The 55385-nt window shown below is 71.7% G+C and carries 58 protein-coding genes (2 of these 58 only partly in view); 41 read left to right on the top strand and 17 right to left on the bottom strand.

Annotated features, from left to right (window positions below):
- The 9 genes in view from JT1_RS11165 to JT1_RS11125 are tightly spaced (at most 9 nt apart) and all read left to right on the top strand, a layout consistent with a single transcriptional unit that may run on beyond the window.
- Nucleotides 1-668: the end of an NADH-quinone oxidoreductase subunit G gene (locus JT1_RS11165; RefSeq protein WP_068326300.1), read on the top strand. 1714 nt of this gene lie to the left of the window's left edge; 668 of the gene's 2382 nt are visible here — the last part of the coding sequence; the start codon falls outside the window, past its left edge; it ends in the stop codon at nt 666-668.
- The gene (nuoH, locus tag JT1_RS11160) at nt 665-2071 is read left to right on the top strand and encodes an NADH-quinone oxidoreductase subunit NuoH (protein ID WP_068326297.1); all 1407 of its coding nucleotides are present in this window, start codon (nt 665-667) and stop codon (nt 2069-2071) included. The genes JT1_RS11165 and nuoH (JT1_RS11160) overlap by 4 nt, the downstream gene beginning before the upstream one ends.
- Nucleotides 2064-2705, top strand: a complete 642-nt coding sequence (nuoI, locus tag JT1_RS11155) for an NADH-quinone oxidoreductase subunit NuoI (RefSeq protein ID WP_068326293.1) — start codon at nt 2064-2066, stop codon at nt 2703-2705. The genes nuoH (JT1_RS11160) and nuoI overlap by 8 nt, the downstream gene beginning before the upstream one ends.
- Nucleotides 2702-3469, top strand: a complete 768-nt coding sequence (locus JT1_RS11150; protein WP_068326289.1) for an NADH-quinone oxidoreductase subunit J — start codon at nt 2702-2704, stop codon at nt 3467-3469. The genes nuoI and JT1_RS11150 overlap by 4 nt, the downstream gene beginning before the upstream one ends.
- On the top strand, nt 3466-3765 hold the full coding sequence (gene nuoK / locus JT1_RS11145; protein WP_068326286.1) for an NADH-quinone oxidoreductase subunit NuoK: 300 nt from the start codon (nt 3466-3468) through the stop codon (nt 3763-3765). Before JT1_RS11150 ends, nuoK (JT1_RS11145) begins: the two co-directional genes overlap by 4 nt.
- 9 nt (nt 3766-3774) lie before the next feature.
- Complete coding sequence (nuoL, locus tag JT1_RS11140; protein ID WP_068326283.1) at nt 3775-5658, top strand: NADH-quinone oxidoreductase subunit L; 1884 nt, start codon at nt 3775-3777, stop codon at nt 5656-5658.
- Nucleotides 5658-7349, top strand: a complete 1692-nt coding sequence (locus JT1_RS11135; protein WP_068326280.1) for an NADH-quinone oxidoreductase subunit M — start codon at nt 5658-5660, stop codon at nt 7347-7349. The genes nuoL and JT1_RS11135 overlap by 1 nt, the downstream gene beginning before the upstream one ends.
- Complete coding sequence (gene nuoN, locus JT1_RS11130; protein ID WP_068326278.1) at nt 7349-8914, top strand: NADH-quinone oxidoreductase subunit NuoN; 1566 nt, start codon at nt 7349-7351, stop codon at nt 8912-8914. Before JT1_RS11135 ends, nuoN begins: the two co-directional genes overlap by 1 nt.
- A gap of 5 nt (nt 8915-8919) precedes the next feature.
- Nucleotides 8920-9924, top strand: a complete 1005-nt coding sequence (locus JT1_RS11125; RefSeq protein WP_068329087.1) for a polyprenyl synthetase family protein — start codon at nt 8920-8922, stop codon at nt 9922-9924.
- 90 nt (nt 9925-10014) lie between these two features.
- Here the strand turns inward: JT1_RS11125 and rarD are convergent, their stop codons facing one another.
- The 5 genes from rarD to JT1_RS11100 form a co-directional block, all read right to left on the bottom strand.
- Nucleotides 10015-10953 (bottom strand): EamA family transporter RarD, encoded by a 939-nt coding sequence (gene rarD / locus JT1_RS11120; protein ID WP_068326275.1) that lies wholly within the window; start codon nt 10951-10953, stop codon nt 10015-10017.
- Between the two features lie 31 nt (nt 10954-10984).
- On the bottom strand, nt 10985-11665 hold the full coding sequence (locus tag JT1_RS11115; RefSeq protein ID WP_068326272.1) for a class F sortase: 681 nt from the start codon (nt 11663-11665) through the stop codon (nt 10985-10987).
- Nucleotides 11666-11736: 71 nt separating this feature from the next.
- Nucleotides 11737-13488, bottom strand: coding sequence for a PhoX family protein (locus JT1_RS11110; RefSeq protein ID WP_082807623.1), 1752 nt, complete (start codon nt 13486-13488; stop codon nt 11737-11739).
- 329 nt (nt 13489-13817) lie between these two features.
- Nucleotides 13818-14138 (bottom strand): STAS domain-containing protein, encoded by a 321-nt coding sequence (locus JT1_RS11105; RefSeq protein WP_068326269.1) that lies wholly within the window; start codon nt 14136-14138, stop codon nt 13818-13820.
- Entirely contained in the window at nt 14135-14893 is a 759-nt protein-coding gene (locus JT1_RS11100) for a GntR family transcriptional regulator (protein WP_068326266.1), read from the bottom strand. The genes JT1_RS11105 and JT1_RS11100 overlap by 4 nt, the downstream gene beginning before the upstream one ends.
- A gap of 45 nt (nt 14894-14938) precedes the next feature.
- Here JT1_RS11100 and JT1_RS11095 point away from each other — a divergent pair, with 45 nt between their 5' ends.
- Genes JT1_RS11095 through JT1_RS11085 form a run of 3 tightly spaced genes read left to right on the top strand, consistent with a single transcriptional unit; the run spans nt 14939 to nt 17062 of the window.
- Entirely contained in the window at nt 14939-15676 is a 738-nt protein-coding gene (locus JT1_RS11095) for a DsbA family protein (protein ID WP_068265065.1), read from the top strand.
- On the top strand, nt 15676-16554 hold the full coding sequence (locus JT1_RS11090) for a cytochrome c biogenesis CcdA family protein (RefSeq protein ID WP_068326263.1): 879 nt from the start codon (nt 15676-15678) through the stop codon (nt 16552-16554). The genes JT1_RS11095 and JT1_RS11090 overlap by 1 nt, the downstream gene beginning before the upstream one ends.
- A 1-nt stretch (nt 16555) precedes the next feature.
- A complete protein-coding gene (locus JT1_RS11085; protein ID WP_218005591.1) occupies nt 16556-17062 on the top strand; it encodes a hypothetical protein in 507 nt (168 codons plus the stop codon).
- A 20-nt stretch (nt 17063-17082) separates the two neighbouring features.
- On the opposite strand, the gene JT1_RS11080 is transcribed toward JT1_RS11085, so the two are convergent.
- Nucleotides 17083-17349: a metal-sensitive transcriptional regulator gene (locus JT1_RS11080; RefSeq protein WP_068326260.1), complete on the bottom strand. Its 267-nt coding sequence runs from the start codon at nt 17347-17349 to the stop codon at nt 17083-17085.
- 216 nt (nt 17350-17565) lie between these two features.
- On the opposite strand from JT1_RS11080, the gene JT1_RS11075 reads away from it, so the two are divergent.
- The 4 genes from JT1_RS11075 to JT1_RS11065 all read left to right on the top strand — a co-directional run bounded on the left by JT1_RS11075 (nt 17566) and on the right by JT1_RS11065 (nt 20682).
- A complete protein-coding gene (locus tag JT1_RS11075) occupies nt 17566-18942 on the top strand; it encodes an MBL fold metallo-hydrolase (RefSeq protein WP_218005590.1) in 1377 nt (458 codons plus the stop codon).
- A gap of 30 nt (nt 18943-18972) precedes the next feature.
- Nucleotides 18973-19152, top strand: coding sequence for a DUF8730 family Cys-rich protein (locus JT1_RS17875; protein WP_068265056.1), 180 nt, complete (start codon nt 18973-18975; stop codon nt 19150-19152).
- A gap of 81 nt (nt 19153-19233) precedes the next feature.
- Nucleotides 19234-20043, top strand: coding sequence for a sulfite exporter TauE/SafE family protein (locus JT1_RS11070; protein WP_245634612.1), 810 nt, complete (start codon nt 19234-19236; stop codon nt 20041-20043).
- Between the two features lie 36 nt (nt 20044-20079).
- On the top strand, nt 20080-20682 hold the full coding sequence (locus JT1_RS11065; RefSeq protein ID WP_068326257.1) for a rhodanese-like domain-containing protein: 603 nt from the start codon (nt 20080-20082) through the stop codon (nt 20680-20682).
- 289 nt (nt 20683-20971) lie between these two features.
- Here the strand turns inward: JT1_RS11065 and JT1_RS11060 are convergent, their stop codons facing one another.
- From JT1_RS11060 to JT1_RS11035, 6 genes are all read right to left on the bottom strand, one after another.
- Nucleotides 20972-21220 carry a twin-arginine translocation signal domain-containing protein gene (locus JT1_RS11060; protein WP_068326254.1) on the bottom strand — a complete coding sequence of 83 codons (249 nt, stop codon included), beginning with the start codon at nt 21218-21220 and terminating at the stop codon, nt 20972-20974.
- 338 nt (nt 21221-21558) lie between these two features.
- Nucleotides 21559-22662, bottom strand: a complete 1104-nt coding sequence (locus JT1_RS11055; protein WP_068326251.1) for a 2-oxoacid:ferredoxin oxidoreductase subunit beta — start codon at nt 22660-22662, stop codon at nt 21559-21561.
- Nucleotides 22659-24536 carry a 2-oxoacid:acceptor oxidoreductase subunit alpha gene (locus JT1_RS11050; RefSeq protein ID WP_068326248.1) on the bottom strand — a complete coding sequence of 626 codons (1878 nt, stop codon included), beginning with the start codon at nt 24534-24536 and terminating at the stop codon, nt 22659-22661. Before JT1_RS11050 ends, JT1_RS11055 begins: the two co-directional genes overlap by 4 nt.
- A 124-nt stretch (nt 24537-24660) precedes the next feature.
- Nucleotides 24661-25110 carry a hypothetical protein gene (locus tag JT1_RS11045; RefSeq protein ID WP_068326245.1) on the bottom strand — a complete coding sequence of 150 codons (450 nt, stop codon included), beginning with the start codon at nt 25108-25110 and terminating at the stop codon, nt 24661-24663.
- Complete coding sequence (locus tag JT1_RS11040) at nt 25107-25505, bottom strand: DUF4870 domain-containing protein (RefSeq protein ID WP_068326242.1); 399 nt, start codon at nt 25503-25505, stop codon at nt 25107-25109. Before JT1_RS11040 ends, JT1_RS11045 begins: the two co-directional genes overlap by 4 nt.
- Before the next feature lie 137 nt (nt 25506-25642).
- Nucleotides 25643-27148 carry a M28 family metallopeptidase gene (locus JT1_RS11035; protein ID WP_255218312.1) on the bottom strand — a complete coding sequence of 502 codons (1506 nt, stop codon included), beginning with the start codon at nt 27146-27148 and terminating at the stop codon, nt 25643-25645.
- A gap of 128 nt (nt 27149-27276) precedes the next feature.
- Between JT1_RS11035 and JT1_RS11030 the strand changes: the two genes are divergently transcribed.
- Genes JT1_RS11030 through pepN form a run of 12 tightly spaced genes read left to right on the top strand, consistent with a single transcriptional unit; the run spans nt 27277 to nt 39236 of the window.
- Entirely contained in the window at nt 27277-27633 is a 357-nt protein-coding gene (locus JT1_RS11030; protein WP_068326237.1) for an NADH-quinone oxidoreductase subunit A, read from the top strand.
- Nucleotides 27634-27637: 4 nt separating this feature from the next.
- Nucleotides 27638-28219 carry an NADH-quinone oxidoreductase subunit NuoB gene (locus tag JT1_RS11025; protein WP_068326235.1) on the top strand — a complete coding sequence of 194 codons (582 nt, stop codon included), beginning with the start codon at nt 27638-27640 and terminating at the stop codon, nt 28217-28219.
- Between the two features lies 1 nt (nt 28220).
- On the top strand, nt 28221-28751 hold the full coding sequence (locus JT1_RS11020) for an NADH-quinone oxidoreductase subunit C (RefSeq protein ID WP_068326232.1): 531 nt from the start codon (nt 28221-28223) through the stop codon (nt 28749-28751).
- Nucleotides 28748-29704: an NADH-quinone oxidoreductase subunit NuoH gene (gene nuoH / locus JT1_RS11015; RefSeq protein ID WP_068326228.1), complete on the top strand. Its 957-nt coding sequence runs from the start codon at nt 28748-28750 to the stop codon at nt 29702-29704. Before JT1_RS11020 ends, nuoH (JT1_RS11015) begins: the two co-directional genes overlap by 4 nt.
- The gene (locus tag JT1_RS11010) at nt 29701-30222 is read left to right on the top strand and encodes a 4Fe-4S binding protein (RefSeq protein WP_068326223.1); all 522 of its coding nucleotides are present in this window, start codon (nt 29701-29703) and stop codon (nt 30220-30222) included. The genes nuoH (JT1_RS11015) and JT1_RS11010 overlap by 4 nt, the downstream gene beginning before the upstream one ends.
- The gene (locus tag JT1_RS11005) at nt 30219-30722 is read left to right on the top strand and encodes an NADH-quinone oxidoreductase subunit J family protein (RefSeq protein WP_068326220.1); all 504 of its coding nucleotides are present in this window, start codon (nt 30219-30221) and stop codon (nt 30720-30722) included. The genes JT1_RS11010 and JT1_RS11005 overlap by 4 nt, the downstream gene beginning before the upstream one ends.
- On the top strand, nt 30719-31018 hold the full coding sequence (nuoK, locus tag JT1_RS11000) for an NADH-quinone oxidoreductase subunit NuoK (RefSeq protein ID WP_068326217.1): 300 nt from the start codon (nt 30719-30721) through the stop codon (nt 31016-31018). The genes JT1_RS11005 and nuoK (JT1_RS11000) overlap by 4 nt, the downstream gene beginning before the upstream one ends.
- Entirely contained in the window at nt 31018-32859 is a 1842-nt protein-coding gene (locus JT1_RS10995; protein WP_068326215.1) for an NADH-quinone oxidoreductase subunit 5 family protein, read from the top strand. Before nuoK (JT1_RS11000) ends, JT1_RS10995 begins: the two co-directional genes overlap by 1 nt.
- A complete protein-coding gene (locus tag JT1_RS10990; RefSeq protein WP_068329078.1) occupies nt 32856-34334 on the top strand; it encodes a complex I subunit 4 family protein in 1479 nt (492 codons plus the stop codon). The genes JT1_RS10995 and JT1_RS10990 overlap by 4 nt, the downstream gene beginning before the upstream one ends.
- Nucleotides 34331-35836, top strand: coding sequence for a proton-conducting transporter transmembrane domain-containing protein (locus JT1_RS10985; RefSeq protein WP_068326212.1), 1506 nt, complete (start codon nt 34331-34333; stop codon nt 35834-35836). The genes JT1_RS10990 and JT1_RS10985 overlap by 4 nt, the downstream gene beginning before the upstream one ends.
- A 24-nt stretch (nt 35837-35860) precedes the next feature.
- On the top strand, nt 35861-36715 hold the full coding sequence (htpX, locus tag JT1_RS10980; RefSeq protein WP_068326210.1) for a zinc metalloprotease HtpX: 855 nt from the start codon (nt 35861-35863) through the stop codon (nt 36713-36715).
- 49 nt (nt 36716-36764) lie between these two features.
- Nucleotides 36765-39236 carry an aminopeptidase N gene (gene pepN / locus JT1_RS10975; protein WP_068326206.1) on the top strand — a complete coding sequence of 824 codons (2472 nt, stop codon included), beginning with the start codon at nt 36765-36767 and terminating at the stop codon, nt 39234-39236.
- A 66-nt stretch (nt 39237-39302) separates the two neighbouring features.
- Here the strand turns inward: pepN and JT1_RS10970 are convergent, their stop codons facing one another.
- The gene (locus JT1_RS10970) at nt 39303-40292 is read right to left on the bottom strand and encodes an NADPH:quinone oxidoreductase family protein (RefSeq protein ID WP_218005589.1); all 990 of its coding nucleotides are present in this window, start codon (nt 40290-40292) and stop codon (nt 39303-39305) included.
- A 64-nt stretch (nt 40293-40356) separates the two neighbouring features.
- Here JT1_RS10970 and JT1_RS10965 point away from each other — a divergent pair, with 64 nt between their 5' ends.
- Genes JT1_RS10965 through JT1_RS10950 form a run of 4 tightly spaced genes read left to right on the top strand, consistent with a single transcriptional unit; the run spans nt 40357 to nt 43280 of the window.
- A complete protein-coding gene (locus JT1_RS10965) occupies nt 40357-40875 on the top strand; it encodes a methylated-DNA--[protein]-cysteine S-methyltransferase (RefSeq protein ID WP_068326203.1) in 519 nt (172 codons plus the stop codon).
- Nucleotides 40862-41338, top strand: a complete 477-nt coding sequence (locus JT1_RS10960) for an RNA polymerase sigma factor (RefSeq protein WP_068326200.1) — start codon at nt 40862-40864, stop codon at nt 41336-41338. Before JT1_RS10965 ends, JT1_RS10960 begins: the two co-directional genes overlap by 14 nt.
- Entirely contained in the window at nt 41335-41922 is a 588-nt protein-coding gene (locus JT1_RS10955) for a methylated-DNA--[protein]-cysteine S-methyltransferase (protein WP_068326197.1), read from the top strand. The genes JT1_RS10960 and JT1_RS10955 overlap by 4 nt, the downstream gene beginning before the upstream one ends.
- Nucleotides 41919-43280, top strand: coding sequence for an MFS transporter (locus JT1_RS10950; protein WP_068326194.1), 1362 nt, complete (start codon nt 41919-41921; stop codon nt 43278-43280). The genes JT1_RS10955 and JT1_RS10950 overlap by 4 nt, the downstream gene beginning before the upstream one ends.
- Nucleotides 43281-43301: 21 nt before the next feature.
- Here JT1_RS10950 and JT1_RS10945 read toward each other — a convergent pair whose 3' ends face one another.
- Nucleotides 43302-43904 (bottom strand): dienelactone hydrolase family protein, encoded by a 603-nt coding sequence (locus tag JT1_RS10945; RefSeq protein ID WP_068326191.1) that lies wholly within the window; start codon nt 43902-43904, stop codon nt 43302-43304.
- Between the two features lie 32 nt (nt 43905-43936).
- A complete protein-coding gene (locus JT1_RS17870; protein ID WP_082807620.1) occupies nt 43937-46129 on the bottom strand; it encodes an MFS transporter in 2193 nt (730 codons plus the stop codon).
- A 69-nt stretch (nt 46130-46198) separates the two neighbouring features.
- On the opposite strand from JT1_RS17870, the gene JT1_RS10930 reads away from it, so the two are divergent.
- The 4 genes from JT1_RS10930 to JT1_RS10915 are packed head-to-tail and all read left to right on the top strand — an operon-like array spanning nt 46199 to nt 49843.
- A complete protein-coding gene (locus JT1_RS10930) occupies nt 46199-46870 on the top strand; it encodes an HAD-IA family hydrolase (RefSeq protein ID WP_068326187.1) in 672 nt (223 codons plus the stop codon).
- 45 nt (nt 46871-46915) lie between these two features.
- Nucleotides 46916-48139 carry an acyl-CoA dehydrogenase family protein gene (locus JT1_RS10925; RefSeq protein WP_068326183.1) on the top strand — a complete coding sequence of 408 codons (1224 nt, stop codon included), beginning with the start codon at nt 46916-46918 and terminating at the stop codon, nt 48137-48139.
- Entirely contained in the window at nt 48136-49152 is a 1017-nt protein-coding gene (locus JT1_RS10920; protein ID WP_218005588.1) for a phosphotransferase family protein, read from the top strand. The genes JT1_RS10925 and JT1_RS10920 overlap by 4 nt, the downstream gene beginning before the upstream one ends.
- A 10-nt stretch (nt 49153-49162) precedes the next feature.
- Nucleotides 49163-49843 (top strand): TetR/AcrR family transcriptional regulator, encoded by a 681-nt coding sequence (locus JT1_RS10915; RefSeq protein WP_245634820.1) that lies wholly within the window; start codon nt 49163-49165, stop codon nt 49841-49843.
- Between the two features lie 63 nt (nt 49844-49906).
- Here JT1_RS10915 and JT1_RS10910 read toward each other — a convergent pair whose 3' ends face one another.
- Nucleotides 49907-50692, bottom strand: a complete 786-nt coding sequence (locus JT1_RS10910) for an SDR family oxidoreductase (RefSeq protein ID WP_068326173.1) — start codon at nt 50690-50692, stop codon at nt 49907-49909.
- A gap of 130 nt (nt 50693-50822) precedes the next feature.
- Here JT1_RS10910 and JT1_RS10905 point away from each other — a divergent pair, with 130 nt between their 5' ends.
- From JT1_RS10905 to JT1_RS10895, 3 genes are read left to right on the top strand one after another with little or no spacing between them, the layout of a single operon-like run.
- The gene (locus JT1_RS10905) at nt 50823-51824 is read left to right on the top strand and encodes an NADP-dependent oxidoreductase (RefSeq protein ID WP_068326171.1); all 1002 of its coding nucleotides are present in this window, start codon (nt 50823-50825) and stop codon (nt 51822-51824) included.
- Between the two features lie 12 nt (nt 51825-51836).
- Nucleotides 51837-52790 (top strand): NADPH:quinone oxidoreductase family protein, encoded by a 954-nt coding sequence (locus JT1_RS10900; protein ID WP_068326169.1) that lies wholly within the window; start codon nt 51837-51839, stop codon nt 52788-52790.
- On the top strand, nt 52787-53293 hold the full coding sequence (locus JT1_RS10895; RefSeq protein WP_068326166.1) for a thioesterase family protein: 507 nt from the start codon (nt 52787-52789) through the stop codon (nt 53291-53293). Before JT1_RS10900 ends, JT1_RS10895 begins: the two co-directional genes overlap by 4 nt.
- 64 nt (nt 53294-53357) lie before the next feature.
- On the opposite strand, the gene JT1_RS10890 is transcribed toward JT1_RS10895, so the two are convergent.
- Nucleotides 53358-53828, bottom strand: coding sequence for a MaoC family dehydratase (locus tag JT1_RS10890; RefSeq protein WP_068326162.1), 471 nt, complete (start codon nt 53826-53828; stop codon nt 53358-53360).
- A gap of 108 nt (nt 53829-53936) precedes the next feature.
- On the opposite strand from JT1_RS10890, the gene fabG reads away from it, so the two are divergent.
- Entirely contained in the window at nt 53937-54698 is a 762-nt protein-coding gene (gene fabG / locus JT1_RS10885; protein WP_068326159.1) for a 3-oxoacyl-ACP reductase FabG, read from the top strand.
- On the top strand, nt 54698-55385 hold the 5' portion of the coding sequence (locus JT1_RS10880; RefSeq protein ID WP_369407439.1) for an SDR family oxidoreductase. It continues 149 nt past the right edge of the window; the window shows 688 of its 837 coding nt (coding positions 1-688); it begins with the start codon at nt 54698-54700; its stop codon lies beyond the right edge, outside the window. The genes fabG and JT1_RS10880 overlap by 1 nt, the downstream gene beginning before the upstream one ends.

Here is a 55385-nt window from a genome sequence, read left to right as displayed (position 1 = left end):
TCGCCGAGCCGCTGGCCGCCCAGGCCTTCGAGCGCGCCTTCGTCGTCTCCCTCGAGATCCGGCCGAGCAGCGTCACCGAGCACGCCGACGTCGTGCTGCCGGTCGCCCCGCACGCGGAGCGCGCGGGTGCCTTCGTCAACTGGGAGGGGCGCGTGCGTCCCTTCGAGGCCTCGCTCGACACGACCGCGCTGCCCGACCACCGGGTGCTGCACATGCTGGCCGACGAGATGGGCGAGTTCCTCGGCACCCGCACCGTCGCCGAGGCCCGCCGCTCCCTGGAGTCCACGAGTGCACCCCGCGCCCAGGGCTACCCGCCGCGGGTGCGCCGTGCGCCGGTGCCGCAGCCGGGGACCGGCGAGCTCGTGCTCGCCACCTGGCGGCTCATGCTCGACAAGGGCACCCTGCAGGACGGCGAGCCCTTCCTGGCCGGGACCGCCCGGGCGCCGCGGGCCCTCGTCTCGCCGGTCACCGCGCAGGGCCTCGGGGTCGCCGAGGGCGACCTCGTCACCGTGAGCGCCGACGACGTGCGGGTCACCGTGCCGGTGCTCGTCCACGACATGGTCGACCACGTCGTGTGGCTGCCGACCAACTCGGAGAGCTGTGACCTGCGCAGCCTCTCCGGCCGAGCCGGAGCGATCGTCTCCGTGACCAAGGGTGGTGCGGCATGACCGGGTTCTCCACGCTCGCCGGGCTGGGCGCGCTGTCCGCCGCGGCGGACAAGCCGGTGGCGGCGGACTTCAGCGACACCCCGCTGTGGCTGTCGGTGGTCAAGGCGCTCCTGCTCTTCGTCTACCTGCTCGTCTCGGTGCTGCTCGTCATCTGGTTCGAGCGCCGCATCATCGGTCGGATGCAGCAGCGTCCCGGCCCCAACCGCAACGGCCCCTTCGGCCTGCTGCAGACGCTCGCCGACGGCATGAAGTCGATGCTCAAGGAGGACGTGCGGCCCAAGGCCGCCGACGCGTTCATCTTCACCATCGCGCCGGTGATCTTCGCGTCGATGGCCTTCGTCGCCTTCTCGATCATGCCGCTCGGCGGCATGGTCTGGATGTTCGGCCACCACACGCCCCTGCAGCTGACCGACCTGCCGGTCGCCGCGCTGCTCGTCCTCGCGGTCGCGGGTGTCGCGGCCTACGGCATCGTGCTCGGCGGCTGGTCGGCCGGCTCGACCTACCCGCTCCTCGGCGGCCTGCGCGCCACGGCCCAGCTGATCTCCTACGAGATCGCCATGGGCCTGGCGCTCGTCGCGGTCTTCATGTACTCGGGCTCGATGAGCACGAGCGAGATCGTCGCCGCCCAGAGCGACCTCTGGTACATCGTCCCGGCCTGCGTCTCCTTCGTGATCTACGTGATCACCATGGTCGGCGAGACCAACCGGCTGCCCTTCGACCTCGCCGAGGGCGAGGGCGAGATCGTCGGTGGCTACTTCACCGAGTACTCGGGCATGCGCTTCGCGATGTTCTTCCTCGGCGAGTACATCAACATGTTCACCGTCTCGGCCCTGGCCACGACGCTCTTCCTCGGCGGCTGGCAGGCGCCTCCCGGCATCGCCGCCATCGGCGACGGCATGCTCAACACCGGCTGGTGGGGTCTGCTGTGGTTCACCGTCAAGCTCTGGCTCTTCATGTTCTTCTTCGTCTGGCTGCGCGGCACGCTCCCGCGCACGCGCTACGACCAGTTCATGCGCTTCGGCTGGAAGTTCCTCATCCCGGTGACCGTCGCCTGGGTCATCGCGGTGGCCTTCATCCGCGGCGCCGACGCCGGCTTCTTCGGGGACGGCACGGTCGGCCTGCTCGGACGTGAGTTCCCGATCTCCTCGCTGATCATCGTCGCCGTCCTCGCGGTCCTCGTCCTCGGCTCGACGTGGATCTGGGAGACCAAGGTCGAGGCCCGCACCCGCGCCCAGGAGGAGGCGGCCGTCGTGCCCGAGGAGATCGACCCGTGGGCCGAGGGCTACCCCGTGCCACCGATGCCCGGTCAGCGCCTCGTCGAGCCGTCCCGTGGCGGCACGGCGATCGCCGACGCGCCCGCGCCCACCGCCCCGTCCAGCCCCCAGGAGGAGCACCGTGGCTGACGAGTCCCAGGGAGGGTTCTTCTCGGACCTCTTCGCCCCTGTCGCCGGATTCGGGGTGACCTTCGCGACGATGTTCCGCAAGGTCGCCACCCAGGAGTACCCCGAGGTCAAGTGGCCCACCCAGCCGCGGTTCCACGGGCGCCACCAGCTCAACCGTCACCCGGACGGGCTGGAGAAGTGCGTCGGTTGCGAGCTGTGCGCCTGGGCCTGCCCCGCGGACGCGATCCTCGTCCAGGGCGGCGACAACGACGACGAGCGGGGGCTGCGCTTCAGCCCCGGCGAGCGGTACGGGCACATCTACCAGATCAACTACCTGCGCTGCATCTTCTGCGGGCTCTGCATCGAGGCCTGCCCGACCCGGGCGCTCACGATGACCAACGAGTACGAGCTCGCCGACAACAACCGCGCCGACCTGATCTTCACCAAGGAGCAGCTGCTCGCCCCGCTGCAGGAGGGCATGCTCCCCGCGCCGCACCCGATGGTCGAGGGCATGGAGGAGCGCGACTACTACCAGGGCAAGGTCGCCACCGCCACGCCCGAGCAGCGCACCTGGGTCGAGCAGCACGCTGCCGCCCGTGCCGAGCAGGACGCCGCCGCGTCCGTGGGCACCGACGAGACGGGGGAGGCCCGATGACCGGCACCGGTGAGGCAGTCGTCTTCTGGATCCTCAGCTGCATCGCCGTCCCCGGGGCGCTCGCGCTGCTCTTCGCCCGCAAGGCGGTGCACGCGGCCATCGGCATGGTGACGACGATGATCGTCCTCGGCGTCTTCTACCTCCTGCAGGAGGCGCCCTTCCTCGGTGTCGTGCACATCTTCGTGTACACGGGCGCCGTGATGATGCTCTTCCTCTTCGTCGTCATGCTCGTCGGCGTCGACGCCGCCGACTCGCTCGTCGAGACGCTCAAGGGCCAGCGCCTGCTGACCGCCCTCGTCTCCGTCGTCGCGCTGCTCGTGCTCTTCGCCGCCATCGGCCGGGTCGCCTGGGACGGGGACCCGAGCCTGGCTGAGGTCAACACCGACCCGGGCAACGTCGAGGGCATCGCCTACCTCGTCTTCGGCAGGTACGTCTGGCTCTTCGAAGTCACCGCCGGTCTGCTGACGGTCGCCGCGCTCGGCGCCATGGTCTTCGCCCACCGCGAGCGGATCATCGCCAAGCCGACGCAGAAGGAGTGGATGGAGCGCCGCTTCCGCGAGGGACGCCACCTCGCCGGCCTCCCCGTGCCCGGTGTCTACGCGCGCCACAACGCGGTCGACACCCCGGCCCTGCTGCCCGACGGCAGCACCTCCGACCTCTCGCTCAACCGCGTGCTCGTCGCCCGGGACCAGGTCACCACGCCGACCCGGTACCGCGAGCTCGAGGACACCGACTCCACGACCGAAGGGGGTGAGCGCCGGTGAGCCCGATGAACTACATCTACCTCGCGACGATCCTCTTCGCGATCGGTGGGTCGACCGTGCTCCTGCGCCGCAACGCGATCGTCGTCTTCATGGGGGTGGAGCTCATGCTCAACGCCGCCTCGCTCGCCTTCGTGACCTTCGCCCGGATGCACGGGTCGCTCGAGGGCCAGGTGATCGCCATGTTCGTCATGGTCGTCGCCGCCGCCGAGGTCGTCGTCGGGCTGGCCATCATCATGGCCGTCTTCCGTGCCCGCCGGTCGGCCTCCGTCGACGACGCCAACCTGCTGAAGCTCTAAGGGGTCATCTTGATCACCGAACTCGCCTGGCTCCTCGTCGCCCTGCCGCTGCTCGGCGCCGTGCTGCTGCTCGTCGGCGGCCGGCTCACCGACTCCTTCGGCCCCCTGCTCGCGACTGCCCTGTCGTGGGGCTCCTTCCTCGTCGGTGCCGCGATCTTCGTGTCGATGCTCGCCTCGGACGCGGGGGAGCGGGCCTCCAGGGTCGAGCTGTACGACTGGGTGCCCGCCGGCTCGATCGACGTCACGGCCGGGCTGCTCGTCGACCCGCTGTCGATGGCCTTCGTCCTGCTCGTCACCTTCGTCGGCTCGCTCATCCACGTGTACTCGCTCGGGTACATGGAGCACGACCCGGACAAGCGGCGCTTCTTCGCCTACCTGAACCTCTTCGTGGCGTCGATGCTCCTGCTCGTCCTCGCCGACTCCTACCTGCTGCTCTTCGTCGGCTGGGAGGGCGTCGGCCTGGCCTCGTGGCTGCTCATCGGGTTCTGGAACCACAACCCGGCCTATGCGACCGCCGCCAACAAGGCCTTCGTCGCCAACCGCATCGGTGACGTCGGGCTGATCCTCGCGATGTCGATCATGTTCGCGACCTTCGGCACCGTGGACTACGCGGCCGTCGACGGCGCCGTCGGCGCCGCGGGCGAGGGCACGCTCACGGCGATCGGCCTGCTGCTCCTGCTCGGCGCCTGCGGCAAGTCCGCGCAGTTCCCCCTGCAGTCCTGGCTCGGGGACGCCATGGCCGGACCGACCCCGGTCTCGGCGCTCATCCACGCCGCGACGATGGTCACCGCCGGCGTCTACCTCGTCGTGCGCAGCCACCACATCTTCGACGCGGCCCCGAACGCGCAGCTCGCGGTCGTCGTCGTCGGCGCGATCACCCTCGTCTACGGGGCGATCGTCGGTTGCGCCAAGGACGACATGAAGAAGGCGCTGGCCGCCTCGACGATGAGCCAGATCGGCTACATGATGCTCGCGGCCGGGCTCGGCCCGGTCGGCTACGCCTTCGCGATCTTCCACCTCGTGACCCACGGCTTCTTCAAGGCCGGGATGTTCCTCGGTGCCGGCTCGGTCATGCACGGGATGGACGACCAGGTCGACATGCGTCGCTTCGGTGGCCTCTCGAGGCTGATGAAGATCACCTGGGTGACCTTCGGCCTGGGCTGGCTCGCGATCCTCGGGGTGCCCCCCTTCGCCGGCTTCTGGAGCAAGGACAAGATCATCGAGGCCGCCTTCGTCGGCGAGGGCTGGCGCCCGTGGGTCTTCGGTCTCACCGCCCTCATCGGCGCCGGCATCACCGCCTTCTACATGTCGCGGCTGTTCTTCATGACCTTCCACGGCAAGCGCCGCTGGACCGATGACGTGCACCCGCACGAGTCGCCGCTGACGATGACCATCCCGATGATGGTCCTCGCCGTCGGCTCGGCCTTCCTCGGTCTGGTCCTCGCGACCGTCGCCCCGATCTCGACCTGGCTCGAGCCGGTCCTCGGCCACGTGGAGCACCACGAGCCCGTCCTGCCGGTCCCGGTCATCATGGCGGGCACGCTGCTCGTCGTCGCCGTCGGCGCCGTGTGGGCCTGGCTGGTCTACGGCCGAGGTGAGGTCCCGCAGGTCGCTCCCGAGGGCAGCGCCCTCACGCGCGCAGCCCGTCGTGACCTCTACCAGGACGAGGCGAACGAGGTGCTCCTGCAGTGGCCCGGCATCGGCCTGACCCGCGGCCTGGTCTCCGTGGACGCCGACGGCGTCGACGGGGCCGGTGTCGGCGGGCTCTCCCGGTCGGTCCAGCGCAGCTCCGCGTGGTTGCGCCGCTCGCAGAACGGCTATGCCCGCTCCTACGCCCTGACGATGCTCTCCGGCGTCGTCGTCTTCCTCGCTGCCATGTGGGTGATGAACTGATGAACGACCTGCCCTGGCTCAGCCTGCTCATGGTGGTGCCGCTCACCGGCGCCGCTGTCGTGGCCGTGCTCCCTGCGAGCAGCGCGGCGCTGGCTCGCCCGATCGCCCTCGGGACATCGCTGCTCACCCTCCTGCTGGGCATCGTCGCTGCCGCGACGAGCTTCACGCGCGGGAGCACCGCGCAGTTCCAGATGGTCGAGCAGCACGAGTGGATCCCGCAGTTCGGCGTCAGCTACGCGCTGGGCGTCGACGGCATCTCGCTCGCGCTCATCCTCATGGCGCTCGTGCTCGTGCCCGTGTGCATCCTGGCCGCGTGGGACGACGTGCCCGAGGGAGGCGCCCGGCACAAGGGGTACTTCGCGCTGCTGCTGTCGCTGCTGCCCTTCATGATCGGCGTCTTCTCGGCGACCGACGTCTTCCTCTTCTACGTCTTCTTCGAGGCCATGCTCGTCCCGGTGTACTTCCTCATCGGGATGTACGGGGGCGCGCACCGCCAGGCCGCCGCGATGAAGTTCCTCCTCTTCTCCCTCGCGGGCGGGCTGATCATGCTCGTCGGTGTCATCGCGCTCTACATCCAGGGGCCCGGGGGTCCCGACGGCTTCCTGGTCGAGAGCCTCACCGGCCTGGGCATCGGCGGCGCCACCGAGCGCTGGCTCTTCGTCGCCTTCTTCATCGCCTTCGCGGTCAAGGCCCCGATGTGGCCGGTCCACACCTGGCTGCCGGACGCCGCGGCCGCCTCGAAGCCCGCCGTCGCGACGCTGCTCGTCGGCGTGCTCGACAAGGTCGGCACCTACGGGATGATCCGCTTCTGCCTCCAGCTCTTCCCGGAGGCCAGCCAGTGGGCGACCCCGGTCGTGGTGACGCTCGCCGTCTTCTCGATCCTCTACGGCGCGATCCTGGCCATCGGCCAGGCGGACATGATGCGCCTCATCGCCTTCACGTCGGTCAGCCACTTCGGCTTCATCGTCCTGGGCATCTTCGCCTTCACGTCCGTCTCCCAGGTCGGGGCCAACTTCTACATGGTCAACCACGGCTTCGCGACGGCTGGCCTCTTCCTCCTCGCCGGCATGCTGATCGCCCGGCGCGGCAGCCAGCGCATCGAGGACTACGGCGGCTGGCAGCGGGTCACCCCGGTGCTCGCCGGTTCCTTCCTCGTCGCGGGGCTCGCGACGCTGTCGCTGCCCGGCCTGTCGACCTTCGTCTCGGAGTTCCTCGTCATCGCCGGGTCGTGGCCGCGCTACCCGGTCGCCACCGCCTTCGCCGTCTGGGGCGTGGTGCTCGCAGCCCTCTACATCCTGCTCATGTACAAGCGGATCTTCACCGGCCCACCTCCCGTCGTGGGCGAGCCCGAGCTCCAGCCGGAGCCCGTCGGGGCCGTGGCGCAGCGGACCACCGGGTCCACGACCGTCGGGTCCCCGGCCGCCGACCTGCCGTACGTCCGGGCCGACCTCGACGAGGGCCGGCCCCCGGGTCGGCTCGCCGTCGCCGTGCGCGACCTCGACTGGCGGGAGAAGGCCGTCGTCGCCCCGCTCGTCGTGGCCCTCGTCGTGCTCGGGTTCTTCCCCAAGCCCGTCCTGGACACCCTCGACCCGGCGGTCGAGCGGACCCTCCAGATCGTCGGCATCACCGACACGGTCCCGTCCGTTCCGGCCGGCCCCACCGACGGCTCGACCTCCGGGAGTGACCACTGATGACCCTGCCCGTCCCCACGGCCTTCGAGGCCGTCGAGATCAGCTACTGGGCCCTCTCGCCGATGATCATCCTCCTCGTCGGGGGTTTCGTCGGGGTGCTCGTCGAGGCCTTCGCGCCGCGGTCCGTGCGGCACCTGACGCAGGTCGGGGTGGCGGTGCTGACGATCCTGCTGTCGTTCGCGGCGCTGCTCCTCATGACCGGTGACGAGATGGGCGTCACCGTCGGCGGGACCGTCGCCGTCGACGGGCCGACCCGCTTCATGCAGGGCACCCTGCTCGTCCTCGGCCTGCTGGGCCTGCTCGTCATGGCCGACCGGCTCGGCGGCGACACCGCCGATGCCTTCACGCCCATGGGTGCGGCCAGCCCGGGGTCGAGCCTCGAGGCGCAGGCCGCCCGCAAGGGGTGGTCGACGACCGAGGTCTTCCCGCTCGCGCTGTTCGCGCTGGCCGGCATGCTCCTCTTCCCGGCGTCCAACGACCTGCTGACGATGTTCGTCGCCCTGGAGCTGCTCTCCCTTCCCCTGTACCTCATGTCGGGCCTGGCCCGTCGCCGTCGGCTGCTCTCCCAGGAGGCGGCGCTCAAGTACTTCCTGCTCGGAGCCTTCTCCTCGGGCTTCTTCCTCTTCGGCGCGGCCCTCCTCTACGGCTACGCGGGCTCGATCGACCTCGCGGCGATCGCGCAGGCCGCGACCACCTCGACCGGCGAGTTCGAGGGGCTGCTGCTCCCGGGTGTCGTCATGGTGCTCGTCGGGCTGCTCTTCAAGGTCGGCGCCGTGCCCTTCCACTCGTGGACCCCGGACGTCTACCAGGGGGCTCCGACCCCGGTCACGGGCTTCATGGCCGCGTGCACCAAGGCGGCTGCCTTCGGCGCGCTGCTCCGCCTGGTGTACGTCGCCCTGGAGACCACCCGCTGGGAGTGGCGCACGGGCGTCATCGTCATCGCCGCCCTGACCATGGTCGTCGGCTCGGTGCTGTCGGTGACCCAGACCGACATCAAGCGGCTGCTGGCCTACAGCTCGATCGCGCACGCGGGGTTCATCATCGTCGCGCTGATCAGCTTCGACCGCTCGGCCGTCGAGGGTGTGCTCTTCTACGTCGTCACCTACGGCATCACGACGATCGCGGCCTTCGCCGTCGTCAACCTCGTCCGGGAGCGCGAGGCCGAGGCCACGCACCTGTCGCAGTGGGCCGGGCTGGGCCGCAACCACCCCTACCTCGCCGGGGCCTTCGCCCTCTTCATGCTCGCCTTCGCCGGGATCCCGCTGACCTCCGGCTTCACCGCCAAGGTCGCGGCCTTCCTCCCGGCGATCGAGCACGGTGGCCTGGCCGGGGTCGTGCTCGTGGTGATCGCGGTGCTCATGTCGGCGATCACTGCCTTCGTCTACATCCGGCTCATCGTCCTGATGTTCTTCACGGAGCCGAGCGGTGACGTGACCGCCGCCGCCCCCGCCACGTTGTCCCTCGTGGTCATCGGCGTCGGGGTGGTCGTTACGATCGTGCTCGGGATCTTCCCCGGGCCGCTCCTCGAGCTGGCCGAGCAGTCCAGCGTCTTCATCCCGAGGTGACCTCCGTGAGCAGCCCGACCCCGCCTGTCCTCGCCCTGCCCGGGGCCAGTGACGACCTGACCGCACGTCTGGGTGTTGGGCTGGAGCAGGTGGAGGCCCTGATCGTCGAGCGCACCCGCAACGAGGACGACTTCATCACCGAGGCCAACCTCCACCTGGCGCGGGCGGGCGGCAAGCGCTTCCGGCCGATGCTCACGATGCTCGTCGCGGAGCTCGGCGAGGGCATCAACGACCGGGTCGTCGCCGCCGCGGCGGGGGTGGAGCTGACCCACCTCGCGAGCCTGTACCACGACGACGTCATGGACGAGGCGGACCTGCGACGCGGGGCGCCGAGCGCCAACGCGCTGTACGACAACTCGACCGCGATCCTCGTCGGCGACCTGCTCTTCGGCACCGCCTCGGACATCATCGCCGACCTGGGCGCCGACGCAGTGAGGATCCAGGCGCGGACCTTCATCCGGCTGTGCTCCGGGCAGATCCGCGACGACCGTCCCTGCCCGCCGGGGCAGGACGCCCGGGAGTACTACCGGGGAGTCCTGGCGGACAAGACCGGCGTCCTCGTGGCCACCGCCGCGCGCTACGGCGCGATGTACAGCGGCTGCACGCCCGAGGTCGTCGAGCTGGTCACCGAGTACGGGGAGCGGCTCGGCATGGCCTTCCAGCTCGCCGACGACCTCATCGACATCTCGAGCGAGTCGGGGGAGACCGGCAAGACGCCCGGGACGGACCTGCGCGAGGGCAAGCGGACCCTGCCGGTCCTCAACGCCCTCGCCTCCGAGGACCCGGCCGACGCCGAGCTGCGCGAGCTGCTGACCTCCGACCTGCGCGAGCCCGAGCGGCTCGAGCGCGCCCTGGAGCTCCTGCGGCCGCACCGGGCGATGGCCGACGCCCGCGAGGAGACCCTCGCCGTCGGCCGGCAGGCCGTCGAGTCCCTCGCCCCGCTACCCGACTCCGATGCCAAGGCTGCGCTCATCGCGCTCATGGAGGGCGTCGTCCACCGCGTCGGTTAGGCGCGGTCCACCCCCTTCGCCCTCGCCCGACCCTGCATTGCCCTAGGGGAATGCGCACCTGGCCGTGCATTGCCCTAGGGGAATGCGGGGTCAGAGCGGCTCGACGGGCTCCAGGGACTCGCACTCGTCCGGCGCCGGGCGACGCCGTCGGTGCGCGGTGCGCAGCGAGTCGACCGTCAGGCAGGCGAGCGCGACCCAGACGATCGCGAAGCCGACCCAACGCTCCGGGGCGAGGTGCTCGTCGAGCACGGTGACGCTCGTGATGAGCTGCAGCACCGGGGTGATGAACTGGATCAGGCCGATCGTCACGAGCGGGATGCGCCGGGCGGCCTCGGCGAAGAGCAGGAGCGGGACCGCCGTCACGATCCCGGCCGAGACGAGCAGCAGCGGGTGCCAGGGCGCGTCGACGGTGAAGGTCCCCTCGCCGGTCGCCGTCAACCACCACACGAGCCCGACGGCCGGAGGCAGCAGGAAGATCGTCTCGGCGGAGAGCGAGTGCAGCGCCGGCAGGGTGGCGCCCAGGCGCTTCTTGGTCAGGCCGTAGCCGCCGAAGGAGAGCGCCAGCGCGAGCGAGATCCACGGCAGGCCACCACCGGCGAGGGTGAGGTAGAGCGCGGCCACCGCGCCGATGCCGACCGCGACCCACTGGAGCGGGCGCAGGTGCTCGCGCAGCACGAGCACGCCGAGACCGACGGTGACGATCGGGTTGAGGAAGTAGCCGAGCGCCGCCTCGTTGGTGCGGCCGATGCCGACCGCGTAGACGTAGACGAACCAGTTGATGCCGATGAGGTAGGCGGCGATCCCGACGCCCAGGGCGAGGCGTCCCCGCAGCTGCCGCGCGAGCGCGACGAGCTCGTGCCGCAGCACCAGGACGACGAGGCACAACACGAAGGTCCACAGGATCCGGTGGGCGAGGATCTCGCTGGCACCGGCGGGCAGCAGGGCGTGGAAGTACAGCGGGAAGGCGCCCCAGATGCCATAGGCGAGCCACGCCGCGAGGACGCCGCGGGCGTCGCGTTGAGGGGTCACCCGGCGAGGCTACCCCCGGCCCGGCGTGCGGTCAGGCGGGGATCTCGGCGACCGCGACGAAGTTGGCCCTGCGGTGCCCGTCCTCGCGGAAGCCCAGCTGGTCGTCGCAGGTGATCAGGACGATGCGCCGGGTGTCGGGGTTCGTGCCCCACACGTCCTCGCTCGTCGTCAGCGCCTCCTTGTCGACGATCCTCGTGGACGTGACCTCGAAGCGCAGCCGCGCGCCGCCGGGGTAGCCCAGGACGACGCCGTCGCCCTTCGCCAGCTGCTCGAGGGCGGCGAAGGCGTCGGGCCGGCCCGAGGAGATCACGTGGCCGGCGATGACCGTCGTGCCCTTCGCGCCGGGCTGCACGCGGTCGTACCCGGTGAACCAGATGACCTCGCCGGGGGAGGGGTTGACCTTGCCGCCGCGCAGGCCCTGGGGCTCGATCCGCGTGGAGAGGCCGACCGCGGGGATGCTCAGGGAGGTCGCGGCGGTCTCGGCGTCCGCGGCCCGGGTACCCGCACGTGCCTCGGCGGCCGACTGCGGGGCGTCCTCGCCCTGCGTCACCCGCACGCTCGGGTCGGGCGCGACGGTCGCGGACGAGCTGCCCCCGGACGAAGGGGAGGTCCCGGGCCTCGCCGTGCCCTCACCGGCGCCGCCGCAGGCGGCGAGCGCGAGCGTGAGGGCGGCGGCTGCCGCGCTGCGCCCCGGGCGGCGCGGGAGGGTCATGTGGTTCACCTTGTCATGCGCGGTGGGCCGCCCGCGACAGTCGCGGACGGCCCACCCGGTGGTGCGTCGGATCAGGCCTTCGTGGACCGGGCGGCCTTCGCGGTGCCCTTGCCCGCGGAGGGGCTCTGCGGCCAGATCATGATGACCGCGGGGCGCGGCTGGGTGTTGCCCCGGTAGGGGAAGGTGCTCTTGACGTTGGTCGTCGAGGCGCCGTCGTCCTCGCCCGGGTGCTGGACCGCGGCGAAGACGACCCGCTCGTCCCACTCGATGAGCGGGCCGCAGCACTCGGAGAAGGCGGGGACGGAGAGGAACTGCTGCAGGTGCCCCTTGTGCTCGCCCTCGAGCGGCATGAGGTACATGCCGTCGCAGCTGCCGAGGGCGTTGCCGTCGGTCGCGATCCACAGGTTGCCCTCGCCGTCGAAGGCCACGTTGTCCGGGCACGAGATGGCGCTGACCTCGGACTTGTCGTAGCCGTTGAAGTACGTCTGCGGGTCGCTCGGGTCACCGCAGACGAGGACGAGCTTCCAGTCGAAGCCGGCCACGGTGTGGTCGCCACCCCGGGGCGTGATCTCGAGGACCTGACCGTGCTTGTTGTTGGCCCGGGGGTTCACCTCGTCGACCTGCGCGGGGGCGCGCCTGGAGTTGTTGGTGAGCGCGGCGTAGACGCGGCCGTTGACGGGGTTGACCTCGACGTCCTCGGGGCGGTCCATCTTGGTCGGGCTGACCGCGTCGGCCGCCAGGCGGGTGTGGACGAGGACCTCCTCGAGGGTGAACCCGTCGACGGCGGACCGGCCGTCGACGACGAGCGGCAGCCACTCGCCGTCGCCGTCGTGGATCCCGTCGACCGAGCCGTTGCCGTTGAACTTGGCGACGTAGAGGTCACCCTCGTCCAGGAGGGCGTGGTTGCCCGCAGCATCGCCCTCGACGTAGGTCCTCGAGGAGACGAACTTGTACATGTAGTCGAAGCGCTCGTCGTCACCCATGTAGACGACGACGCGGCCGTCACCCGCGACCGTGACATTGGCGCCCTCGTGCTTGAAGCGGCCCAGCGCGGTCAGCTTGCGCGGGGTGCTCGACGCGTCGAAGGGGTCGACCTCGACGATCCAGCCGTGGCGGTTGGCCTCGTTGGGCTCACGCGTGAGGTCGAAACGCGGGTCGAGCCGGTCCCAGTCGTGCTGGGCCCGGTTGCCGCTGGCGAGGCCGTAGCGGGCGGCGGCGCGACCGGCGCGGTCGTCGCTCGGGGCGGCCGGCTGGGTGAAGTAGAAGTTGAAGTTCTCCTCGCCGGACAGGACGGTGCCCCACGGCGTCGTGCCCCCGGCGCAGTTGCCGAAGGTGCCCAGCGGCGTCGTGCCGGCGGGGTCGGCCGAGGTCTTGACGAGGTCGTGGCCGCGGACGGGGCCGGCGAAGGTGAACGGCGTCTGGGCCGTGATGCGGCGGTTGAGCGGAGCACCCTGGGTGTACGTCCACTTGCTGTTGGGGTTCTTGCGGGTGATCTCGACGACCGTCATGCCGTGGGCGTTGAGGGTGATGCCGACCTGGTCGTCGGTGAGTGCTTCGGCGCTGGTGTAGCCGGCGAACATCAGCTCGTTGTTGGTGTACTCGTTGTTGACGACGAGGACGGCCCGGTTGGCGCTGCCGTGGCGCAGGACCCCGACGTAGTCGCAGTTGTAGCCCATCTGGCCGGCCTGGGCGGCGGCGGTCTGGTGGTCGAAGTCGAAGGCCGGGGCGCCCTTGAGGATGGGGTCACCCCACGCGATGATCGGGGCCCACTGGAAGCCCTCCGGGACGACGACCTCGTCGACACCCGCGGGGACCGCGTCGATCGGCTCGAAGCCGAAGGGCGCCTTCTTGCCGGTCCGGGCGGCGGTGGCGGCAGCGGCGGGCTGGGCGAACGAGGTCGCGGCGACGTGTCCGGGAACTACCGATTCTGATCATTCGGCCCGTTTTGAACGAGGAATTTGATCATCGTGATCAAAGGTCACTGGTGAACGAAGACTTTGATCAATCTGAACGAGGAATCTGATCAATTCCACTTCCCCACCGAGTGGCCGAGCCACCCCTGACAGGCTGAGGCACCCATCGTGCGGTCGTTCTGACGACCCGGCGCTCGTGACCCTTCCTCGCCGCGTGAGGACCTCCCGTCAGCGGACGTTCAGTGACTGTCGCCCAGCCGCCCAGTCACGAGCTCGCGACGCTCAGCAGATGCCTGGTTGAGCCCGACGATCTCGACGCTCTTGCCCAGACGTTCGTACTTGGCCTGCACTCCGTCCAGGGCGGCAACAGTCGAGGCATCCCAGATGTGACTGTCGGTGAGGTCGATGACGACCCGGGCAGGGTCGGCGGCGTAGTCGAACTGGTAGACGAGGTCGTTGCTGGTGGCGAAGAAGAGCTCGCCCGTGACCTTGCAGACCCGCACATCGGGCTCCCCGTCACCGTCGACGTCGGTGTCAACGATCCGTGCGGTTCTGGTCATTCCCAAGGGATCTCTACCGGGCGTCCGTTGCCGCCGCAGTTGAGGACCGCGGATGCGTCGCCGAAGACGTGGGTGAGAGTGACTCGCTCGCCGACGGCACAGGTGTCGCGCAGTTCCGCCGGTCGGCCATTGAGGCAGGATTTTCGCCGGATCGTCAGCAGTGCAGTGCCCTCGGGGACACCCAGACGTGAGGCGACCTCGCCGGTCGCTCCCACTGAGCGCGTGTGCTCCACGCCGGCATCGAATTCCACGCCGCAGCGGGATCGAAGTGACTTGTACACGGACGTCTCGGTCAGGTCCGCGTCCAAGAGGGGCGCCGCCACCGAGGCGATGATCCACAGCCGGTCGAAGGCGATGGGATCGTCGTCGACGAAGCGCACCCTTGTGATGTGCACGAAGGGGGTGTCCGCTTCGAGGCCCAGTGCGCGGGCGACCACTTCGCTGGTCACGACCCGCTGGGCCAGCACCTCCGAGCGCTCAGAGGTGCCGTTGGCCGTTATGGCCTCTCGCAGGCTGTACATGGGTCCGAGCCCGCTGGTGCGGCTGGCATTGATGACATAGGACTGCCGTCCTCGGGCCCCACCGACGACCCCTCGCTCGCGCAGGGGTTCAAGTGCGCGGCGGATGGTGCCGCGGCTGACGCCGTATTCCGTGGTCAGCGACAACTCGCCCGGAAACCCGTCGACGAACTCGCCGCCCTGAACCCTGCGCATCAGGTCATCGCTGATCTGTCGCCACCGCGGAAGTGTGTGCACACCCACTCCTAGGAAATGTATAGACATTAGGCTACGGTCGGGGTCATGAACGACACGCGCCGCCGGGCGACCATCGTCGCAGGCATTGCCATCATCCTCGTCCTCATCGCCGGGGTGGTGTTTGCCAGCCAGGACGAGGGAGGTAGACCGACTGTCGGGCAAAATTCCTCGCAGAAGGGGGCGCCGAGCCAGGCGATCGCCGATCCGCGCGAGGCTGAGGAACGGGTCGGGTTGGCTCGACGGGACGCTGACACCGTCACGGCGATAGGGGACAAGGACGCCGACCTCGTGCTCATCGAGTACTCCGATTACCGGTGCCCCTTCTGCGGGGCCTTCGCTCGTGACACCTTCCCGAAGCTGAAAGCGCAGTACATCGACACCGGCAAGTTGCGCTTCGAGTGGCGGGACTTTCCCGTCTTCGGCCCAGAGTCGGAAGACGGGGCGATGGCCGCACGGGCTGCCGGTGAGCAGGACCTGTACTGGGAGTACCACGATGCGATGTACCAGGACGCCCCCGAGCGTGGCCACCTGAAGATCACCGACAAAAAGATCATGGACTGGGCCAATGAGATCGGCGTTCCGGACCTAGAGCAGTTCGAGAAGGACCTGGACAGCCCCGAGCTGCGCGCCAAGGTCGATGCCGACACCCAGGAAGCCCGCCAGGTAGGCGCAACAGGGACCCCGACCTTCCTGATCGGCCAGGACCTCATCGTTGGCGCGCAGCCGACCGAGGCCTTCCAGCAGGCCATTGACGAGCAGCTCGAGGCTCTGGAGGACAGCTGATGGACATCGGGTACACCGGCGCCTTCCTCGGTGGCGTTCTCACGCTTCTCAGCCCATGCTCGGTCATGCTGCTTCCGGCCTTCTTTGCCTACGCCTTCACCTCGCCGAGCGCACTCATCGGTCGCACGCTGGTGTTCTACGCAGGCCTGAGCATCACCCTCGTTCCGCTGGGGGTTTTCTCCGGGTCGCTCGGATCCCTCGTGACGACCCATCGCTCACTCATGGTGACGGTCGCCGCGGGAGTGGTCATCGTCCTGGGCCTGTGGCAGCTCTCGGGGCTGCCGGTGCCCGGCGTGTCCCGCACGCAGCACGGCGGTAGCAGTGACCGCACCTCCATCGGTTCAGTCTTCGCCCTCGGCTCCGTATACGCGGTCGCCGGTGTGTGTGCCGGCCCGATCCTCGGGTCAGTGCTCATGGTGGCCGCTGTGAGCGGCAACCCCGTCTACGGGGGTTCCATGCTCGCTCTCTACTCGCTGGGCATGACCGTCCCGCTCTTCGTGCTCGCGGCGGTCTGGAAGCGTCTGGGTGCTCGCGGACGGGCGTTCGTCGCCCCCAAGGAGGTCTCGATCGGGCCTTGGCGCAACACCTGGGCCATGCTCGTCTCCGGGGTGTTGTCGATCGGCATTGGCGTTGTGCTCATCCTCACCGATGGCACCGCCAGCCTCAGTGGCGTGTTCACCATCGGCACCCAACGCTCGGCGGAGTCGGCGCTCAGCGTCTGGAGCTCGGGCGTGTCCGACGTCTGGTTCGTCCTTGCTGCGGCTGTCGTCCTCGCAGGGGCTCTACTCTGGCGCAATCAGAGCGAGAAGCGACAGTCGAGGGCGTCCGCCTCAGGGTCAACCCCTTCGACTTCTGACTTCGTGCGCAAGGAGAACTGATGTGAAGACCCTCATCGAGTCACCGGAGCGGGGACAACCGTTCTTGATCGCTGAGTTGCGGACGTGGCAGTCACGCCGATGGTGGACCGTCGTCGGGGTCGCGGTGCTGACAGTGGTCGCGACCGCGATCCCGACCGCGATGATCCCCAGCCCGGTGTTCAGCCGGGAGGTCCCCACTACTGCGTGGGCGTGGCCCGTGCTGATGATGACCTCGACCCTGGCCGGGCTGGTCGCTGCGACATACGTTGCCCGGCGTGATGTGCGCGACGAGGGCGAACGCGGCTCACGACTGGGCATGCTCGGGGCATTCACGACCTTCTTCGCCGTCGGATGCCCGGTGTGCAACAAGCTCGTCCTCATCGCCCTGGGCTACTCCGGAGCAATGCAGTACTTTGCGCCGGTGCAGCCGCTGCTCGCCGCCGTGGCCATCGTGCTGCTGGCGTGGGCATTCGTCGTCCGCGTCCGCCGCGAACGCTCCTGTCCCCGATTTCCCTCCGTGTGCACGTAGGGACATGCGTCGTGGGGCGGTCAGGCGAGGGCGAGGAAGAGTTTCTCCATCGCAGCCTTGTCGTCTTCGTTGACGCCTTCTGGTGAGGAGAGGCACTCCTGCAGGCCGGAGGAGACGATGGCGAAACCGGCCCGGTCGAGGGCCTTGCTGGCTGCGGCGAGCTGGGTGACCACGTCCTTGCAGTCGCGGCCCTCCTCGATGAGACGGATCACCCCACCGATCTGACCCTGCGCCCGGCGTAGCCGGTTGATGACCGGCCCCATGTCATCCATGTCCAAAGCGACCATGCGTCCTTCTCCTTCGTGATCGGGTGCGTCAGCCGACCTGGCCGGCAGCGCAGTCAGGTCGGCGTCGAGTCGAGCGCGCACATCACTGCGATGTCCTGACCACTCATTCTCTGTCACGCCAACCATGGTGTCGGGTTCGAGGGGCACTCCCATCGAGTGCACGACCTTGGTGACTGCTGTTGACACAATACCCCCAGGGGTATTAATTTGTCACCCATGGAACCCACGATCATGACCATCGAGACCCCGAGCCTGGGCGACCGTTCCTACCTCGCCCACGACGGCGACGTCGCCTTCGTCGTCGACCCACAGCGAGACATCGACCGTGTGCTCGCGGTCGCCGAGGAGGCCGGCGTGCGAATCACCGACGTCTTCGAGACCCACCTCCACAACGACTACGTGACCGGGGGCCTGGCCCTCGCCCGCCGCCTCGGCGCGCGGTACCACGTCAACGCTGAGGACGAGGTCTCCTTCGACCGTCAGTCCATTCGCGACGGGGACGTCGTCGAGATCTCCCCGACGATGCGCGTGCGTGCCATCGCGACCCCGGGCCACACCTTCACCCACCTGTCCTATGCGATGGAGACGGTCACCGACTCCGGTGCCACGGCCTCGGCCGTTTTCACCGGGGGCTCGCTGCTCTTCGGTGCCACGGGGCGACCGGACCTGCTCGGCCAGGAGCACACGGGCGCCCTCGTGCGCCACCAGTTCGCCTCGATCCACCGACTGGCAGACGAGCTGCCCGAGCACGCCGAGGTGATGCCGACGCACGGTTTCGGATCCTTCTGCTCCTCCGGGTCAACCGGTGGCTCCACCGAATCGACCATCGGTCAGGAGAAGCGCAACAACCCCGTGCTCACCCAGGACCAGGAGCAGTGGGTCGCCGACACCCTTGCCGGCCTGGATGCCTACCCGGCCTACTACGTCCACATGTCCCCAGCCAACGCTGCCGGACCGAACGAGGCCGACCTGAGCACCCCCGAGCAGGCCGACAAGGACACCCTCGCGGAGCGCATCGACGCCGGCGAGTGGGTCATCGACCTGCGCACCCGCACCGCGTTCGCGGCCGGTCACGCCACCGGGACGCTGAACTTTGGCCTCGACGGTCAGTTCTCCACCTATCTCGGGTGGCTCATCCCCTGGGATGCCCAGGTCACCCTGCTCGGTGAGAGCTCCGAGCAGGTCGCGCAGGCCCAACGCGAGATGGTGCGCATCGGTCTGGACCGGATTGCCGGCGCAGCTACCGGTGGACCCAAGGACTGGACCGACCGTCCACTCGGCACCTTGGAGACGGCCGCCTTCGCCGACCTGTCCCAGGTGCGTCACCACCGCCCCGTGCACATCCTCGACGTCCGCCTCGCTGGCGAGTACGAGAACAGCCACATCGAGGGTGCGCAGAACGTCCCGATCGGCGAACTGCTCGAGCGCATCGAGGAGATCCCGCAGCGCGAGCTGTGGATCCACTGCGGCAGCGGCTACCGGGCCTCGATCGCCGCGTCGGTCCTCGCGGCGCACGACCACCAGGTTGTCCTCGTCGACGACGCCTTCGGCAACGCCGGCGATGCCGGCCTGCCGATGACCTCCTCCAACTGACCCACCGTCACCCCACTCCAAGGAGACCCAATGTGCCGTCAAGCGACCTGCCGTCAATGCGGCAAGACCACCTGGGCCGGTTGCGGCCAGCACGTCGACCAGGTGATGAAGGGGGTGCCCGGCAGCAAGCGCTGCCCCGGTCACTCCACCCCGACGAAGGGGGGCGGCGCCTCCCGCAGCCCGCTCGCCCGGCTCTTCGGGCGCGGCTGAGCCGCCTGGAGTCCGGCGGGGGGAGGCCCCTGATTCTGCGCCCCCGCAGGACTCACCCATCAACTCCACTAGGAGCCCATCGTGCCCCTTGCTGTCATCCCACTAGGCCTGGTCATCGGCATCGCCCTCGGTGCCTTGGGCGGCGGAGGGTCCATCCTCGCCGTACCCGCCCTCGTGCACGTCTTGGGGCAGGACCCGGTCACCGCCACGACCAGCTCGCTGATCATCGTGGGCATCACCTCCCTCCTCTCGTTGCCCGCGCATCACCGTGCGCAGCGGGTGAGCTTTGGACAGGGCATGACCTTCGGGTTGCTGGGCACGGCCGGCTCCTTCGCTGGGTCAGCCGCCTCTCGAGCCGTGCCCGGAGAGGTCCTTATGACCGTCTTCGCCGTGCTCATGGTCGTCGTGGCCGTCTTGATGCTGCGGCGCAGCCGCAGCGGATCACTGCAGAGTGACGACACCGGACCCCACGAGCCGATCCTCACCCTCCACCCCCTGACCTGCGTCTGCCCGCGCCTGCTCAAGCTCGTCGTCGCTGCCACCCTCGTCGGACTGCTGACCGGGTTCCTCGGTGTCGGTGGCGGCTTCGTGCTCGTCCCCGCCCTCGTACTCGTCCTCGGATTCACGATGCCCGTGGCAGTCGGTACCTCCCTGCTCGTCATCGCCATCAACAGCGGCACAGCGCTGGCTGCACGGGCGCAGCAGGGGGTCGGCGAACTGGACTGGCCCCTCATCCTCGGCTTCGCCACAGTTGCCGTCATCGGCAGCCTCGTCGGCAGCCGCGTCGCCGACCGACTCCCGGCAGAACGACTCTCGCAGGCCTTCGCGGTCCTCGTGCTGGCCATCGCCGCCTTCACGGCCGCACAGGCCGTGCCAGCTCTCCTGGCCTGACCCGAACGCATTCACACCGAACGAAAAGGACCCCCCTTGACCACCGACACCACCCCCCGACCTGCCACCCTCGACTCCGCGCAGGTGCGCGAGTGGATTGCCAGCACCAACGACGCGCGCATCATCGATGTGCGCACCCCCGGCGAGTTCGCCGGCATGCACATCCCCGGCTCCTACAACGTGCCCCTGGACCTCCTCGAGGAGCACCGCCGCGAACTGGCCGAGCACCTTGACGACGACGTCGTCCTCGTCTGTCGCTCCGGAGCCCGCGCCTGCCGCGCCGAGAGCGCCCTCGCCTCGGCCGGCCTGCCCAACCTGCACGTCCTCGACGGTGGCATCACCGCCTGGGAGAGCGCCGGCGGCGACGTCATCCGCGGCGATGGGACGTGGGACCTCGAGCGACAGGTGCGACTCGTGGCCGGCTCGATCGTGCTCACCGGAGTCCTCGTGAGCACCCTCGTGCCCCAGGCCAAGTGGATCTCGGCCGGCATCGGCGCTGGGCTGACCGCCGCAGCCCTGACCGACACTTGCGCCATGGGGATGCTCCTGTCCAAGCTCCCCTACAACCGCCGCAACGTGCCCGACCTTGAGACGGTCTTTGCACAGTTGCAGAGCTCGTACGCACCAACGGCGACCTGACGTACCCAACCGCCGGACCCGTTGACCTCAGGTGCTGAGCCTGCCGGGCCGGTCACAGAGGCGACGCCGAGTGCCGCTAGAAGCCTTGGCTTGCTGTCGGCGGCACTGCTGCACGGATAGGTGACAGTCGGTAGTCACAGGCGACATCGCTGGTCTGGGGCCTGCTGTGCGCTGGTGCCTGTACGGGCCTGTTCGCGCAAGTGCCGCGGTGACCTTGCTTGCAGTAGGGAGTGATCAGATTCCTCGGTCGGGTTGTGATCAGATTCCTCACCTGAGGGTGACTGCGTGATCAGATTCGATGGTGACCGGACACGACGGTCGTCAGGCCCACGACGGCCGCGGTGGCACCGCCCGCCTTGAGGACGGAGCGACGCGACGCGGCGACGACGTCGCCGAAGTACGCGTTGTCCGTGGAGTTGGGGACCGGCTGGCTGCAGGCGTCCCCGCACTTCCAGGTGCACGTGGCGGCCGAGCGGCCGCCGTCGCGGTGCCCGCCGGCGAGCGGCAGCATCGTGCGGTCGTTGCGGGGTGGGGTCATGGTGCTCTCTCCTCCTGGGGCCCTGACCGCCTCGCGGGCAGGGGTGGTGCGCGGACCTCCGCAACCTAGGGAGGCCGGGGACCCGCCGGGCGGCATCGACATGACGAGCAGGTGACGGGCAGTCGAACGCTGGTCCCCGCTCGGTGACCCGCGGGTCACGTGGCGGGGTGAGCACCGCCGAGACCCGGGACCGGGTGACGAAGGGGAGGTCCGCCCCCTTCGCCGTCGTCGACCTCGACCCGTGACCCTCCGAGGAGCGACGAGCGGGCCCTCTGCATTGCCCTAGGGGAATGCAGAGGGCCCGCTCGTCGTACCGGGGTCGAAGGGGGAGTGCCGGGTCAGCCCTCGACGGTCCAGGTGTCCTTGCCGTCGAGCAGGGCCTGCAGGTCGTCGTCGGTGGCGGGGCCACCGGCGAGCTCGACCGCGGACTCGACCTGGGCGCGGGTCTGGTCGTCGTAGGTCGGTCGGGAGACCGCGCGGAAGATGCCCATCGGCACGTGGGTCATCGACTCGGAGTCCAGGCGGCTGATGGAGAAGGCCTGGCTGGGGTCGGTCAGCGTGACGTCGTGGACGACCACGTGGTCGGCGAGGCCCTGCTCCGTGACCTCGGCCTCGGCGACGAAGCGCACCGAGCCGCCCTCGCCGCGCACGAGCAGCTCGCGCTCGCCGTCCTCGCCGATGGCCACCGGCTCACCGTCGCGCAGGTGGACCAGACGGGCCTTCTGCTGCTCGACGTCCTTGATGAGCTCGAAGGCGCCGTCGTTGAAGATCGGGCAGTTCTGGTAGATCTCGACGATCGAGGTCCCACGGTGCGCGGCAGCCGCCTTGAGCACCTCGGTGAGGTGCTTGCGGTCGGAGTCCATGGTCCGCGCGACGAAGGTGCCCTCGGCGCCCAGCGCGAGCGAGATCGGGTTGAAGGGGGCGTCGACGCTGCCCATCGGCGAGGACTTGGTGACCAGGCCGGGCTGCGACGTCGGGGAGTACTGCCCCTTGGTCAGGCCGTAGATGCGGTTGTTGAAGAGCAGGATCGTCATGTTGACGTTGCGTCGCATCGCGTGGATCAGGTGGTTGCCGCCGATGGACAGGGCGTCGCCGTCACCCGTGACGACCCACACCGACAGGTCCGGGCGGCTGGTCGCCAGCCCGGTCGCGATCGCCGGCGCGCGGCCGTGGATCGAGTGCATGCCGTAGGTGTCGAGGTAGTACGGGAAGCGTGAGGAGCAGCCGATGCCGGAGACGAAGGTGATGTTCTCCCTGCGCAGGCCGAGCTCGGGCAGGAAGCCCTGGACCGCCGCGAGGATCGCGTAGTCACCGCAACCGGGGCACCAGCGGACCTCCTGGTCGGAGGCGAAGTCCTTGCGGGTCTGCTTCTCGCCGTCGGGCAGCGTGGGGACACCCTCGGTGCCGGACGCGACCGTGGGGATGCCGAGATCGATGCTCATGCCGAAACCTCCTGGAGGGCTGCGTCGATGACCTCGGCCAGGTCGGCGACCTTGAAGGGCAGGCCGCGGACCGAGGTGTGGGAGCGGACGTCGACGAGGTACTTCGCGCGCAGCAGCATCGCCAGCTGCCCGAGGTTCATCTCGGGGACGATGACGCGGTCGTAGGCACGCAGGACCTCACCGGTGTTCGCCGGGAAGGGGTTGAGGTGGCGCAGGTGCGCGTGGGCGACGGACTGGCCGGCCGCCCGCAGGCGGCGCACCGCGGCGAGGTTGGGGCCGTAGGTCGAGCCCCAGCCGAGGACGAGGACCCTGGCGTCGCCGCTCGGGTCGTCGACGACGAGGTCGCCGATCCCATCGGCAACCTTGGCGACCTTTTCAGCGCGCGTGCGGACCATGAGGTCGTGGTTGTCCGGGTCGTAGGAGATGTTGCCCGTGACCGAGTCCTTCTCGATGCCACCGATGCGGTGCTCGAGGCCGGGGGTGCCCGGCACCGCCCACGGGCGGGCGAGGGTCTCCTCGTCCCGGACGTAGGGGTGGAAGACGGGGTTGCCCTTGGCGTCCTCGCCGTTGGGCTCGGTGGCCAGCTCGACGGGGAAGGAGGGCAGCGAGTCGACGGAGGGGACCTGCCAGGGCTCGGAGCCGTTGGCGAGGTAGCCGTCGGACAGGAGGAAGACCGGCGTGCGGTAGACCGTCGCGATGCGCACGGCCTCCAGGGCCGCGTCGAAGCAGTCGGCGGAGGTCTGCGGCGCGATGATCGGCACCGGCGACTCGCCGTTGCGGCCGAACATCGCCTGGAGCAGGTCGGACTGCTCGGTCTTGGTCGGCAGGCCGGTGCTCGGACCGCCGCGCTGCACGTCGACGATGACGAGCGGCAGCTCCAGGCTCACGGCCAGGCCGATCGTCTCGGACTTCAGGGCGACGCCCGGGCCGGAGGTCGTCGTCACGCCGACGGACCCGCCGAAGGAGGCGCCGAGCGCGATGCCGATGCCGGCGATCTCGTCCTCGGCCTGCAGGGTCGTCACGCCGTGGCGCTTGTACGCCGACAACGCGTGCAGGATGTCGCTCGCCGGGGTGATCGGGTAGGAGCCAAGCACGAGCGGGCGGCCCGCGCGGTGGGCGCCGGCGACGAGGCCGAGGGACAGCGCGGCGTTGCCGGTGATGTTGCGGTAGGTGCCGGGGGGTGTCGGGGCGGCGGCGACGGTGAAGGGGACGGCGAAGTCCTCGGTCGTCTCCCCGTAGTTCCAGCCGGCACGCAGGGCGGCGAGGTTGGCGGCGAGGATGTCCGGCTTGGCGCCGAACTTGCCCGCGAGGAAGTCCTCGGTGGCCCGCGTCGGGCGGGAGTACATCCACGACAGCAGGCCGAGGGCGAACATGTTCTTCGCCCGCTCCTTCTCCTTGCGCGTCAGCGAGCTGAACTCGGCGAGCGCCTCGACGGTGATCGAGGTCAGCGGCAGCGCGTGCACGTGCCACGACTCGAGCGTGTCGTCCTCGAGCGGGCTGGTGCTCCAGCCGACCTTCTTGAGGTTGCGGGTGGAGAACTCGTCGGTGTTGACGATGATCGTCGCGCCGCGGGGGACGTCGGAGAGGTTGGCCTTGAGCGCGGCCGGGTTCATGGCGACCAGCACGTCGGGGGCGTCGCCCGGGGTGAGGATGTCCCAGCTCGCGAAGTGCAGCTGGAAGGAGCTGACCCCCGGGATCGTCCCCTGGGGGGCACGGATCTCGGCCGGGAAGTTCGGCAGCGTCGACAGGTCGTTGCCCAGGGCCGCGCTGTCCGCGGTGAACCGGTCTCCCGTCAGCTGCATCCCGTCGCCCGAGTCACCGGCGAAGCGGATGATGACGCGGTCCTTGGCCTGGGTCGTCGCTGTGCTGCTCATGGTGGGTGGTCGTGCCCCTATGCAGGTCGGTCGTGTCGAGGAGATCCCCCCGGTCTCCTCCCATGGTAAGGCGGACCTGCCCGGTGTCTGTAGTTGGTCACGTTATGAGATGGATAACGCCGCGTTATGCAAAGCGCGCCTGGCCCTCGGCGACCTCGAGCCGCAGCGCGTCGCCGGGCGCCAGCAAGCGCAGCCGCGGCAGGAGCAGCTCGACGACGGTCGCGGGCTGGTGGTGCATCGGCTTGGTCTCCGGGTGCGGGTGGTAGACGAGTCCCTCGACCCGCTCGCCCCGGCGCGTCACCGCGCACTCGACGAAGGAGAAGGTCTCCGCCGGGTGCACGTCGGTCCACCGCACGTCCGCGAAGGTCCACCGCGGCTCCTCGAGCACGAGCCGCAGCGGGGCGAGGTCGACGTTGACGGTCGCCATGACGAAGGGGGTGAGATCCAGCCCTCGTGCCGCGAGGTGCGGGGCCTGGAGCTCGATCGTGCCGGCCGCGAAGGGGGAGTCGCTCGCCCGGCCGGAGGCGACCCCGTGACCGGCGACGACGACCCCCGTCGTCCCCGGACCGCTCACCTGACGAGCTGGGGCGTGAGCGGCGGGGTCCACCACTCGCCGTTGTTGGCCTTGATCGCGCCCACGACGTGGATGACGGTCGCGGCGACGATGACGAGCGGGTAGGTGAGGAAGCCGACGAGCACGAGCATGAGCACGCTCGAGACGATGAGCAGGATCGCGGTGATGATCTGCACGTTGAGGCTGTTGGCGGCGTGCTGGCGCACGAAGGGCCCGCGGTCCTTGTAGATCAGGTAGATGACGAGCGAGCCGACGAAGCCCAGGGTGCCGGCGCTCAGCGGGAGCAGGATCGCCGGCACGAGGTGCGCCAGCATCCCGAGGTTGCGCTCCTCGCTCGGGCCGAGCGCCTGCTGGGCGTACTGCGGGGGGTTCGGGTGCTGCGGGTGCTCGCTCACGGGGTCCTCCTGTGTGGGTCGTTGCCCTCGACTCTGCCCCGTCGGCGCAGCCGGATCCATCCGGGGCGCCGCCGGGCCGAAGGGGGGACATCCCCCCTTCGGCCGGCGGTGGCGCGGTGGTGCGGGCGGTGGTGCGGTCAGGCCGCCTCGACGCCGTCCGGCAGGACGGTGGGTCCGGGGGTGGCGGACTTGCCGCGGCTGGTCTTGCCGTTGATGTCCTTCGTCGACTGGGCGAGCATGATCGTCGCGTGGGCGATCGCGTCGCTCATGATGTCGAGGGCATCCATGTTGATGTTGCTGATGTCGTCGGCGGGGGTGTGGTAGTTCGGGTCGTAGATGACGCCGGCCTCACCGCCGAACATCTCGACCTGCTCCGGGGTCTTGGTCCCGTCGGCGCCGGTGAAGAGGCCGGAGGCCGGGACACCCGCGAAGATGAAGGCCGAGTAGTCGCTGCGACCGGAGAACTCGGTGTCCACCCACGGCTGGCCGTCGGCGTCGAAGTAGTCGGTGAAGACCTGCTCCGTCGCCGCCGAGCCGGCCGGCACCTCGACCGGGGCCTCGTAGGTCGACTCGTTCGCGTCGTACACGCCGATGATGTGGTTGGGCGAGGCGATCATGTCGAAGTTGAGGTACGTCGCGATGTCGTCGAGCGCGGCCGGGTCGTTCTCCTGCAGGTCGGCGACGTAGTGCTCGGAACCCAGCAGGCCGAGCTCCTCGGCGCCCCACCAGGCGAAGCGGACCTTGTTGTTGAGCTTGTTGACCTTGCCGAGCTGGACGGCGGTCTCGAGGATGCCGGCCGAGCCGGACCCGTTGTCGTTGATGCCGGGGCCGTCGTGGACGCTGTCGAGGTGTGCGCCGAGCATGACGACGTTGTCGTCGCGCCCGGTCCGGGTCTCGGCGAGGACGTTGAAGGTCTGGCGCTCCTCCAGGGTCTTGGTGAGGACCATCTTCATCGTCACGGGGCCGCTGGCCATCTTGGCCAGGAGCGCCTGGCCCTCGGCCTGCGTCACACCGGTGGCGGGGGCGCCCGCCGGGTCGACGCCGCCGAGCGTGCCGTTGAGGGTGCCGGTGGTGTTGTTGTAGATGATCACGGCATCGGCGCCGGCGGCCTTGGCCGCGACCGCCTTCTGCGCGAAGGAGCACGCGCCGCGGCTGACGAGCGCGATCTTGTCGACGACGTCGGCGCCGGCGTAGTCACCGTCGGTGCAGCCGATGGCGGTGGTCGGTGTGGCGAGCTCGGCCGTGACCCCCTCCGCGGGCGTCGGCTGGCTGTAGGACATCGGCACGCCGTCGACGGCGCGCGCGTCGGGAGAGATCTCCTCCAGGCTGAAGGAGTGCACCTCCTCGTAGATGAAGGAGAAGTTCTGCCGCTCCGTCGTGTACCCGGCGTCGCGCAGGGTCTGCTCGACGTAGCGGGCACTCGCCTCGTAGCCGGACGTCCCGGCGCCGCGGTTGCCGTCGTTGGCGTCCGCGATGGCCTGGAGCTGCTCGAGGTGCTCGCGGACGTTGTCCACGGTGACGGCCTGCGTCATCTTCTTGCTGTTGTTCGGGTTGACTGCCTGGGCCGGGCTGCTGGCGAGGGTGGTGATCGCCAGGGCAGCGGTCGCGGCGGCCGCGGTAGCGGCGGCGGTACGAGAGCGCACGATGATGTCCTCCGGTCGGCCGGGAGGCGCCGTTGCCCCCCGGTGTCCGAGTGAACCTAGGGCCCCGCGACGCGCAACGGGGCTTTACGCGACGCCATGTCGGTGGGCGGCGCGGATAGGGTGCGGACGTGGATGGTTACCTCGTCGTCGCCGGGACGCTCGCCGTGGGCGTGCTCCTCGTCGTGGCCGCGTACACCGCCCGCCGCCTGCTCGCCCCCGCCGCCCCGACCCGCGCCAAGCTGACGACCTACGAGTCCGGTGTCGACCCGGTCGGCCAGGACTGGGCGCAGACCCGCGTCCGCTACCTCACCTACGCCTTCCTCTACGTGGTCTTCGCCGTCGACGCGGTCTACCTCTTCCCGTGGGCCCTCGTCCTGCGCTCCGACCTCGGCCCGATCAGCCTGCTCGAGGTCGCGATCTTCGTCGGGGTCGTCCTGCTCGGTCTCGTGCACGCGCTGCGGCGCGGCCTGCTGAGGTGGACGTGAGGCCATGACGACCGACCTGCCGATGCCGCGCGTGGGGGCCGTGGGTGCCCACGCACCCAAGCCGATGAAGGTCGTCCTCAACTGGGGTCGGCGCTACTCGCTCTGGGTCTTCAACTTCGGGCTCGCCTGCTGCGCCATCGAGTTCATCGCGGCCTCCATGGCCCGGCACGACTTCATCCGGCTGGGGGTGATCCCCTTCGCCCCCGGTCCGCGGCAGGCCGACCTCATGGTCGTCTCGGGTACCGTCACCGACAAGATGGCGCCGGCGATCCGCCGCCTCTACGACCAGATGCCGGAGCCGAAGTACGTCATCTCCTTCGGCGCCTGCTCCAACTCCGGGGGCCCGTACTGGGACAGCTACTCGGTGACCAAGGGCGTCGACCAGCTCGTCCCCGTCGACGTCTACGTCCCCGGCTGCCCGCCGCGCCCGGAGGCGCTGCTCCACGGCATCCTCACCCTCCAGGACCACATCGCCGCCGAGTCGCTCTCGACCGGCGCCCTGCGCGCGCGCTACGCGGGCCACCGCACGGCCGGGGCGGGCGAGGTCCGTCGCGGCCTGCTGCGTCGTCCGACGAAGGGGGCCTGACGTGCCCGAGGAGCGCCTCACCGTCGCGCCGCACGAGTGGCGCCGGGCCGTCGGCGACGCCCGGGACCGCGGCTACACCTTCTTCGACTGGCTGAGCGCGGTCGACGAGAGCGACCGCGAGGAGCGCCCCGGGCTCGACGTCGTCTGCCACCTCATCGACCCGCGCCCGACGCCCGAGCGCGACCAGCGCACCCTGCTCCTGCGCGCCCGTGTCCCCCTCGGCGAGGCGCTGGCGAGCATCACCGGGGTCTTCGCCGGCGCCGCGTGGCACGAGCGCGAGACCCACGAGATGTTCGGCCAGGAGTTCACCGGCTTCGTCGACGGCACCGGCCTGGGGCTGCGCTCGCTCCTCCTGCCCGACGGCTTCGAGGGGACGCCCCTGCGCAAGTCCTTCGTCCTCGCCGCCCGCGCGACCCGCCCCTGGCCCGGCGGCAAGGAGCCCGGCGAGGGGCACTCCACGAGGTCGCCGAGCCGCCGCCGGGTCGCCGCCCCCGGGGTGCCCGGGCCCGAGTGGGGGCCGCGAGAGCCATGAGCCTGCTCGAGATCTCCCTCCGCTCCCTGGCCGCGCTCGCGGCCCTGCTCGTCCTGCCGCTCGTCGCGGGCCAGGCCGAGCACAAGGTGATGGCGCACATGCAGGGCCGGCTCGGCCCGATGTACGCCGGTGGCTTCCACGGCTGGGCCCAGCTCGTCGCCGACGGGGTGAAGTTCGTCCAGAAGGAGGACATCACCCCCGCCGCCGCGGACCGCGGTGTCTTCCGCCTGGCCCCGGCCGTCGCCCTCATCCCCTACCTCGTCGCCCTGGCCCTGCTGCCGGTCCACCCGGGGGTCTCCGCCGCGGACGTCCCCGGCAGCGTGCTGCTCGTGCTCGCGGTGACGGGCGTCGGTGTCCTCGGGACGCTCATGGCCGCTTGGGCGAGCGCCAACAAGTACGCGCTCATCGGCGGGATGCGCTCTGCCGCACAGCTGCTCGCCTACGAGCTGCCGCTCGTGCTGTCCGTCGCGTCCGTCGCCATGGCCGCCGGGACGCTCTCGCTCCCCGGGGTCGTCGAGGCCTGGTCGCCGTGGTGGCTCGTGTGGCAGCTGCCCGGCGCGCTCGTCTTCCTCGTGGCCGCGACCGCGGAGCTGCAGCGTCCCCCCTTCGACGCCCCGATCGCCGACAGCGAGGTCGTCATGGGCCCCCTCACCGAGTACACGGGGCTGCGCTTCGCCTTCTTCATGCTCGCCGAGTACGCGGGCATGGTCGTCATGGGGCTGCTCTTCGGCGTGCTCTGGCTCGGCGGCTGGCAGGGCCCGCTGGCCGAGCACCTCGGGTGGCTGTGGACCCTGCTCAAGGGCTCGCTCGTCGTCCTGCTCATCATCTGGATCCGCGTCTCCTGGCCGCGCCTGCGCGAGGACCAGCTGCAGCGCCTCGCGTGGACGGTGCTCGTCCCGCTCGCGCTCGCGCAGCTGGCGCTCACGGCCGTCGGGGTGGTGGTGACCGCATGAGCAAGGACTTCGTGCCGGGCCTGGCCAAGGGCATGGCGGCCACCGCCAAGCAGCTCTTCGCCACGCCGCACACCGCCGAGTACCCCGACGTCGCCCCCGAGCTGCCGGCCCGCTCCCGCGGGGTCATCGCCCTCGTCGAGAGCAACTGCACCTCGTGCATGCTCTGCGCCCGCGAGTGCCCGGACTGGTGCATCCACATCGACTCGCACAAGGAAGAAGTGCCTCCGGCGAGCGAAGGGGGGCGCGCCCGCCAGCGCAACGTGCTCGACCGCTTCGCCATCGACTACTCGTTGTGCATGTACTGCGGCATCTGCGTCGAGGTCTGCCCCTTCGACGCGCTCTTCTGGAGCCCGCAGTTCGAGTACGCCGAGACCGACATCCGCGACCTGCTCCACGAGAAGGAGCGCCTGGGGCAGTGGGTCGCCGACGTCCCCGCGCCGCCCGAGCTCGACCCGGGGGCCGCCGAGGCGCCCGAGGTGACCGCGGCCAACAAACCGACCCGCGGGGGCCGGCGGTGACCGGTCTCGACCTCGCCTTCGCCGCGACCGGCCTGGTCACCGCCGGCTCCGCCGCGCTCGCCGTGACGACCCGCCAGGTCGTGCACTCGGCCCTGTGGCTCGTCGTCGCCCTGCTCGGCCTCGCCGGGTGCTACCTCGTCCTCGGCGCCGAGCTCGTCGCGCTCGTCCAGGTCCTCGTCTACGTCGGCGCGGTCGTCGTGCTCGTCATCGTCGCGCTCATGCTCACCCGCGCGCCCATCGGGCCCCGGGCCGAGCACTCGAGCGGCCCGGCCCACCGTGCCCTCGCGGCCGTCGTCGGCGCGGGCACCGCCGGGCTCGTCGCCGCAGTGCTCCTGCCGACCGCCACGCGCACCGAGGTCCGCCCCGGCGGCAGCGAGGAGCTCGCCCGGCAGATCTTCTCGACCTGGGTCTGGCCCTTCGAGCTGCTCTCGCTGCTGCTCCTCGCGGCCCTCGTCGGGGCCTTCGCGGTCGCCGGCCTCACCCGGGAGGACCGTCGATGATCCACGCCGCCGGTCCGTACCTGCTCGCGAGCGTCCTCGTCGGTCTCGGCCTCTACGGGATCCTCGCCCGACGCAATGCCGTCCTCGTCCTCGTCGGCGCCGAGCTCGTGCTCGCCGGCGGCGGGCTGCTCCTCGTGACCGCCGGCGCGCTCGGCCACGACGCGACGTGGTCGGGCCAGGTGCTCGCCCTCTTCGTCATCACGATCGCCGCCGCCGAGGTCGTCGTCGCCCTGGCCGTGATCGTCGCGGCCTACCGCCGCCGCGGTCACATCGACCTGTCGCAGGACGCCGGCTGATGGCCTGGGCCCTCGTGGCGCTGCCGTGCCTCACCGCCGTGCTCGCCCTCCTCGTGGCCCGCAGGGGCCCGCTGGCCGTCCTCGTCTCCCTCGCCGGGTCCGCGGCGACGCTGGTGCTGTGCGTCGTAGCGCTCGCCCGCGCGGTGCCCGGGGTGGGGGGATCCCCCTTCGTCCCCGTGTCGACGACCGGGCCGGACCTCGTCCTCGGCGGCTTCGACCTGCCGCTGACGCTCGGGCTGACGACCACGAGCGCCTTCGTCGCGCTCGTGGTCGTGCTCGTCGCGACGCTCGTGCAGACCTACTCGGCCTGGTACCTCGCCGACGACGACCGACGCGGGGTCTTCCACGCGACGATCGCGCTCTTCGCCGCGGCGATGCTCCTCGTCGTCCTCTCGGGCGACGTCGTGCTCACGGTCGTCGGGTGGGAGGTCATGGGCTGGTGCTCCTACCTGCTCATCGGTCACTGGTCGCGCCGGCCGGAGCCGCGCAGGGCGGCGCACGCCGCCTTCATGGTCACCCGCATCGCCGACATCGGGTTGCTCCTCGGGACCGCCGTGCTCGTCGCCGGCGCCGGCACCACCGACCGGGCGGAGGTCATCGCCCACTGGACCTCCGCCGCGAGCGACCCGGCGACCCGCTCGACCGCGCTCCTCCTCGTCGTCATCGGCGTGCTCGGCAAGTCGGCCCAGCTGCCCTTCCACCACTGGCTGCTCGACGCGATGGAGGGCCCGACCCCGGCCTCGGCGCTCATCCACGCGGCGACGATGGTCGCCGCGGGCACCGTCGTCCTCAGCCAGCTGCTGCCGCTGCTGCTGCGCGCCGACGCGGCACGGGCGCTGCTGGCCGTCTCCGTGGCGCTCACGATGCTGCTCGCGGCGCTCTGCGCACTCGTCGAACCCGACCTCAAGCGGCTGCTCGCCTGGTCGACCGTCAGCCAGGTCGGCGTCATGCTCGCCCCGCTCGCGGCGGCCGGGGCCGGCCCGACCGCGGGCGCCGCGCTGGGTCACCTCTACGGGCACGCGATCTTCAAGTCGCTGCTCTTCCTCACCGTCGGCTGGCTCGCCACCACGCGCGGGTCGACGGCCGCGAGCGCCCTCGTCGGCAGCGGCCGGACGCACCCGGCGGCCCTCGGCGCGTGGGCCGCCGGCCTCGTCTCGCTCGCCGGCGTCCCGCTCGTCCTCGGCGGCCTCACCAAGGAGCACGTCATCGCCGCCGTCGGCGAGGACGTCGGCTCGCGCGGGCCCCTCGCCGCCCTCGTGCTCGTCTCGCTCCTCGCGACCGCCGTCGTCACCGCCGCCTACGCGACCCGGGCGCTGCTCGTCGTCGCCCTCGGGGACGAAGGGAGGGTCCGCTCGCGTGCCGTCATGCCCCCGGCCGTGCTCGCGATCCTGCTCGTCCTGGCCGTCGCGAGCATCCTCGGCGGCCTGGCGCTCGGCCCGCGCCTGCCGGACGCCGGGCACGTCCCGGCCGGGCTCTTCGTCGTCGTGCTGCTCCTCGTCGTCGTCGGCATCGCCATCGGGTGGCTGCTGCACCGGACCGGTCTGCAGGAGCGTCTCGTCGCCGACCCCGGACGCCTCGTCGGCGCCGGGCTGGGCGTCGACGCCGTGCAGCGCCTCGCGGTCGTGCGCCCGGTCGCCGCGCTCGCGCGCCTCGTCGCCTTCCTCGACCGCGAGGTCCTGGACACCTACGTGCGGGCCATCGCGTGGGGCGCGCTCGGTCTGGCCGACGCCGGGACGACCGCCCACCGCCGGGCGCGGCCGTCGTCCGGCCTCGCACTGCTCGGTGGCGGCCTGCTCGCCCTCGCGGCCGTGACCGGCCTCGTCCTGTGGGGGGTCGCGTGATCGGCCTGGCCTGCGTCCTGCCGCTGCTCGTCGGCACCGTGCTCCTCGGGGCCGGCACCGAGCTGTCGGCCCGCGCCGCGGGCCGCGCCGGTCTGCTCGGTTCGCTCCTCACGCTCGCGCTCGTCGCCGTCGCGTGGGGGAGCGGAGCCGTGGTCGACATCCCGTGGCTGCCCGCGCTCGGTCTGCGGATCCATCTCGGGCTCGACGGCATCAGCGGGCCGCTCGCCGTGCTGGCCGCCGCCGTGACCGCCGCGGCGTGCGGCACCACCTTCGGTGAGCGGCCGCGCGGCGGGAGCGCGGCGACCTTCGTCGGGTGCCTGCTGCTCACGCTCGCCGGTGCGGTGGCGACCTTCGCCGCGCGCGACGCGCTGCTCTTCGTCGTCACCTTCGAGCTCGTGCTCGTGCCGATGTGGGTGCTCATCACCCGCTTCGGTGACGACCGCGACCCGGGGGCCCGGCGCGAGGCGGGCGCCCGCTTCGTCCTCTACACCGGGTTCGGCTCGACGCTCATGCTCCTCGGGGTGCTGCTGCTCGTGAGCCGCTCCGGCACCGCCGACCTCGCGGCCCTCGGCGACGCCCGCGGCCAGGGTCTCGGCCTCGGCGTGCAGGTGACGGTCGGCGTCCTGCTCACCCTCGGGCTGGCCGTCAAGGTGCCGGTGTGGCCGCTCCACTCGTGGCTGCCGCTCGCGCACACGACCGCGCCGACCGCCGGGTCGATGCTGCTCGCCGCCGTCCTGCTGAAGATGGGCACCTACGGCCTCGTCCGGCTGCCGCTGGCGACCGTGCCCGACGGCTTCGCCCGCCTCGCCCCGGTGCTCGCCGTGTGCGGCGTCGTCGGCATCATCTGGGGTGGGCTCGTCTGCCTCGTCGAGCGCGAGCTCAAGCGGCTCATCGCCTGGTCCTCGATCGCCCACATGGGCTTCGTCGCGCTCGCCCTCGCCTCGGGCAGCGACACGGGCGTCACCGCGGCCCTCTACGCCAACATCGCGCACGGGGTGATCTCGGCGCTGCTCTTCCTCGTCGTCGGCGGGCTCAAGCACCACTGGGGCGACGACGACCTCACGATCCCGCGCGCCGCCCTGCGCGACACCTCACCGCTCACCGGGTTCCTCCTCCTCGTCGGGCTCGCCGCGGGGCTGGGGCTGCCCGGGCTCGCCGGCTTCTGGGGCGAGTTCAGCGCGGTCGTGGCGGCGCTCTCGCCCGCCGGGGGGCGCCCCGCTGCGCTCTTCGTCGTCTGCGCCGTCGTCGCGGCCGTCGGCGCCGCGCTCGCCGCCGCCTACTCGCTGCGGGTCGCCCGCCTCGTCTGGCTGGGTGAGGGGAGCGAAGGGAGCGCCCCACCCGGGCGTGAGGTCCTCACCCGGTCCGAGCTCGTCCCGGGTGCGCTCCTCGCGCTCGCCGTCCTCGCCCTCGGCGTCGTCCCCGGGCTGCTGCTCGCCGTCACCGAACCCGCCCTCGTGGGCGTGGTGAGCCGATGAGCGCCCCGCAGCTCGACGTCGTCGTCGCGGCCCCGGTGCTCGCGCCCGCGATCGCCTCCGTCGTGGTGCTGGTGCTCGACGCCGTCGCGCCCCGGCGGCGGCGACCGGCGGTCGCCGTCGGGGTCCTCGCGCTGCTCACCACCCTCGTGGTCGCCATCGGCCTGCGCCTGCGGGCCTCCGCCGGCGGGGAGGTCACGACGCTCTGCCTGCCGGGCGACCCCGCTCTCGCCGTGCGCGATGCGCCCGGCCAGACCGCCAGCGAGTGCCTGCTGCGGGTCAGCCAGTCCGGTGCCCTGCTGCAGGCGGTGGCCGCGGCCGCCGGCCTCGCCGTGCTGCTGCTCCTCTCGCGCCGGCTGGGGAGCGCGCCGGAGCAGCTCGACAGCGAGGCGCCGGCCCGCCCCGACCCCGGCGTCGAGGTCGCGCTGCTGCTCGCCACGGTCACCGGGGCCAACGTCGTCGCGGTCGCCCACGACCTCGGGACCTGGCTCGTCGGGCTCGAGCTCGCGACGTTGCCCATCGTCGCGCTCGCCGTGCTGCGCGGCGGGACCCGCGACAGCGGCGCGCTCAACCTCGTCATGACGTCGATCGCCTCCTTCGCGATCGCCGTCGTCGGCGCCGGCCTGTGGGTCACCGCGACGGGCAGCCTGCGCCTCGGCGGGGTGGCCTCGTGGGCCGCCGGCCAGGAGCCCGGTGACCGGGCGGTGCTGGTCCTGGGCATCCTCCTGCTCGTCGTCGCCGTCGGCTTCAAGCTCTCGCTCGTGCCCTTCCACGCGTGGGCCCCGGTGACCTACCCCCGGGCCGGTGTCGAGGTCACGACCCTGCTCGCGTCGGTCTCGACCGTCGCCGCGGTCGGCGGGCTCGTCGCCGTGGTCCGCGGAGCCGCGAGCGTCCACGCCGTGATCCAGCCGGCGTTGTCCGTCGTCGCGGTCGTCTCCATGCTCGGGGGCGCCGTCCTCGCGCTGCGGGCGGACGACCCCCTTCGCCTCATCGCCTGGTCCGGCGTGACGCAGGGAGGGTGGATCCTCGCCCCGCTCGTCGCCGGGGACACCGATGCCGCCGTAGGGTACCTCGCGGTCTACGCCGTCGCGGTCGTCGCGGCCCTGGCCGTCGTCGCCGCCCTCACGCCCGGAGCGCCCCGCCGGCTCGAGGACGACCGGGGGCTGCTGCGGCGGCGCCCCGTCCACGCCGCCGTGCTCACGTTCGCGCTGCTCACCCTCGCCGGGCTGCCGCCGGGGGTGGCGGGACTCCTCGCGAAGTTCATGGCGCTGCGCCCGCTCGCCGACGAGGGGCTGTGGTGGGTGGCCCTGCCCGCGGTCGTCGCCGCCGTCGTCGGGCTGGCGGTCTACCTGCGGTGGGTGGCGCTGCTCCTGCTCCCCGCCGAGGAGCACGGGGCGCCCGAGGAGGTCGACCGCACGGCCACCTTCGTCGCCGTCGCGGCCGGTCTGGTGCTCCTCGGCGCGACCTGCGTGCCGGTCCTCCTCCTCGGCGCGGGAACGTCCTGAGCCCTACCGAGCGTTGAGGACGACATGCACAACCACTTCAACGGGCTGAAGACCGCGGCGCTCTTCGGCGCGATCTTCTCGTTGCTCCTGCTCGTCGGCTACGCCATCGGTGGCGCGCGCTACATCTGGCTCTTCGCCCTCTTCGGTGTCGCCACGACCGCCTACACCTACTGGAACTCCGACAAGCTCGCGATCCGGGCCATGCGCGCCGTGCCCGCGGACCCGCAGCACTACCCGCAGATGTACCGCATCGTCCAGGAGCTCAGCCAGCGCGCCGGCCAGCCGATGCCGCGCCTGTTCGTCAGCCCGACCGCCGCGCCCAACGCCTTCGCGACCGGGCGCAACCCCGAGCACGCCGCGGTGTGCTGCACCGAGGGGATCCTGCAGATCCTCGACGAGCGAGAGCTGCGCGGCGTCCTCGGCCACGAGCTGATGCACGTCTACAACCGCGACATCCTCACCGGGTCGGTCGCGGGTGCCATCGCCGGTGTCGTCTCGTCCGTGGCCTCGATCGCGCTGTGGTTCGGTGGCAGCCGCGACCGCAACCCGCTCGCCGGCATCGCCGTGGCCCTGCTCGCGCCCGTCGCGGCGATGGTCATCCAGATGGCCATCTCGCGCACCCGCGAGTACGACGCCGACGAGGACGGTGCCCGGCTGACCGGTGACCCGCTCGCCCTGGCCTCGGCGCTGCGCAAGCTCGAGACGGGCGTGCAGCGCGCTCCGCTCGAGCCGACGCCGCAGCTGCAGAACGCCAGCCACATGATGATCGCCAACCCCTTCAGCACGCGCGACCTGTCGAAGATCTTCTCCACCCACCCGCCGATGGGCGAGCGCATCGCCCGCCTCGAGGGGATGGCGGGCGGTCACCACCTGCGGTGACGGGCTCCCTTCGTCCACGATGTGGCACGAGCGGTGACAGGATGCCAAGGTGCCCTCCCTCACCCGTGACGAAGCCCTTGCCCGCGCCGACCTGCTGGCCGTGAACCGGACCGAGGTCGAGATCGATCTCGACCTCGGGGCCGAGACCTTCGGGTCGCTCACCCGGATCCACCTCACGGCGGCCGCCGACGGGGAGACCTTCGTCGACGTCACGCCGCGTGAGCTCCACCGGGCGAGCCTCGACGGCGTCCCGCTCGACGTCGGTGCCTGGGCCGACGGTCGGTTGCCGCTCACGCTGACGCGTGGGGAGCACGTCGTCGAGGTCGAGGCGACGATGGCCTACAGCCACGACGGCGAGGGGCTGCACCGCGCGACCGACCCGGCCGACGGCGAGGACTACGTCTTCAGCCACCTCTTCCTCGACGCGGCACCGGCGGTGTTCGCCTGCTTCGACCAGCCCGACATCAAGTCGACCTACGCGTTCTGCGTCAAGGCGCCCGCGGAGTGGCGGGTCATCGGCAACGGCTCGGGCGCCGTCGGCGACGGGGGCGTCTGGCACCTCGCCGAGACCCAGCCCCTGTCGACCTACTTCGTCGCGCTGTGCGCCGGCCCGTACGTGTCGGTGACCGACGAGCACGACGGGATCGCGCTCGGCCTGTACGCGCGACGCTCGATGCAGGAGCAGCTGCGGGAGGCGGCGCCCGAGATGCTGGAGATCACCCGGCGCAGCTTCGACTACTTCCACTCGATCTTCGGCATCCGCTACCCCTTCGACGACTACGACCAGGTCTTCGTCCCGGAGTTCAACGCCGGCGCGATGGAGAACCCGGGGTGCGTCGTGCTGCGCGACAGCTACCTCTTCCGCGGTGCGGTCGGCCGTGACGAGCTGCTCACCCGGGCCAACACGATCAGCCACGAGATGGCGCACATGTGGTTCGGCGACCTCGTGAGCCCCGAGTGGTGGGACGACCTGTGGCTCAACGAGTCCTTCGCGGAGTACATGGCCCACCGCTGCCTCGTCGAGGCCACCGAGTACACCGAGGCCTGGGTCGACTCGACGATGTCGCGCAAGTCCTGGGGCTACGGCGCCGAGCGGGCTCCGTCGACCCACCCGGTCGCCGGCTCGCCCGCCCCGGACGCGAAGTCCGCCCTCGCCAACTTCGACGGGATCTCCTACGCCAAGGGCGCCGCGGTCATCCGCCAGCTCATCGAGTTCATCGGTGACGAGGCCTTCCTCGCCGGCATCCGGCAGTACCTGGGTGACCACTCCTTCGGCAACGGCACGCTCGCCGACTTCCTCGGCGCCATGGAGGCGGCGAGCGGCCGGTCCCTGCACGACTGGAGCCGCGGCTGGCTCGAGACAGCCGGAGTCGACACGATCGCGGTCGACCGGTCCGGCGTGGTGACGCGCACGGCGCCGCCGGCCCACCCCGCCGACCGCCCGCACGCCTTCGACATCGCGACCTACTCGGCCGGGGAGGAGACCTCGCGGGTCGCCCTCACCCTCGACGCCGACCGCGCCCCCGTCGCCGGTCTCGACCTGGCCGCCGCCCTCGTGCTGCCCAACGCCGGTGACCTCACCTGGGCCACCCCGCTGCTCGACGAGGACTCCCTTCGGGCCCTGCCCGCGGAGCTGCCGCGCCTGTCCGACGCCCAGGCCCGGGCGGTCGTCTGGGTCGGGCTGCGCGACGGCGTGGCGCTCGCGCAGGTGGACCCGCGCCTCATGGTCGACCTCGGCGAGGTCGCGCTCGTCGGCGAGACCAACGACTCGATCTTCTCGCGGGCGGGGATGCACCTGACCAACCGCGTCATCCGGGTGCTCCTGCCCGACGACGAGCAGGACGCCGCGCGCGCCCGCATGGCCGCGGTGGGGGAGCGGGTGCTCGCCGAGGCCGAGCCGGGCTCCTCCCGCGCGCTGCACGCCGCCCGGCTCGTCGCCCGCACGACCGACGACGTCGAGGGGCGCCTGCTCCCGTGGGCGCAGGGCCGCGACCTGCCGGCCGGGCTCGAGGGCGACGTCGACTTCCGCTGGATCCTGCTGGGGCAGCTGAGCCGGCGCGGTCTCGTCGGCGAGGCCGAGATCGACGCGGCGCGCGCCGCCGACAACACGATGTCCGGGCAGCTCGGGGCGCTGACCGCCCGCTCGGCGATCCCGACCACCGAGGCCAAGGCCGCCGCCTGGGCCGACCTCACGACCAACCGCGCGCGCAGCAACCACGAGCTCGTGGCGGTCGCGGCCGGGTTCTGGGGCCCGCAGGACCGCTCGCTCGTCGAGCCGTACGTCGCGCGGTACTTCAGCGACATCCCCCCGATGACCGAGTGGCTCGGCGAGGACGCGCTCGCCCGGGTCACGTCGATGACCTACCCGTCCCGCTTCGTCAGCGAGGGGACGCTGGAGCTCTCACGGGCGGCGCTCGCCGGTGACCTCCAGCAGGGCGTGCGCCGGGCGATCGTCGACGCCCAGTCCGAGCTCGAGGAGGCACTCGCCTCCCGCCGCGCCTTCCCCCCTTCGCTCGCCTGACCCCGGACCCGCACTGCGCCGGGGCGATGCAGACCTGAACCCGCATTGCCCTAGGGCAATGCGGGTTCAGGCGGTGACGACGACCCGGCCCGTGCTCGACCCGCCCGCGAGGCGGGCGAGCGCGGCCGGGGTCTCCTCGAAGGGGAAGGTCTCGGCGACGAGCGGGGTGATCCGCCCGGCGTCGGCGAGGCGGACGAGCTCGTCGTGGCAGGCGGGGACCGACTGCGGGTCCCGCTCCTTGTACAGGCCCCAGTGCAGGCCGAGGATCGAGTAGTTCTTCACCATCGCGTGGTTGAGCCGGGGCTCGGGGATGCGCCCGCTCGCGAACCCGACGACGACGATCCGCCCCTCGAAGGCGATGCACTTCGTGCTCGCCGCGTACGACGGCCCGCCGACCGGGTCGTAGACGACGTCGGCCCCGTGGCCGTCGGTGACCGCCTTGACGGTCTCGACGACGTCCTGCTCGCGACGGTCGATGACGACGTCGCAACCCATCTCCCGCGCGATGGCGACCTTGTCCGCCCCGCCGACGACGCCGATGACGTGGGCGCCTGCGGCCCTGCCGAGCTGCACCGCCGCCGACCCGACGCCACCGGAGGCGGCGTGGACGAGCAGGTGCTCGCCCGCGCGCAGGCCGGCCCGCCGGTGCAGGCCGAACCACCCGGTCTGGTAGCTCACCATCAGTGACGCGCTCGCCGCGTCGTCGAGCCCCGCGGGCGCAGCGAAGGTGCTCGCGGCCTCCATGAGGCACTCCGTCGCGAAGCCGCCGTGCGGCACCGCGGTCCCGCCGAGCACCCGGTCCCCGACGGCCACGTGGGTCACGCCCTCGCCGAGCTCGAGGACGTCGCCGCACACCTCCAGGCCGGGGACGAAGGGGGGTTCCGGCCGGACCTGGTACTCGCCCCGGCACATGAGGGTGTCGGCGAAGTTCACCGCGCTCGCGCGCACCCGGACGCGGACCTGCCCCGGCCCGGGGCGCGGCACCTCGGTGTCGACGAGGGTGAGGACCTCGGTGGGCTCGCCGACCTGCTGGACCTGCCATGCACGGATGCTCATGGCGGGGAGGCTACCGATCTCACGCAGGCGGACCGGAGCGCGTTCATCGGACATGATCGAGATCATGACCACACGGCACGCCGTCCTCACGACGCCCCTGGGTGAGCTGACGGCCGTCGTCGACGACGGGCGCGACGGCAGCGCGCTCGTCGGCCTGTACTTCCCGGGGCACTGGACGCTGCCCGACCCCGCCGGCTTCGGACCGCGGGTCGCGCTCGGCAGCGACGAGCTCTTCGAGCGGCTGCGGGGTGAGCTCGACGAGTACCTCGCGGGGGAGCGGCGCGACTTCGACATCCCGCTGCGGCTGCGCGGGGGCGAGCACCACCGCCGGGTCTGGGACCTGCTCCTGCGCATCCCCTACGGCGAGACGATCACCTACGGCGACCTCGCCCGGGAGACCGGCGGGGCGGCGCAGGCCGTGGGGCGCGCGGTGGGGGCCAACCCGATCTCGATCCTCGTGCCCTGCCACCGGGTCGTCGGGTCCGACGGCTCGATCACCGGCTACGCCGGTGGGCTCGATCGCAAGCGGGCGCTCCTGGCGCTCGAGGAGCCCGCCGCGGAGGAGCGCGATGCCCTCTTCTGAGGCGCTGCCCCCCTTCGAGCAGGTCGTGCGGGAGCACGGGCCGCGGGTCCTGGCGATCTGCCGGGCGCGGGTCGACGCCGCCGATGTCGACGACGCGTGGAGCGAGACCTTCCTCGCGGCGCTGCGGGCCTGGCCGGACCTGCCGGGTGACCTCGACGTGCGCGCGTGGCTCGCCACCGTGGCGGCCCGCAAGTGCATCGACGTCCACCGGGCGCGGCAGCGGCGGCGCACCGAGCCGGTCGCGGATGTCCCGGACGTGGGGTTCGAGGAGACCACCGATGACGAAGGGGTGTGGCGCCACGTCGCCGATCTGCCCACCAAGCAGCGCCACGTCATCACCTACCGCTACCTCGGCGGGCTGCCGTACGCGCGGATCGTCGAGCTCGTCGGCGGGAGCGAGCCGGCGGCCCGCCGGGCCGCGGCGGACGGGCTGAAGACATTGCGGGACAAGGAGATCCGATGAGCACCACGCACCTGGAGGGACTGCACGCGCGACTCGTCGCGCGCGCCGACGACGAAGGGCTGCTCGACATCGCCTACCGGGTGGTCGACTCGCCCGTGGGCCCCCTGCTGCTCGCGGCGACGGAGCAGGGGGTGGTGCGGGTCGGTTTCGAGGGGGAGGGCCACGACGCCGTCCTCGCCGAGCTCGCCGAGCGGGTCAGCCCGCGGGTGCTGCGCTCGCCGGCCCGCCTGGACGATGCGGCGCGCGGGCTCGAGGCGTACTTCGCCGGGCACGGGCCCGCACCCGAGGTGCCGCTCGACCTGCGGCTGCTCGCCGGGTACCGGCGCGAGGTGGTCACGGCCCTGCCGCGCATCCCCTTCGGCCGCACCGCGACGTACACCGAGATGGCCGCGATGACCGGGCGCCCCCGCGCGGTCCGGGCCGTCGGCAGCGCCTGCGCGCACAACCCGGTCCCGCTGCTCCTGCCCTGCCACCGCGTCGTGCGCAGCGACGGGGGCACGGGGGGCTATCGCGGTGGGGCGGAGGCCAAGGAGTGGCTGCTGCGGCTGGAAGGCTCCGCGAGCGGGCGTACCGTCGCCCCATGAGCTCCACCGGCGCCGGGCCGACCCGTGCGGAACGACTCGGAAGGGTGCCGTACACGCGTCGGCACACCCGGCTCCTCGTCGGGTCGGGCACGGGGTGGGCCCTCGACGCGATGGACGTCGGTCTCATCTCCTTCGTCATCGTCGTCCTGACCCAGCAGTGGGGCCTCACGACCAACGAGCGGTCGTGGATCGTCACGATCGGCTTCGTCGGGATGGCGCTCGGCGCCACGCTCGGTGGACGCCTCGCCGACCGCTTCGGCCGTCGCGCGGTCTTTGCCGCCACCCTGGTCGTCTACGGTCTGGCGACCGGCGCCTCGGCGCTCGTCGGAGGCATCGCGGTCTTCCTCGTCCTGCGCTTCCTCGTCGGGCTCGGTCTCGGTGCCGAGCTGCCGGTCGCCTCGACGCTCGTCAGCGAGCTGTCGCCGACGCGCATCCGCGGCCGGCTCGTCGTCGTGCTCGAGTCCTTCTGGGCGGTCGGCTGGATCCTCGCGGCCGTCATCGGCTTCTACGTCGTCCCGCGCGGCGAGGACGGCTGGCGGTGGGCGCTGGTCCTCGGGCTCGTGCCGGCGGTCTACGCCGTCGTGGTGCGCCTCGGCCTGCCCGAGTCGGCGGTCTGGCTGGAGAGCCGCGGCCGGCACGAGGAGGCGGAGGAGGTGGTCCGTGGGTTCGAGCGGTCCGCGGGTCTGCGGCCGGACGCCACGACGAGCGCGAAGGGGGCGACCGGCCCGGCCGGCCCCGACGTCGGGCCCCGGGAGGCCGGGGGTGCGGGCCTGTGGTCGACCGCGCTGCGTCGGCGCACGGCAGGCATCTGGCTCGTGTGGTTCGGGGTGAACTTCGCCTACTACGGGGCCTTCCTGTGGATCCCCTCCCTGCTCGTGGCCCGCGGTCACGACGTGACGACCTCCTTCGGGTACACCCTGGTCATCACGCTCGCCCAGCTGCCGGGCTATGCCCTCGCAGCGGTCCTCGTCGAGGTGTGGGGACGGCGCTCGACGCTCGCTCTCTTCCTGATCGGCTCGGCGCTCGCGGCGTGGTTCTTCGGGCAGTCGGGCTCGGTGGCCTCGATCATCGTCGCGGGCAGCGCGCTCTCCTTCTGCAACCTCGGCGCCTGGGGCGCGCTCTACGCGATCACCCCGGAGATCTACCCCACGGCGGTGCGTGGCTCCGGGGCCGGGGCGGCTGCCGGCTTCGGTCGGCTCGCCTCGATCGCCGCCCCGCTCACCGTGCCCGTCCTCCTCGAGCGCGGCGGGGCGGACGGCGACGTCATCGTCTTCTCGCTCTTCGCCGCGGCCTTCGTGGTGGCCGCGGCAGCAGCCTTCCTGCTGCCGGAGACCAGGGGGCGCGAGCTGCTCGACTGACCGGCCACCTCGAGCGCTTGGTCAACCCACGGTGTCGACGAACTCGAGGATGCGCCGGGTGAGGATGCGCGCCTCGTCGGGCTGGTACTCGTTCGGCAGCGTCGGGTCGTTGAAGAGGTGGCCGTCGCCCTGGTACTCGACGTAGGTGAACGCGCCGCCGGCGTGCTCGACGTCGTCCTGGAGGTGCTCGTCGACCATCGGGTCGAACTGGCGGTCCTCCTCGTGGAAGGGGTCGCCGGCGCTCACGTGCACCTGGCCCGGGACGCCGGGTGGCCACGTCGCCTCGAGGTCGCGCATCGGGATGCCCCCGCCGACCATGACGACGCCGCGCGCGTCGTCGGGACGCTGCGCGGCGACCCACTGGGCCAGGCCGGCTCCGTTGGAGAAGCCGACGGCGACGAAGGGTCCCTCGGTCTGCCGGGAGGCCTGCAGCGCCGCGGCCATCTGCGCCGGGAAGCCCATCTCGCGGGCGCGGGCGACCGCGGGCTCGTAGTCGTCGAAGACCTGCCCGTCGAGCAGGTCGACGACCTGGACGGTGTGACCGGCGCCGGTCAGGGCGGCGGCGAGGTCGGTGACGCCCTGACGCACGCCGAGGACGGACGAGAAGAGGATGACCTGTGCCATGGACCCAACCTAGGGCCGGCCACCGACCGCGGTCAGCGCGAGAACACCGGGGGCCGCTTCTCGACGAAGGCTCGTGCCGCCTCGACGTGGTCGGCGGCCAGGCCGCACTCCTTGTGGCGAGGCACCTCGGCGGCCATCGACTCCGACAGCGTCTGGTGTGGCGCCTCGAGGAGGTTGCGCTTGATGTGCGCCAGCGTGAGAGCCGGACCGTCCGCCAGCCGGGTGGCGAGCTCGCGCGTGCGCTCCTCGAGCTCGTCCTCGGCGACGAGCTGCGTGAGCAGACCCAGGTCGAGGCAGGCCTGCCCGTCGAGCCGCGGGCTGAGCAGCATGAGCTCGCGCGCCCGCGCGGGGCCGACGATCCGCTCCAGCAACCACGCCACGCCGAAGTCCCCGGACAGGGCGATCGTCGCGAAGGCGGTCGCGACGAGGGTGCGCGGCGTCCCGATGCGCAGGTCGGTCGCGAGCGCGAGCCCGAGCCCAGCGCCCGCGGCGGCCCCGGGGAGTGCGGCGATCGTCGGCTTGGTGAAGGCGTGGAGGCGACCGACGGTCATCTCCTGGTGACGCAGCTGCTCCGCGACGGCAGCCGGGTCGACCTCGGTGGCGCCACCCCCTTCCCCCCCGTCCGCGTCGAACTGCTGGACGTCACCCCCGGCGCAGAAGGCGCGACCAGCTCCGGTGATGACGAGCACGCGGACCGCCGGGTCCGCCTCGGTCTCGTCGAGCAGCTCCTCGAGCCGCTCGATCATCGGGCGCGAGAGCGCGTTGCGTCGCTCCGGTCGGTTGAGCGTGATCGTCGCGATGCCGTCGGTCAGGTCGTGCAGGACGTGGTCGGTGTCGGTCATGGGATCTCCTGGGTTCGGGGTCGGGGTGGGGGACGAAGGGAGGGGGCGGGCGAAGGCGAGGGCGGCCACCGTGGGCAGGGTGGCGAGCACGAGCAGGGCGCGCGGGAAGCCGATGGCGTCGCCGAGACCGCCGACCGTGGCGGCCCCGAGGCTGCCGCCGAGGAGGAAGACCAGGGTGAGCAGCCCGAGGGCGCCACCCCGGGTGCGCACCGGCACCGAGTCGGCGACGAGGGCCGTCATGGCGGGCTGGCCGAGGCCGAAGGAGATCATCAGCAGCAGGGTCGCGGCGACGAGCACCGCGGGGCGGACCCCGGCTGCCCCCACCGCGGCGAGGACCACCGCGAGCGCCGTCCCCGTCGTGGCGAGCAGCTGCCCGCGGGAGGCGCCGAGACGGATGAGGGCCGGACCGGTGATGCGCGGGGCGACCACCCCGAGGGCGGCGCACGGCACGAGCAGCAGGCCGACCCGGGTCCCCGACCACCCGTGGGCGGTGAGGACGGTGGGGACCGCGACGAGCAGCCCGAACCACGCGGAGGGCAGGCTCGCGGCGGTGAGCAGGCTGAGGCGGGCGGCGCGGTCGCGCACGAGGGCGGCCGGGACGACGCCGTGCGGCCGGGCTCGTGAGCGCAGCACGGCTGCGGGGGCGGCGGCGAGCAGGACGACCAGGCCCACGAGCGCGGTGCCGCCGCCGAGGGTGGCCGCCTGCAGGGACAGGACGGCGCCGATGGCGGCCGCGGCCACGAGCAGGGCGCCGACCGGGTCGAGCGTCGCGCCGGGGTGCCGCCGGGTCGGCAGGTCCCGCCACACGAGGGGCACGACCGCCAGGGTCAGCACGGGGATGGCGACGACCGGACGCCAGCCGAAGGGGTCGACGAGCAGGGCACCGGCGACCGGGCCGAGGGCGTTGATCGTCGCCCCGATGCCCGAGTAGGTGGCCATCGCGCGCGCCCGGCCGTCCCCCGCGAAGAGGGCCTGCACCGCGGCGAGGGTCAGGGCGGGGACCGCGGCGGCGCCCAGCCCCTGGAGGGTACGCGTGGCGATGAGGGCGGGAAGGGAGTCGACGAGGGCGCCCGCGCAGGCGGCCGTGACCATGACGGACATCCCGACGAGCAGGGGCAGGCGGATGCCGAACATGTCACCGAGCCGGCCGAAGACGGCGCTGCCGACCGCGAGGGCGAGCGAGTAGCAGCTGACGACGAGCGCGGCGCGGCCGGTCGTCAGCCCCAGGTCCACGGAGAGTGCCGGGAGCGCCACGGCGACCGCGGCGCTGCCGAGGCCGGTCACCCCGAAGAGCACCGCGATGGCGCTCGCGAGGGCCGCGCGGTGGGGCTGCGGTGGCAGGGCAGCGGTGGAGATGGAGGCTCCTCGGACGGGTGTCGACATTGACTTGAATCTGAATCTAAGTTCAACTATACCTGTCACGACACCGCAGGAGCCATGAGGAGTGCTGACATGACGACGACGTCACCCGGCCCGACCGCCGCCGAGGCGCGCGCCACGGCGCTGCTCATCGACTTCGGTGGGGTGCTCACCGCCCCGATCGGCCCGGCCTTCGGCGCGCTCGCCGCCGATGCCGGCCTGGCCCCCGACGCCGCGCTGCGCCTGCTGGCCACCCACGAGGGGGCGCGCACCGCCCTCGCCGAGCACGAGGTCGGACGGCTCGACGACGAGGGCTTCGAGGACGCCTTCGCCGCCGCGATGCTCGAGGCGGGTGGCCGCATCGAGCCCCGCGGTCTGCTCGCCCGCGTCGCCGCGCACCTCGACCTCGACGAGCCGATGATCGACCTCGTCCGCCAGGCGCGTGCCGCGGGCGTCCCGGTCGCGCTCGTCTCCAACTCCCTGGGGCGCGACTGCTACGCCCGCGTCGACCTCGAGGAGCTCTTCGACGTCTCCGTGGTCTCCGGCCAGGTCGGGGTGCGCAAGCCCTCGCGCGAGATCTACCGGATCGCCTGCGAGCGCCTGGGCGTCGAGCCCGCGGACTGCGTGCTCGTCGACGACCTCGAGCACAACCTCGTCGGGGCCGCCCGCCTCGGCATCCGCGGCATCCTCCACCGCAGCGCCGACGAGTCCCTGCCCCGCATCCGCGAGGCACTCCGCCTCCCGGCCCCGACCGGCACCCGCTGACCGGTCCCCGAACCCCGACCCCCAGCACCCCGAAGGACGGCCACGATGTTCGAACTCAGTGAACGCGGACAGGACTACCGCGAACGACTCCTCACCTTCATGGACGAGCACGTCTACCCGGCGGAGAGCGTCTACCGCGAGCAGATGCGCGCCTCCGGCGACGCCAACCACCACCCGCAGGTCCTCGAGGACCTCAAGGCGGAGGCACGCAGCCAGGGCCTGTGGAACCTCTTCCACCCCCACCCGGAGTGGGGCCCCGGCCTGACCAACCTCGAGTACGCGCACCTCGCCGAGATCACCGGGCGCAGCATCGAGATCGCCCCCGAGGCGATCAACTGCAACGCCCCGGACACCGGCAACATGGAGGTGCTCACGCTCTTCGGCACCGACGAGCACAAGGAGAAGTACCTCAAGCCGCTGCTCGCGGGCGAGATGGCCTCCGCGTTCGCCATGACCGAGCCGGCGGTCGCCAGCTCGGACGCGACCAACGTCGAGACGCGCATGGAGCGCGACGGTGACGAGTACGTCATCAACGGCCGCAAGTGGTGGACCTCCAACGCGCTGCACAAGAATTGCAAGGTCATGATCGTCATGGGCAAGACCGACCCGGACGCCCCGACGCACCGCCAGCAGTCGATGATGGTCGTGCCGATCGACGCCCCCGGTGTGACCATCGAGCGCGGGCTGCCGGTCTTCGGGTACATGGACCGCGAGGGCCACGCCGAGGTGACCTTCACCGACGTGCGGGTCCCGCGCGAGGCGCTGCTCGCCGGCGAGGGCGACGGCTTCATGATCAGCCAGGCCCGACTGGGTCCCGGCCGGATCCACCACTGCATGCGCGCCATCGGCGTCGCGGAGCGTGCCCTCGACCTGATGATCGACCGCGCACAGTCCCGGGTGACCTTCGGGGAGCCCGTCGCCAACCGCTCCAACATCATGGACTGGGTCGCCGAGTCCCGCATCGAGATCGAGATGGCGCGCCTGCTCACCCTCAAGGCCGCGCACCTCATGGACACCGTCGGCAACAAGGTCGCCCGCACGGAGATCGCGGCCATCAAGGTCGCCGCCCCGACGGTCGCGCTCAAGGTCATCGACCGGGCCATCCAGGTGCACGGAGGCGGCGGCGTGAGCGACGACTTCCCGCTGGCCATGTGGTACGCGCACATGCGCACCCTGCGTCTGGCCGACGGCCCCGACGAGGTGCACAAGATGACCATCGCGCGCCGCGAGTACCGCCGCCGCAGCCCGCAGTGGGGCAAGTCCCAGTGATCGAGGGGATCGACACGGCCGCGATGGCGGCGTGGATCGCCGAGCGGGTGGACGTCGAGCCGCCGCTGGTCCACGAGCGCGTGGGCCTGGGGCAGTCCAACCTCACCTACCTCGTCACGGACGCGAAGGGGGAGCGCCTGGTCCTGCGGCGCCCCCCGATGGGCGAGCTGCTGGCCTCGGCCCACGACGTCGCCCGGGAGCACCGGATCCTCTCCGCGCTCCAGGGGACCGACGTCCCCCTTCCCGTCGTGCACGGGCTGTGCGAGGACCCGGCGGTCGCCGACCGGCCGGTCCTCGTCGTCTCCTTCGTCGACGGGCTCGTCCTCGACGAACGCAGCGACGCGGAGGGCCTGTCACCGGCGGCCCGGCACGCGGTCGGCCTCTCTCTCGTCGAGACCCTGGCCCGCATCCACGCGGTCGACCTGGACCGGGTGGGGCTCGCCGACCTCGCGAGCCACAAGCCCTACGCGGCCCGGCAGCTCAAGCGGTGGGCGGGGCAGTGGGAGCTGTCCCGGACCCGGGACCTGCCCGAGCTGGACCGGCTCACCAGCCGGCTCCACGAGCGCGAGCCCGCCCCGGCGGAGGTCGTGCTCGTCCACGGCGACAGCCACCTGCGCAATGTCATCGTCGACCCCCGGGACGCGCACGTCCGGGCGATCCTCGACTGGGAGCTCGCCACCCTCGGCGACCCGCTCGCCGACCTCGGGACCGTGCTGGCCTACTGGCCCCAGGCGGGCGACCCCCCGACGATGCGCTTCGACGCCTCGACGGTGCCCGGCTTCGCCACCCGGGAGGAGCTCGTGGCGCACTACGCGCAGGTCTCCGGGCGGGATGTCTCGGCCGTGCCCTTCTGGCACGGGCTCGGGCTGTGGAAGGTCGCGATCATCCTCGAGGGCGTCCGGCGCCGGCAGCTGGACGACCCGCGCAACCTCACCGCCATGGGCGAGATCCCCGCAGAGGCCGTCGACCAGCTCGTGTCCGCTGCGCACGTGGTGCTGGACGAAGCGGTTTAGCATGGCGGCCATGCCCAGCGACAGCGAGACCACGAGCGAGGTGCCCGACCTCGTCGACGCCGCCAAGCTCGGCACCCAGCCGCAGACCGCGCGCGGCCAGCGCACCCGGGACGCGCTCATCGCCGCTGCCCGCACCGTCTTCGAGCGCGACGGCTTCGTCGACTCCCGCCTGGTCGACATCGCCGCCGAGGCGAAGTGCTCGATCGGCAGCTTCTACACGTGGTTCGACAGCAAGGACGAGGTCTTCGCGGCGGTCCTGCACCAGGCGCAGAGCGAGATGCTGCACCCCGGGACCCACCGGATGGAGGCGACCGACGACCCGGTCGCGATCATCGCCGCGAGCAACCGCGCCTACTTCGAGGCCTACCGGCGCAACGCGCGGCTCAACCAGCTGCTCCTCCAGGTCGCCGCGGTCGACCCGCGGTTCCGGCGGCTGCGCCAGGCCAGGGCCCAGGCGTTCGTCGTCCGCAACGGCAAGGCCATCGCCGACCTGCAGTCCCGCGGGCTCGCGGACCGCGGGATCGACGCGATGACCGCGGCCATGGCGCTCTCGGGCATGGTCTCGCGCCTGGCCCAGGACGCCTTCGTCAACGACTTCCTCCTCGTCCCCGTCGAGGAGCTCGTCGAGGGTGCCACGCGTCTGTGGACCAACGCGCTCGGGCTCACGACGCCCGAGCTGCGCGCGGACTGAGGTCTCCTCGCCGGCGCACGAAGGGAGGGGCCAGCGGCCCCTCCCTTCGTCACGTGGCGCGGCTCAGCGGGCGATGTTGACCCCGCCGTCGACGGTCAGCGTGCTGCCGACGACGTAGTCGCCGGCGTCCGAGGCCAGGTAGATCGCGGCGGCGGCCATGTCCTCGGGACGCCCGATGCGACCGGAGGGGATCTGGCCGGAGATCTCGTCCCCGTGGTCGCGCGCCTCCTTGTTCATGCTCGAGGCGAAGGCGCCCGGCGCGATCGCGCTGACGACGATGCCCTCGGGCGCGAGCGTGACGGCCATCCGCTTCGTGAGGTGGACGACCCCCGCCTTGCTCGCGTGGTACGAGTACGTCTCGAGCGGGTTGAGGGAGAGCCCGTCGATGGAGGCGATGTTGATGACCTTGGCCAGGTGGCCGCTGCGCTCACGGCCGGCGAGCAGCAGGCCCTTGGCCGCCTGGGTGAGGAAGAAGGGCGCCTTGACGTTGAGGTCCATGACCTTGTCCCAGCCGCTCTCGGGGAAGCTGTCGAAGGGCTCGGCCCACGCCGCGCCGGCGTTGTTGACGAGCACGTCGAGGTGGTCCTCGTGCTCGGCCAGGGCGGCGAGCAGGTCGGCGATGCCGGCGGTCGTCGACACGTCACCGGGCAGCGCCGTGCAGCGACCCTCGCCGTGCTCCTGCGACAGCTCTGCGGCCGTGGCCAGGCAGGCCTCCGCCTTGCGGGCGGTGATGTAGACCGTCGCGCCCTGGCTGAGCAGGCCCTCGGTGATCATCCGGCCGATGCCGCGGGAGCCGCCGGTCACGAGGGCGACGCGGCCCTCGAGGGAGAAGAGGGAGGGGATGTCCATGGTGGTCCTTCGCTCGGGGGTGGTGGCTCGACCGTAGTCGCACTTGAATCGTGGTTCAAGAGTAGTTGAACGCAGATTCATGTTGTGGCAGGGTGGCCGTGTCACCGTCGACCCGACCCAGGAGCCACCCATGTCCCGGACCTCGCAGGAGATCCGCCTCGCCGCCCGCCCGCACGGCCGCCCCGACGCGAGCACCTGGGAGCTGGCCACGACCGACGTCCCCGACCCCGGTCCGGGGGAGTTCCTCGTCGAGCTGCAGCAGATCTCGCTCGACCCCGCGATGCGCGGCTGGCTCAACGACGTGCGCTCGTACCTGCCTCCGGTGCAGATCGGCGCCGTCATGCGGGCCTTCGGTGCCGGCACGGTCGTCGCCTCGCAGCACGAGGACTTCGCCGTCGGTGACGTCGTGAGCGGCACCTTCGGGGTGCGCGAGTACGCGATCTCCAGCGGGAAGGGGGTCGCCCGCCTCGACCTGGACCTCGCCCCGATGAGCACCTGGCTGGGCGCGCTCGGCATGCCGGGCATGACCGCGTGGTTCGGCCTGGAGGACATCGGACGGGCGCAGCCCGGCGACACCGTCCTCGTGTCGGCTGCGGCCGGTGCCGTCGGCAGCACCGTCGCCCAGCTCGCCAAGGCCAAGGGGTGCCGGGTCATCGGCGTCGCCGGGGGCCCGGACAAGGTCGCCTGGCTGCGCGAGCTCGGGCTCGACGAGGTCATCGACCGCCGCGAGGGGGACCTGCTGCGCCAGGTGCGCCGGGCCGCACCCGACGGCGTGGACGTCTACTTCGACAACGTCGGCGGGGAGCTGCTCGACGCCGCCTTGGCCAACCTGGCGCACGGTGCCCGCGTCGTCGTCTGCGGGGCCATCTCGACCTACAACGACGAGACCCTCGCGGAGGGGCCGCGGCGCTACATGGCGCTGCTGGTCTTCCGCGCGAGCATGCAGGGCTTCGTCGTCATGGACTACGCCGACCGCTACGGCGAGGCCATCGCAGGCATCGGCGAGCTCATCCGCGACGGCCGTCTCGTCGCGACCGAGACCGTCCTCGAGGGCGGCGTCGCCGCCTTCCCCGACGCCCTGCTCGGCCTCTTCGACGGGGTCAACACCGGCAAGCTCCTCCTCCAGGTCTGAAAGGTCTCCCACATGCGCGCAGTCCACATCTCCTCGCTCGACGGCCCCGAGGCGGTCGAGCTCGTCGACCTTCCGGAGCCCGGTGACCCGCGGCTCGTGACGATCGACGTCAAGGCGGCCGGGGTCGCCTTCCCCGAGCTGCTCCAGACCCGGGGCCTGTACCAGGTCAAGCCGGACCTCCCCTTCGTCCCGGGCGCCGAGGTCGCCGGCGTCGTCGTCGCCGCCCCTGAGGGCAGCGGGTTGTCCGCCGGTGACCGCGTCGCCGCGCTCACCCTGCTGGGTGGCTTCGCCGAGCAGGCCGTGGCCCGCCCGGACCTGACCTTCGCCCTGCCCGACGAGGTCACCTTCGAGGAGGCCGCGTCCTTCACCTTCAACTACGCGACGGTCTACTTCGCGCTCCTCGAGCGCGGTGGCCTGACCGAGGGCGAGACCGTCCTCGTCCACGGCGCCGCCGGAGGCATCGGCACCGCGGCCATCCAGATGGCCAAGGCCTTCGGTGCCGGGCGGGTCATCGGGGTCGTCTCCACCGAGGCGAAGGGGGAGATCGCCCGGGCCGCCGGTGCGGACGAGGTCGTCCCGGCCGACGGGTTCCTCGCGGCGGTCGGCAAGGGGAGCGTCGACATCGTCGTCGACCCCGTCGGCGGGGACCGCTTCACCGACTCCCTGCGCGCCCTGCGCGAGCACGGGCGGCTCCTCGTCATCGGCTTCACGGCCGGTGGGATCCCCGAGGTCAAGGTCAACCGGCTGCTCCTCAACAACGTCTCGGTCGTCGGCGTCGGGTGGGGTGCCTACGCGATGTCGCGCCCGGGCCACGTGCGCCGGGAGTGGGACGCCATGCTCCCGCACCTGCGCAGCGGTGCCCTGCGCCCCGTCGTCGGTGCGGTCCACCCGCTGGAGGAGGCCGCGACCGCGCTCTCCTCCCTCGAGGGGCGCACCGTGACCGGCAAGGTGGTCCTGGTGCCGTGACCGTCGACCAGCTGCCCACCGTCGCCGAGGTCGCGCGGATCCCCGAGGCCTGCCGCGTCGTCGCCGGGCCGGAGTGGGAGGACGGCAACGGCCACGTCAACGTGGCCCACTTCTACGGCTTCCACATCCGCGCGGCGCACGAGTCGCTGCTGCGCATCGGCGTCGACGACGCCTACCGCTCCGGTCGTCGGCTCGGCGTGTTCAGCATGGAGCAGCACCTGCGCTTCCTGCACGAGGTGCACATCGGCGAGGAGATCTCCGCGCACGTGCGCTGGCTCGACAGGGGCGACAAGGTCTTCCACGGGATCTCGGTCGTCGTCAACCACACCACCGGGCGGATCGCCAACACGCTCGAGGTGCTCGAGGGGCACGTCGACCTCGTGACCCGCCGGGCCACCCCCTTCCCGGCGGACCTGGCCCGGCGCATCGATGCGGAGATCGCCGCCCATCGGGCCCTGCCCTGGCAGCTGCCCCTGTCGGGCACGATCGGCGTGCGTCGCTGAACCCGAGCCCGCCGACAGGAGAACCGCATCCGCCAGGCGGATGCGGTTCTCTCGTCCGGCTGGGTCAGGAGCTGAAGCGGCCGATCGACTCCGCGACGAGGATCGGCTTGTCGATCCCGTCGGCCTCGACCGTGAGGGTCGTGACGACCTTGACGGCGCCGGGGGCGGTCTCCTCGACCGAGCTCAGCATCGCGCGCAGGCGGATGCGCGAGTCCACCGGCAGCGGGTGGATGAAGCGCACCTTGTCGTAGCCGTAGTTCAGGCTGTGGGCGAACCCGTCGAAGGCCATGAGCTCCTCGAGGAAGGCCGGCGTGCGCGAGAGGCTGTAGAGGCCGTGCGCGATCGTCGAGCCGAAGGGGGAGTCCGCGGCCCTGGCAGGGTCGACGTGGATCCACTGGTGGTCGCCGGTGAGGTCGGCGAAGCCGTCGATCTTGGCCTGGTCGACGACGTGCCACTCGGTAGGGCCGAGCTCGACCCCCACGAGGTCCTTGAGGTCCTGGACCGAGGTCGGGCGGTGCTGGGCTGTCTGCGTCATGGTGAGCTCCTTCGATCACGAACGGGATGCCCCGAACCTAGTTGAACTTGAAGCCGGGTTCAAGTATGTTCGAGGCGTTCCGGCAGTCGAGACCACAGGAGTTCTCAGATGACCACTGACCAGCAGCGCGTCGCCGTCGTCACCGGCGCGGCCCGAGGGATCGGGGCGGGCGTCGCCCGCCGCCTCGCCGCGGACGGGATGGCCGTCGCCGTCCTCGACCTCGACGAGTCGGCCTGCGTGCCCGTCGTCGAGGAGATCACCGCGGCCGGGGGGCGGGCGCTCGCCGTCGGCGCCGACGTCTCGGACCCCGAGCAGGTCGAGGCCGCCGTGCGGCGGATCGCCGACGAGCTCGGTGCGCCGACCGTGCTGGTCAACAACGCCGGCATCATCCGCGACAACCTGCTCTTCAAGATGTCCGTCGAGGACTGGGACTCCGTCATGGCGGTCCACCTGCGCGGCGCCTTCCTCATGACCAAGGCCTGCCAGGCGTTCATGACGCAGGAGCGGTACGGGCGCATCGTCAACCTCTCCTCGACCTCCGCCCAGGGCAACCGCGGCCAGACCAACTACTCGGCCGCCAAGGCCGGCGTGCAGGGGTTCACCAAGACCCTGGCCATCGAGCTGGGCAGGTTCGGCGTGACCGCCAACGCCATCGCGCCCGGCTTCATCGAGACCGAGATGACCCAGGCGACTGCGGAGCGGGTCGGTGTCCCGTTCGAGGACTTCGTGACCCACGCGGCCCAGCAGGTCCCCGTCGGCCGGACCGGCCAGCCCGAGGACATCGCCCACGCCGTCTCCTTCTTCGCCAGCGAGGGGGCCGGCTTCACCACCGGTCAGGTCCTCTACGTCGCCGGCTCCCCCTGCGACTGATGCCCGGGATGCGGATCCAGGGCAAGGTCGCCGTCGTCACCGGCGCGGCCGGTGGCATCGGGGCGGCCCTCGCGGAGGCGCTGATCGCCCGCGGCGCCCGAGTCGTCATCGCGGATCTCGACGCGCAGCGCCTCACCGCCACCGCCGAGCGGCTCACCGCCTCGGTCGGTCCAGACGCGGTGCTGGCCGTGCCGGGTGACGCCTCGAGCGAGGCGGACATCACCCGCACGATCGCCGCCGCCCGGGAGCACTTCGGCGAGGTCGATCTCTACTTCGCCAACGCCGGCGTCGGTGACGGCAGCGGTCTCGGGGCCACCGACGACCAGTGGCAGCTCGCGCTCGACGTCAACCTGCTCGCGCACGTGCGTGCCGCCCGGCAGCTCGTGCCGGGCTGGGTCGAGCGGGGCAGCGGCTACTTCGTCTCCACGGCGTCGGCCGCAGGACTGCTCACCCAGATCGGCTCGGCCACCTACTCGGTGTCCAAGCACGGCGCCGTGGCGTTCGCCGAATGGCTCGCCGTGACCTATGGCGACGACGGGATCGGGGTCAGCTGCCTGTGCCCGATGGGCGTCGACACCGACATGCTGCGCTCCGGCATGACCTCCGGCGGGGGCGAAGGGGGCCGGGTCGCCGCCGCCGCGGTGACCGGCGCGGGGGAGGTGCTCGCCCCGCGCGACGTCGCCGACC

Source organism: Janibacter terrae NBRC 107853, from assembly GCF_001591405.1.
Classification (GTDB): Bacteria; Actinomycetota; Actinomycetes; order Actinomycetales; family Dermatophilaceae; genus Janibacter; species Janibacter terrae.
Note: the sequence above shows the minus strand (reverse complement) of the source record. Positions and strands in the feature narration are given on the sequence as shown.

Bases quoted from the DNA above. Each gene is read 5' to 3' on its own strand.
- nuoH (WP_068326297.1), top strand. From the start codon at position 665: ATGACCGGGTTCTCCACGCTCGCCGGGCTGGGCGCGCTGTCCGCCGCG.
- JT1_RS10995 (WP_068326215.1), top strand. From the start codon at position 31,018: ATGGCCTGGGCCCTCGTGGCGCTGCCGTGCCTCACCGCCGTGCTCGCC.
- fabG (WP_068326159.1), top strand. From the start codon at position 53,937: ATGACCACTGACCAGCAGCGCGTCGCCGTCGTCACCGGCGCGGCCCGA.
- JT1_RS10970 (WP_218005589.1), bottom strand. From the start codon at position 40,292: ATGAGCATCCGTGCATGGCAGGTCCAGCAGGTCGGCGAGCCCACCGAG.
- JT1_RS10900 (WP_068326169.1), top strand. From the start codon at position 51,837: ATGCGCGCAGTCCACATCTCCTCGCTCGACGGCCCCGAGGCGGTCGAG.
- JT1_RS10925 (WP_068326183.1), top strand. From the start codon at position 46,916: ATGTTCGAACTCAGTGAACGCGGACAGGACTACCGCGAACGACTCCTC.
- JT1_RS11055 (WP_068326251.1), bottom strand. From the start codon at position 22,662: ATGAGCATCGATCTCGGCATCCCCACGGTCGCGTCCGGCACCGAGGGT.
- JT1_RS11115 (WP_068326272.1), bottom strand. From the start codon at position 11,665: ATGACCCTCCCGCGCCGCCCGGGGCGCAGCGCGGCAGCCGCCGCCCTC.
- JT1_RS11095 (WP_068265065.1), top strand. From the start codon at position 14,939: ATGAACGACACGCGCCGCCGGGCGACCATCGTCGCAGGCATTGCCATC.
- JT1_RS11010 (WP_068326223.1), top strand. From the start codon at position 29,701: ATGAGCAAGGACTTCGTGCCGGGCCTGGCCAAGGGCATGGCGGCCACC.
- JT1_RS10955 (WP_068326197.1), top strand. From the start codon at position 41,335: ATGAGCACCACGCACCTGGAGGGACTGCACGCGCGACTCGTCGCGCGC.
- htpX (WP_068326210.1), top strand. From the start codon at position 35,861: ATGCACAACCACTTCAACGGGCTGAAGACCGCGGCGCTCTTCGGCGCG.
- JT1_RS17870 (WP_082807620.1), bottom strand. From the start codon at position 46,129: ATGTCGACACCCGTCCGAGGAGCCTCCATCTCCACCGCTGCCCTGCCA.
- JT1_RS11135 (WP_068326280.1), top strand. From the start codon at position 5,658: ATGAACGACCTGCCCTGGCTCAGCCTGCTCATGGTGGTGCCGCTCACC.
- JT1_RS11150 (WP_068326289.1), top strand. From the start codon at position 2,702: ATGACCGGCACCGGTGAGGCAGTCGTCTTCTGGATCCTCAGCTGCATC.
- JT1_RS10890 (WP_068326162.1), bottom strand. From the start codon at position 53,828: ATGACGCAGACAGCCCAGCACCGCCCGACCTCGGTCCAGGACCTCAAG.
- JT1_RS10915 (WP_245634820.1), top strand. From the start codon at position 49,163: ATGCCCAGCGACAGCGAGACCACGAGCGAGGTGCCCGACCTCGTCGAC.
- JT1_RS10945 (WP_068326191.1), bottom strand. From the start codon at position 43,904: ATGGCACAGGTCATCCTCTTCTCGTCCGTCCTCGGCGTGCGTCAGGGC.
- JT1_RS11105 (WP_068326269.1), bottom strand. From the start codon at position 14,138: ATGACCAGAACCGCACGGATCGTTGACACCGACGTCGACGGTGACGGG.
- JT1_RS17875 (WP_068265056.1), top strand. From the start codon at position 18,973: ATGTGCCGTCAAGCGACCTGCCGTCAATGCGGCAAGACCACCTGGGCC.
- JT1_RS11080 (WP_068326260.1), bottom strand. From the start codon at position 17,349: ATGGTCGCTTTGGACATGGATGACATGGGGCCGGTCATCAACCGGCTA.
- JT1_RS10960 (WP_068326200.1), top strand. From the start codon at position 40,862: ATGCCCTCTTCTGAGGCGCTGCCCCCCTTCGAGCAGGTCGTGCGGGAG.
- JT1_RS10910 (WP_068326173.1), bottom strand. From the start codon at position 50,692: ATGGACATCCCCTCCCTCTTCTCCCTCGAGGGCCGCGTCGCCCTCGTG.
- nuoK (WP_068326217.1), top strand. From the start codon at position 30,719: ATGATCCACGCCGCCGGTCCGTACCTGCTCGCGAGCGTCCTCGTCGGT.
- JT1_RS10985 (WP_068326212.1), top strand. From the start codon at position 34,331: ATGAGCGCCCCGCAGCTCGACGTCGTCGTCGCGGCCCCGGTGCTCGCG.
- JT1_RS10930 (WP_068326187.1), top strand. From the start codon at position 46,199: ATGACGACGACGTCACCCGGCCCGACCGCCGCCGAGGCGCGCGCCACG.
- JT1_RS10965 (WP_068326203.1), top strand. From the start codon at position 40,357: ATGACCACACGGCACGCCGTCCTCACGACGCCCCTGGGTGAGCTGACG.
- JT1_RS10950 (WP_068326194.1), top strand. From the start codon at position 41,919: ATGAGCTCCACCGGCGCCGGGCCGACCCGTGCGGAACGACTCGGAAGG.
- JT1_RS11075 (WP_218005590.1), top strand. From the start codon at position 17,566: ATGGAACCCACGATCATGACCATCGAGACCCCGAGCCTGGGCGACCGT.
- JT1_RS11050 (WP_068326248.1), bottom strand. From the start codon at position 24,536: ATGAGCAGCACAGCGACGACCCAGGCCAAGGACCGCGTCATCATCCGC.
- JT1_RS11090 (WP_068326263.1), top strand. From the start codon at position 15,676: ATGGACATCGGGTACACCGGCGCCTTCCTCGGTGGCGTTCTCACGCTT.
- nuoH (WP_068326228.1), top strand. From the start codon at position 28,748: ATGAGCCTGCTCGAGATCTCCCTCCGCTCCCTGGCCGCGCTCGCGGCC.
- JT1_RS11060 (WP_068326254.1), bottom strand. From the start codon at position 21,220: ATGACCCCACCCCGCAACGACCGCACGATGCTGCCGCTCGCCGGCGGG.
- JT1_RS11025 (WP_068326235.1), top strand. From the start codon at position 27,638: ATGACGACCGACCTGCCGATGCCGCGCGTGGGGGCCGTGGGTGCCCAC.
- JT1_RS10905 (WP_068326171.1), top strand. From the start codon at position 50,823: ATGTCCCGGACCTCGCAGGAGATCCGCCTCGCCGCCCGCCCGCACGGC.
- nuoN (WP_068326278.1), top strand. From the start codon at position 7,349: ATGACCCTGCCCGTCCCCACGGCCTTCGAGGCCGTCGAGATCAGCTAC.